The organism is Pelagicoccus enzymogenes (assembly GCF_014803405.1).
Taxonomy (GTDB): domain Bacteria; phylum Verrucomicrobiota; class Verrucomicrobiia; order Opitutales; family Opitutaceae; genus Pelagicoccus; species Pelagicoccus enzymogenes.
Genome location: NZ_JACYFG010000061.1, coordinates 1 through 56,735, shown reverse-complemented (window position 1 = coordinate 56,735; position 56,735 = coordinate 1). Strand labels below are relative to the sequence as shown.

The window sequence follows — 56,735 nt, the reverse complement described above, 5'->3', positions numbered from 1 at the left end:
AAGTATTTGATCGACGACTGGGGCGACCAGAAGTTCGTCGAGGAGACGGAGAAGAAGCTCGATTTCAATTTCGTTCGCATGGACCTCAAGGACTGCGACTACAAGCGTCCGGTTCGCCGCCACAGCCACTTGGGAGTGCACCCGCAATCTCAGGAAGGACTCAACTACATCGGCGTGCGCATTCCGGTCGGCAAGATGTTGCCCGAGCAGATGCGTGGCATCGCCAAGGTCGCTCGCCGTTACGGTACGGGGGAGATTCGTCTCACGGTTTGGCAAAATCTTCTCATCCCGCATGTGCGTAGCGAGGATATCGATACGGCGATCGAAGAGATCAAGCAAGTCGGCTTCGACTGCGATGCGGATCCAATCCTGGGCGGTTTGATCGCCTGCACGGGCAATTTTGGCTGCAAGTATGCTTCGGCGGATACGAAGTCGAACGCAGTGGAGCTCGGCGACTACCTCAAGAAGGAGGTCGAGATGGACTTGCCCATCAACATTCACATGACCGGTTGCCAGCATTCCTGCGCCCAGCACTACATCGGCGACATCGGCATGCAGTCCGTGAAGGTTAAGGTCGGCGACGAGAATGTGGAAGGCTACAGCATCGTGCTCGGCGGTGGCGTGGAAAACGAGCAAGCGATCGCCAAGGAAGTATTCAAGAGCGTGCCCTTTACGGAAGTGAAGCCACTCGTTGCCACCATCATGAAGCGTTACTTGGCGGAGCGCAAGGAGGGCGAAACCTTCGTCCAGTTCACCAGCAGCCGCAGCGTGGAGGAGCTACAGGAGCTCGCCGCTGTCGCAAACTAGTATTCGTACCCTAACTACAAGCAGATTTTAAAGTGAGTTCACCATTTATTCCAGATACCGCCCCCTTTAGCGTCGAGCAGCGAGCTTGGCTCAACGGATTCCTCGCCGGCATGTTCTCTTCGCAAGAGGGAGGCAAGGAGCCGGTCGTCATGGAGGCGAAGCCGGTCAGCATCCTTTGGGGGTCGCAGACCGGAAACAGCGAAGGCTTGGCCCGCAAAATTTCCAAGGTCCTCGGCAACAAGGGATTTGCTCCTACCGTGTATGACATGGACGACTACGATGTCTCGAAGTTGGCGGAAGAGTCGATGCTGTTGCTCGTGACCTCTACCTTCGGAGACGGCGAGCCGCCCGACAATGCAGCGGCTTTCTACAACTGGCTGCTCAGCGACGAGGCTCCGAAGCTGGAGAAGCTCAAGTACTCGGTGCTGGCCTTGGGTGATTCGAACTATCCGGAGTTCTGCAAGTGCGGAATCGACATCGACCAGCGTTTCAAGGCGCTCGGAGCGACCCCGATGGTGGAGCGTGTCGACTGCGATGTCGATTACGACGACGCCTTCGAAGGCTGGCTCAAGGCCGTGGAAGACGCAGCTGGTGCGGCGGCTTCAGAAGGAGGAGAAGAGGAGGCCGTTCCCAGCGAGCCGGAGTTCGGCAAGAAGAATCCGTTTCCGGCGAAGTTGTTGAACAACTACAATCTGAACACCGAGGAATCGTCGAAGGAAACGCGTCATGTCGAGATCTCGCTCGAAGGTTCTGGCATGAGCTACGAGCCAGGTGACGCCTTGGCGGTGATGCCGGTCAATGATGCCGCATATGTGGAAGATTTGCTCAAGGCGGCTGGTTTCACCGGGGATGAAGCAGTGGAGGGAACTACCCTTCGCAAAGCTCTCGTAGAGGACTACGACGTTACCAATCTGACTCTGAAAAGCCTCAAGGCCTACGCGGAGCTGAGCGGAAGCGAGAAGCTCGCGGCCTTGGCGGAAGACAAGGAAGCGTTCAAGGCTTACGCTTGGGGCCGCCAGTTCATCGACCTGTTGACGGAAGCTCCGGTTGCCTTCGAAACGCCCGAAGCGCTGCTCGCTTTGCTAGGCAAGCTCGCCCCGCGGCTCTATTCCATTTCGTCCAGCCCGAAAGCCCACGAGAACGAGGTGCACGTGACGGTGGGCGTGGTGCGCTACGACGCCCATGGCCGGGCTCGCAAGGGGGTCTGCTCCAACTTCTTGGCGGACCACAAGGGCGAAGATCCCGTGCGTATCTATTTTCATCATACAAAGACTTTCAAGTTGCCGACCGACACCAGCCTGCCGGTTATCATGGTGGGCCCCGGTACCGGGATCGCACCCTTTCGCGCTTTCCTCGAGGAGCGGGCGGCGACTCAGTCTTCTGGCAAGAACTGGCTCTTTTTCGGAGACCAGCACGCGGCCAGCGATTTCCTTTATCAGGATCAACTCAGTGAATACCAGGCCAGCGGTGTGCTCACCAAGCTGGATACAGCCTTCTCGCGTGACCAAGAGAAAAAGGTCTACGTGCAAGACCGCATGCGAGAGAAGGGCGCCGAGCTCTACGAATGGCTCGAAGCGGGCGGACATTTCTACGTTTGTGGAGATGCGTCCCGGATGGCGAAAGACGTCGATACTGCTCTGCATCAAGTAATTGCGGAGCACGGGAAGAAAACCGAAGAGGAAGCGGCTGCCTACGTGGAGGCTATGAAGAAATCTAAACGGTACCTGCGCGACGTCTACTAGTTAATTAGAACTGTTGCTGAATAGTAGCAATTGTTATTAATATTTCTCATCAGTTGGTGGGAGGCCGGGACCCTTGTGCCCCAAAATATCAACGACTACAAAAATAGAAAACAAACAGATGAAAAAAACGTCAGTCACGAAGCTCGTTGAGAGCTCGATTAAAGTGTTAGCAATCGGTTCGCTCGTCGCTTCAGCGGGAGCTGCCTATGGACAATCGTTTTCGAGTGTCCTCGATGGGTTCAAGGAAGGCAGCAAAGCTTCTTTGAACGTCCGCGCCCGCTACGAGTACAACGAGACTCCGGCCAGCGAGGTGAACGGGTATAGCGTTCGCACCCGCCTTGCTTTCGAAACTGGCGAGTACGAAGGCCTCAAGCTTTTCGTGGAGATGGAGGACCTCAGCTTCAACAATGACGATGATCGTCCAGGGCTTGATGTCCCGACCACGGAGCTCAACCAGGTATGGTTCAGCTACGAGGGGGCCAAGGTAGGTCGCCAGATCTTTGTCTTGGACGACCAGCGCTACATCGGGCACGTCGGTTGGAGGCAAAACATCCAGACTTTCGACGCAGCCAGCTACAGCTACGCGATCGACGAAAAGAACAAGTTGAATTTCGCCTACCTCGACGCGGTGCATCGCGTAAACGCGACTTCGCCAGACCTGTCTGGCATCATCCTCAATGGAACCAGCAAGCTCAGCGAAAACTTCAGCTTGACCGGCTACGCCTACTTGCTCGACTTCGACCGCGCGGTCCTCGCCTCGAGCGACACTTACGGTATCCGTGGCTCTGGCAAGATCCCGGGAGACGAAGTGACCTACAGCTACTCCTTCAGCTACGCCAAGCAAATGGATAACAGCGGCAGCGTTCGCGACTTCGATGTGGACTACCTTGCAGGCGAGTTCGGGGCGGCCTTTAGCGGCGTAAGCCTCACGGCAGGTGTTGAGATCCTCGATGGCGACGGTGTGACTGGCTTCACTACGCCGCTCGCTACCGTGCACAAGTTCAATGGTTTCGCTGACGTTTTCGCCGGCGGATCCCTCGGTCTTGGCGGCGGTCTTCCGGAAGGCCTCGAGGACTACTACCTGACCTTCGGCTTCAAGGCAGGCGACGTTCCAGTAAAGCTCACCTACCACAGCTTCGATACCGCCAGCTCTGGCGAGTACCTTGGTTCTGAAATCGACCTCGTCGCTTCGTATAAGCTAAACGAATACGTCACCTTGATCGGCAAGTTCGCTGACTACAGCACGAACGGTGGCGCGACCGTTTCGTATGGCACTGCTGACAAGCAAGTCCTCACGCTCGAGGCGAACCTAGCGTTCTAGTCGGTCCGCTCAGTCTCAATTCCTTATTGCCCTCGTGCCGCAAGGCCCGAGGGCGTTTTTGTAGTTGGGCGGAGGTGGGGAATGGTTGTTCAGGGAATTCTTACAAATGTTACGTTTTGCCAGAATTCGCCTTTGCGACTTGTATGTTACGGAAAGGTGACGATAGGTTACGGAAACGTTACACAACTTTCTTAGAAAGGACCCCAAACTCATGAAACTGAAAAAAATCCTATCCATCGCTCTGGCGCAGGTAGCGGCTTGCGGAGCGGTTTTTGCAGCCACTGATGAGGCTGCGGAGTTGACCACCAGCGTTTCTGTCAAGACAGACGCCTATGTATTGGAAACCGTAGCGCCCAAATACCCGTCGGAGATGCTGCAGCGCGGTAAACAGGGGCAAACTCTCCTGATGCTTCGAGTCGACGCCAGCGGAGAAGTAAGCGACGTCAAGGTACTTGCTAGTTCCAATCAACTCTTCAGCGAAGCAGCGATCAAGTCGGTCAAGAACTGGTATTTCCAACCCGGAACGGTTGACGGTGTAGCCATTCCGCAAACCGTAACGGTCCCCGTAAGCTTCGAAATCGAAGGAATGGAATCGCCAAGCATAGCGAGCCTATAGCCCATCCGTTCCATTCGATTTCGTAAGTAGGAGGCATCGCCCGAGGCGGTGCCTCCTTTTTGTAAATGTTAATTGGATACATGGAAGGAGTTTCGGGATGCTTTCACTGCTATCTTCGCGTGGTTGGATTGAAAGAGAGTAAGCTCTGGCTGGAGCAAACGTTGCCATAGAGACTTTCCAGTAAAACGTACTAGCATCTTCTGTGTAGGTTGGCAGCTTGCTGCAGACCGCAGTGCAAAGCCGTTTTACAGCACGACGCGGTTGCTCTCCTTTAGGGCGTTGATCCAAAAAAAAGTCAGTGACCGGATTCCAATCTGACTATCGGAGGCTGCCTAGGTATTCGTAGGTCCAGTCGATGGCGGGAGGAAGAGTATTGAAACTGTTAATACCAAAATTTTTCACGGAGACGGCCTCGAATAGTTTCTTGTAGTCGGCTATTTCTCGTCCGTAGACGACGTTGCACCAGCTGCGTATTTTGGGATTGGAGTCTTGAATGGGACGAACCATGAGGGGGTCGATCGAGTAGCTGTTAACTTTGTCGGATATCCAGCCCACGGGGCCAGGTGTGAGCACGTCCATCCTATCGAGTACCTGCTGAATTTGGTCGATGTGGTCCAGTCCAAGTTTTATGCCTCTGCGGCACCGCATGATCAAGATGCCTGGTAAGATCTCGAAGGCGGCGAAATCGGTCTCTATCGTTTCAAGGGATTCCATCGGACATCGATCTTGGGGACCCGCGGATTCGGTTCAACCGATAATCTCGTTTGCGAGCGGGGCAAGTGGTGGGAGTGTGCTGTAAGCTAAGTTCGTTACACTTACTGCATCTTGTAGGAAGCGACCTTGCGTCGCGATTGAAGACCGATTGATCGCGACGCAAGGTCGCTTCCTACGGTAGGATTGCTTTTTAGGAATGTGCAAGGCGCTACAAAGCCAGTACGGTAGAACATAGCGAAAAAAGGCCGCTTTCCCGCTCTGTCTTCAGGATCGGGGTTACGGGGTAGCTTTGCTTCAGTTCCCGAGAATTGCGTTCAAGATCTGTGTATCCACTTTTCCGGACTCGTAGTCTTTGATCCCGAAACTGCCTTGGTAATCCCAGATGGCGTGGTTGATTCCTTCGGAATCCAGGATTTGAGCCATATCCGCGTACCACTTGAGCAAGTCGTCGCGCTCCACCGTCTTCAAGCTGCCCCATTCGCCGCAGTAGAGTGGGATGCGATGGGCTCTGGCGTATTCGATGGCGGGTAGCATTTCTTGGTAAAGGCTTTGGCGATCGTGGGGGCCGATATTGTCGGCAAGCATATCGTAGTAGGGGGCGTCAGCATGGGCGGCGAGTTGCTCTTCGCTGAGGAGCAAGCCAGGATAGTTGACGGGCCCCTCGTAAGCGGCGTAGTTGCCTACCCATGACGCCTTGTAGTGAGTGAAGGGAAAGGGAGCGTAAAAGTGGTAGCTGAGAATGAGGTTTGGATCGTCAGAAGGGATACGAAGATAGGGGAAGGTCCAAGCTCCTTGCCACATGTTCGAGCCAACGACGATGGGGCGTTCCGGTTCGAGCGCTCGTACGGAGGCGATGCCTTTAGCGACTAGCTTGTTCCAGTCCTCATGATTTTCCGCAACTGCTTCGTTGAGTATTTCGTAGGCGAGGAAGTCATTTTCCCATTTGTTCAGGTGCGAGGATAGCTGGTCCCAGAGGTTGAGCAGTTGGCTTTGGCTTTCCTCGCTGGTAAACAGGGTGTTCTTGCCGCCGTCGTTTACGGCGTTGAAGTGGTGCGAGTTTACGATGTGCAAGTCGACGATGGCCTTCAGGCCTGCCTCGTGGATCCAGCCGATCACTGTATCCAGGGTTTGGAACGCAACTTCGTTTTGGCTGCCGTCTTCGTTCCACATAATGGATTCCTCGATGGGAAGCCGGATATGGTCCCAACCTTGGCTAGCGATGAGGGCGACGTCGGCCGCGGTGAAGAAGTCTCGCGGGTCTGGCATGTCGTCGTTTCTTTGGGAGAGCCAATGGCTGAGGTTGACGCCGCGCCCGAGTCGCAGGCCAGAGTTCGTTTCTTGCGGGAGGGCTTGGTTCATGGCGCGAAGGGCGGTTCTTTCGATGCTGTCGATGTCGCGAATGCTTATGTTCCTAAATTCGATGGGAGCCCCGGCGTGCTTGCCTTGAAAGCCGATCCTCCCGTGAGTCGCAGCTTCGGACCAGGGTTTGGGCATCCAATGGGGGATCTCAGTCCCGTCGGGGGCTACCGTTCCGGAAGTGTAGTCGGAAAGGTCGATGGCGTTGACGAGCTGGCCATTCATTTCCACGGCGATGTAGGTTCCACTGGCGGTGATGGTCATTTGGTTCCATTCGCCGGCGGGGTTGACGACTGCGGACTTGATGGGACGTTTGTGCCCGAAGAACGCTCCGGCCTGCCAACTTGGATCCGCGCTTTTCCATGGTTCCGCATAGTCGTCGGCGATCTGGATTTCGATGGCATTGGGTACCCAGTTTTCGATGTCGCTGCAGTAGATAGCGACCCCGCTGTTGGTGCTGGCGTGGTTGCGGAATTCGAGTTCGAGCACGAAGTTTCGGTAGTATTCTTCAGTCCAGATGAACCGGTCTTCGCTGGCGGCAAGAACGCCGTCTGAGACGCTCCAAACCCCTTCTGGGTGGATGGCGTTTGAGAGGTCGTCTTGGAAAAGGGGAGTCGCGGGAGCGGCCCCGATGCTGGCTGAAAGCAGGCCGAAGCTCGCGAGTCCTACCTTGCGAATCGGAGAGGTTCTGGGGAACTTTGATTTCATGGCTCTAAGAGACTGTCTATTGAATCGAGTATTTGCAGGGTCGGACCTTGGTTCAGACCGCTTCCTGCGGTGAAACGGGGTTGCTCTGCGGTCTGCAGCGAGCTGCAAGTCTGCGCAGAAGAGGCTGCTGTGTTGTATTGGACAGTCTCGAAGTCTGAATCCGCATTTATCGAGATTCAAGGGATCGGCTATTCTTGCAGTAGTGCGGAGCTTTCAGCCGCTTCAGCTCGCTTGGAGTTGGTATCCATTTTGGTAGCACGGCGATTAGCGAAAGGTCCGTGCTATCGGTTTAGGAGTAGTCTGCGAGGATCGGATCGATCGATCGCTGGAGGATGTCTACGAGCTCTGGATCCATGAACTTGTAGTTGTCTTGGATGTCGAGCACGTGCACGTTCTGATAGCGCATAAGCTCAGGGTACTTAGCCTGAAGGCGGCGTTTGTGTTTGTTTTCCATGACGAAGATCACGTCAGCCCAGTGCAAGTCCGTATGGGAAACTCGGTGACGGGCTTTCGAGCTGGTGCCACCTGAACGGGCGTTGAAGAAGGGCTTGCGTCCGTAAATCCGTTCAGCGGTGGGGCTTCTCCATTGGTTCATGGAGCAAAGGAAGAGGAGATTGAGGGATTGGGAGGGCAAAATGTGCGAGCGGTGGCGCGAGGTAAGGGCGATCCAGTGAGGCGATCGCAACTCAGTCTGCTTCTTCCATCTGTCGTTTCAACCGATTTTGGTAGGCGAGAATTGTGCCGTCTTCCCTCAGCCTGATGTCTACGACGAGCCCGTACCTGTTATCCGGGTAGTCCGCTGCAGCGACCACGGTCCAAATGTCGCCATCCTTTTCGACCGGAACGAGGGAGTTGTTGTCCTCTGCGGAAAGGGCGAAACTCCAGCTCAAAGAGCCTTCTTGCTTCCTGAGTTCAGCTTGGGCGAAGGCCTTCACGCTTGGCCATTGTGCATCGGCTTTCAGTTCCTCGCGCAAGGCGAGGGAAGCAGGAGTGTTGCAGGCGGTTAGGAGCAGAGCCGCCAGGGGCAGCAGAAAGCAAAGCGGGGGTCTCATTTTCGCGGGCGGATATTGTCAAGATTGGCGGTGGGACGAAGGCAGTCTACTTGGTATTCAAGCTTGCTTGTATTTTTCCGGCGATTGGTTGAAGGCGGCCGACTTTCCCTTGGCGATGCTGAGCGTCTGCCAGCGCTCGCCGGCGAAGCGCTTCGCGAGATAGACGATTTGCCCAACGTGGTAGGCGTAGTGAGTCATTTGCCGAGCGATGGCTTCGAGGACGCTGAGGCCTTCGCCGCGAATGCTTACGGAGCGTTGGATGTCGTCCGGTTCGAGGCCTTCCAATGCGTCAAACAAGGTCTTCCACCCAGATTCCCAGTTCCGTTTAAGGGACTCGAGGGAGTCCGCCTCGTGGAGTTCGAATTCGCTGTCACGGTTGCGATCCGGCTTTTCCCCGTCGGTGGTGAGGAAGTCGCTCCAACGGGAGCGCATGTTACCGGAAACGTGTTTGTAGAGGATCGCCAGGCTGTTGTCCTCCGTTCCGTCGCGTTGGAAGAACTCCTGCTCGGAAACTTGGGCGACTGCTTTGTCGGCAAGTTGTTTAAGCCTTCTGAATTCGCCGAGGGCGACGGGGACAAAGTCGTGGGGTGTCGTCATGTGGGAGCTTTACAGAATCCTGGGAGCTTTTGCAGCTCTGTTTTGCTAAGGCGTTTCCCGCAGAAGGCGGCTTGGGCACCACGCCTGGTAAAGCCCTAATCGCTGAATTTGACGGTCAGGATTGGGGAATGTTGCTTGCGAGTTCCTGCCATCCGAAGGTCGAGGGATTCAATTCTGACCCCTATTTGCTTTATCTTCATGCTCGATCGTAAGTATCTTCGTCTCATACTCTCGCTCCTCGCTCTCGTGGCGTCGAGTTCCACGCTTTCCCAGGCTCAGTCTGCCAAGGCCGAGGGAAGCCTTTCCTTGCTGGGTGATTGGATTTCCGAGTCTCGGCTCGAAGGGGGATTCGCTTTGGCGGATGGAAAGCGTTTGGCGACGGTCGTCGTTTCGCAAGGCGATCATGCCGTAGTGCGTTTGGCGGCGGAAGACTTGGTGGAGGACCTGGAGCGCGTGACGGGAAAAAAGGCTTCGCTCGCTCAGGACTTCGAGCCCAACAAAGGAGGGCAGGTGATCATTGGAACCTTGGGCGAATCCGATGCGGTGGCTGCCTTGCTCGCTCGCAGTTCGGTTGAGCTGGGCGATTTGCAAGGGGCTTGGGAAAGCTTCGTGGTCGCGGTTGTTGGCGAGGGCAAGAAAGCGAACTTGCTGATCGTCGGTAGCGATCGACGTGGCACAGCTTACGGGGCCTACGAGCTATCTCAGGCGATTGGGGTTTCGCCTTGGCATTGGTGGGCTGACTCTGCCGTTCGAAAGTCGAAATCGCTTTACGTATCCAAGAATACGCGACGCTTTGGTCCGCCGTCCGTCAAATATCGCGGTATCTTTATCAACGATGAGGACTGGGGACTGCAGCCTTGGGCAGCTCACACCTTCGATCCGGAATTGGGCGACATTGGACCTAAAACCTACGAAAAGGTGTTCGAATTGATGTTGCGTCTGAAGGCCAACACGCTTTGGCCGGCGATGCATGAGGTTACAAAGGCGTTTAACCTGTATCCAGAAAACAAGGAGCTAGCGGATCGCTACGCCATCGTCATGGCGTCTTCCCACGCGGAACCCATGTTGCGCAACAACGTGACGGAGTGGACGGCGCCCAAGGGTCATTTCAATTACCAGACCCATCCGGACTTGGTGAAGGACTATTGGGAAAAGCGGCTGGTGGAAAACGGTCGATTCGAAAACGTTTATACCTTGGGCATGCGCGGCATCCATGACAGCGGCATGACGGGGGGCGGCTCCAAGGAGGACAAGATCGACTTGTTGGAGCAGGTTATCGCCGATCAAAGGGAACTTTTGCGGGAGCACGTGAGTGAGGATTTGGAGTCGGTGGCCCAAGTGTTCACGCCCTACAAGGAAGTGCTGGAGCTTTACGAGGGCGGCATGGAGGTGCCGGAGGACGTGACTATCGTTTGGCCGGATGACAACCACGGCTATTTGCGTCGCTTCCCTAACGACGTCGAGCGGAGCCGCAAGGGCGGCTCTGGCGTCTACTACCATATTTCCTACCTCGGAGCGCCCTTGGCGTATTTGTGGTTGGATACAACGCCACTCGCTTTGGTGTGGGAGGAAATGCACCGCTCCTTCGAACTCGGCTCCCGCGACTACTGGATCCTCAACGTAGGTGACATAAAGTCGCAGGAAAGGGGAACTGAGTTTTTCCTATCGATGGCTTGGGACATCGAGCGATGGGGGCTTGATGCTCAGAGTGCGTTTTTGACGGCTTGGGCCGCTCGCGAATTCGGAAGGGACCTGGCCGCGGAGGTAGCCGGCTTGATGAGCGAGTACTATGTCTTGAACTTCCAACGTCGCCCGGAGCACTTGCAGTGGTGGATGCCGTATACGCGAGTCAAGACAAGTCCCTTGACTGAAGCGGAGCTGCAGCAGCGCCTATCGCGGATGCTAGCGATGATCGAGCGCTGCGAGGAGCTTCAATCTCGATTGCCGCAGGAGCGCTACGATTCTTTTTTTCAGCTAGTCGCCTATCCCGTAAAGGCCTCGGCCTACGCGAACCTTCGCTACTTCCACTTGGAACAATACCACCGACTCTTTCACGCGGATCCGCCCATGGCTCGCAAGCACGGAGGCCTGGGACGGGCGGCAGATGAGCTACTCGTGTCGTTGACGCGTGAATACAACCATGAGATCGCGGATGGAAAATGGTTTGGGATGATGGCGGAAGAGCCAGCTGACAGCGCATGGAGGTCCTTTCGTACGACGCCATGGGTCCTTCCGGCTGAAGGCATGGTGGAGAAGGTCGACGAGCTGCAACAAGCGTTTGCGGCGGTTCGCTTCCAAGGGGCCCGCGCGAGCGTGGACGCCCATGCGGAGATTCTCCGCGAAGCGGAAGCCTTCGACCGTCGCGGCGGAGAAGGCGGGCAGTGGGAAAGCGTGCAGGAGCTCGGTTGGTCGGGAGATGGCATACGAGTTTTTCCGGCGACCTTAAAAAGTCTTTCGCCGGAGGAAATCGATGCGTCCACGCCATGGGTGGAATACGAGGTAGAGACGCGGCAGGCGGGTGACTATCGATTGTTTCTTGAGTTGTTGCCTACTTTTCCCTCGGAAGAATCCGGGGAGTTGCAGTTCGCGGTTTCCGTCAACGACGGAGAGCTTAAGCCGGTTTCGATATCTAGGAAGTCCAAGACGCAGGATTGGTCGAAAGGCGTGCTGGAAGGCAGTATTGGCGTGGAGCTTGCCGTTGATTTTGCCCATGCCGGAAGCAATCGGATTCGTATATACATGATGGATACGGGAGTGGTTCTCGATCGCTTCTTTCTGCATCAAGGAGAGCTGGCCCCCAGCTTTAGCGGCCCGGCGTCGCTGCGGTAAGGCGGAGGAATGGGCTACGGCGCTTGCCGCTGGCCCCAGATCCCGGGGTTGATGTCTGGATGTTCGTCTGGAGGAAAGACGAGGCCAGTCCGTAGAGCATTAGTATTGGAACTGCATACAACGCGTATCTGCCGAACCGATGCAACGAAACGCTGCTCTGAACTTTCGTTTTAAACTCCGCGGCAAGCTTTAATAGGACTCCTCTACCTCACCTTGATTTCAACAGATTCCAGAGTCAGTTTGGTGCCAGCGTCGAGCTGGCTCTCCAAGATGCTTGCTTCAAGGTCTGCCAGGGGGAAGACGGAGGATATTGCGTGCTTGTTCTCTTCGTAAAAATACGCGACGGATTTACTTATTCTCTCTTTGAGCACAGCAAGGTCAGCCCCTCCCACGTATCGAGCGAGGTTGACCCTGTGGGTGACGATCGCCTCAAGTCGCCAAGGTCGTTTCCCCGCTGAGGAGAGCTCCGCTTCGAGGGTGAAGCGTCGACTTGTTTTTGCTCCCGCCAGCGCTAAGGCGAGGCTGTCTGCTGTGTGCTTCGTTGCTAGGTCTATCGCGCAGGCACCGTACCACTCCAACTCTATGCGGTCTTCTCTCGCCTGCACGAGTAGGTCGACTATGGCAAAAGGATCGCCGCCGGCCAAGTATTGGGATTCCAACTGGGAAAGGCTCAATCCGAGTTTATGGCTCTGAGACTTTTGGAAGGCCTTTATCAGCTTCGAGGCGGGGGATCCTCTTAGGCTCATGTTAAGACGCTCTTTGAGGTAAAGGTTCATATTGCTTGTAGGCCCATGGATCGGAAGGGGAGTTTTTTGCCCGCGGACTTTGAGGCAGTGTTATCAGTTGCGGCATAAGGTCTAGGCAGGGCGATTGTTGGACTATTTCTATTCGTAAATCTGGGAGCTCCCTTTCAGTTCGTATTTGTTTGTGAATACGCGAGCAAAGCAGAATCCGGCTACCTGCCAGAACCAGACGCTGGTGAAGAGGAACCCGATCCCGAAAGCGATCAAGCCGGCGAATGAAATTAGTAGAGCAGCGAAAGCGATCGACCAAGCGTGCCAGTAGGCAGTGCCTCCCTGGAAGACTCTCCGCAGGGCTTTGAAAGGATCGAAGATTTCTCGGTAGTCAAAAGCAAGGCAGTAGTGGGACATGTAGCCAGGGACTGCGATGGTCGCCATGATCCATAGTATAGCAGAAATCGGGTAGAGCCAGCTGACTTCGTAGGCGTACGCGATGGCGCAGCATAATACGGCTGGAGAATGGTACTCGACCATTCCGAGAAAAGTGATGGTTCCGTACTTTAGAAGGCTTGGGTAGTCTCTCCAGGCGGGCCAAGCCGATAGCCCGTTTTGCATTCGATGCGTCATCATTATTCTGTGCCCCATGTTGAGAATCCAGCCGACCAAGGGGACCAGCAGCCAGATCGCCCCGATAGCGACTTCCCGCCGTGCAACTTTCGACTGCAGCGGAAAAAGGAAGGCAGAACGAAACCCGAGAGAAACGCTCAGGTCGATTTTCTGTTCTGTATCCGCTTTTTGGGGTTCCACCGAATAAATAACCTTTAACATATGAAAGGACTTTAAAAGGCCTCCAGAGGAATTCGTATGTTTCTGTGTGGAGCAGAATTAATGATACAAGTCGTGCTTTTTGGCGAACGTAGCGATTTCTTTGACGTTGCCTTTGACTAGGGTGGGGATCGCCGATTCGAGGACGTCGTCGCTCCAATTCCACCAAGCTAGTCTAAGAAGGAAATCGATCTCTTCCTCGGCGTATCTTCTTTTGACGACTTTTGCCGGGTTTCCGACAGCGATGGAGTAGGGCGGGATGTCAGAAGATACGACTGCGTTTGCTCCGATAATGGATCCGCTGCCAATGGTGACGCCAGGCAAGATGGTGGCGTTCATGCCGATCCAAACGTCGTCGCCGATTTCTATGTCTTTGTAGGCTTTGAATGGATACTCGGTAATGGGCAGGTGCTCGGCCCATTCTCCCCCGAATACGGCGAAGGGGAAGGTGCTGATCCCGCTGGTCGCATGATTGGCGTCGGCCATTATAAACTTCGCTCCGTGAGCGATGGCGCAAAACTTCCCGATGTTGAGCGAGGTCTGCGAAAGTCCGAAATTGTAGAGCACGCTCTCTGTCAGGAACTTTGTCGGATCGTCGAAGTTGCTGTAGTAGCTGTAGTCGCCGGCGGAGACGTTGCTGACGTCGCTATCTGCGATTAACGGTTTCAGGAGGAGGGTGTTGGTGAAACCGTCGATTGGATATAAGGCGTTTGGATTCATGGGTAAATCTTTGGCTGTTTTTTGTCTCCCTAGCGAGCGCCCGAAATTGGCTCGAGAGTTGACGTCTTCGACTGGGTGTCAGCCGAAAGTGATCAAGCCATAGGTGAGTAGGAAGAGGAGATATACGGTGGTGTAGATTTGGTTGTAGAGGGCGGGGCGGTAGGCTTCGCGGCGGTAGTTTTGGATGAAGCAGTAGTGGTTGAAGAGCAGGAAGGCGGGGTAGAACAAAGCGCCCCAGATGAAGCCGTAACCGCAAAATTGGGCGAGGGGCGTGGGGGCGGTGATGCCTTGGCGAGCGATCTGGACAAGGGGCAGCACGGTGAAAACCCAGAGCCCGAGCGGTAGGGTGTTGAAGGCGGCGAGGATAGTGACGAAGGTTTTCAAAAGGAAGCTGGGATTGAGTATATTCCGAGAGGACGAAAACGATTTCTGAGAATGGTAGCGCTATTGATCGTGGTGGGTTTGGACGATGCGGAATCGGTCCGTCCATTTTGGGGTTGTGTCAATGGCGATGAAAAAGGACGAGCTTTTGTGGGCTCGTCCTTCGTTTTGTTACTGGGCATTGGCGGACCGCTGGTACAGCGGACCCTACCTATTCGGGGGCTTCTTCGGTTGACACCTCGGTTTCTGGCTCCGGCTCGGGGATGTCGGCGAGGAGAGCGGCGAGCTCTTTCGGAGCGGCGGTATAGAGGGTGCCGGTGGTGGCGAAGGCGGTGCGGCCCATGTAATCGTTGATGGGCGCGGCCGCGTCGCTGCTGGAGATCTTGACGAAGACGGCTCCGGCGGGCGTTTCTACTTCTTCCTGCATCTCGGTGACGGTCTCGCCTTCCTCGTTGGTGGTTTCGACTTCTTTTTCGACCTTTACCTCGGGGCGGCGTCCGGCGGTGACAGTGTAGGTGGTATCGTCGGCGAGCGTGTAGCTGATGGTGTAGCTGTGCTCTTGGGCTCCTACGACTTCGGGGTCGTTGTGCTCGGCGAGGCGTATGAAGTTTATGGAGACGAGTCGGTTGATGGCTCGGGTGATGGCTCCTTGGTTGAGCTGTTTGCCTTCGGGGAGCGTGTCTTCGGTTGTCCAGTCGGCGGTGTCGGACTCGCGGGCGACGTTGAGGGTGTCGCCGTTCTCAAGCTGAAAGGTGGCGGAGCGGATAGCGTCTCGTTCGACGTCGATGAGCTTTTTGTCGAGCCAGGAGACGGGGTCGCCATCGACGGAGAAGGAGTCGCTGGCGATGAAGGCGAGCTCTTCTTGCCCGAAGCGTACGAGCTGTTTGCCGCTGTCGGTTTCGCGTCCGAGGTCGAGCGAAAGCACAGAGTTGCCGGAGGCGTCGTTGAGGTTGATGTAGTCGACGCCGAAGCCGAAGTCGGCGATGCGCTCGGGCTTGCGGGAGGCTATGCGTTGGAGCTTGGCCTCCTTGAGCTGGTTGGTGAGGTCGGTGATCTTTTTGGTATCGGCGGGGAGATCGTAACGCTCCTGTAGTTGCCAATTGGATGCGTCGGCATCGTACAGGAAGGTCATGGACTCGGTTCCGCTGATGAGCTCGAGCTCGGCGACTTTGTTGAGGTCGTCGTTGGAGACGATGGCCGTTCCGATACGGGGATCTTCGGGACGGGAGCTATCGGCGTTTTTGATGAAGTAGGTGATGCCTGCTGCCACGGCGAGGACAGCGGTGGAGATGTAGAGTTTGTTGAGATTCATTGTGCTTACGCTGGGTATTGGGATCGGGTTGTTGCTATCGCGGCGCAAGGCCGCTTCCCACGATTGGGTTGTGCGGACGACGTGGAAGTCGTCCCTCCAGTTTTAGGTTCCTAGTTGCTTTTGCGCATGCGGTTGAAGAGGAGGGCGAAGGCGAGGAGGCCGAGCGGGGCCCAGAGGAGGTTGAGGGCTCCGATGGTGTTGCCGAGGCGGTCGATGCCTTGGCGGAGGCCGCTGCGGATCTCGCGGATTTGGGATTTGAGCTCGGCTTGCTTCTTTTGGTTCTCGGCGATGAGCTCTTCCATCTCAGGAGTGGCGTAGATGATGCCGGAGCCGGTTTGCTCGCTGAGGATTTGGCTGAGCTTTTGATTGGTCTCTTGCAGTTCGGCTTCGACGACTTCGAGCTTGGCTTGGTAGAGCTTTTGGGCTTCCGCTTCCATGCGTTGGACGACGTCGAAGGGGCGGCTGGCGCCGGCCTTGCCGCGGATGCCGATGAGGTCGCGGCTGCCGCCGAGGTACTCGATGAAGTTGTTGGCGAGGTCTTGGTTGTCGTTGAGCTTCTGGACCTGCTGCATGCCGAGGAAGTTGACGCGTTGCACGGAGAACTGGTCGAGCAGGAAGTCGCTGTCAGCGATGATGAATACAGTGATGTTTCCGGAGCTTTTCTTGTTATCGTCTTCGCGTTCGGGGAAGGCGGTTTGGGCTTCTCCAGTGAGCAGGCCGGCTACGGTGGCGGGTTCGCTGAGCGGCTCGGCTTGGCGGCCGATCTGGCTGGGGTCTGAGAACTGGAGCATCATGCTTTGCACTTGGCCGCTGTCAGCGGAGGTGGTGAGAATGGGTTCCCAAGCTGTGGTAGCGTCGGCGGCGTGCTTAAGCTGGCCGGCTTCAAGCAGGAGTACGCCATCGAGTTCGGAGGAGGGCAGCAGGTCGCGGTTGACGAATTCGTTGCGGAATATGAGCCAGGCGGGCTGGGTGAAGCGGCCTTGGGAGAGGGAGTTGGTCTGGTCCGTGAGGACTTGGCTGACATCGTACTCGATACCCCAGGCGGCCAACAGTTCGGGCAGGTCGCTGGGAGTGGGCTGACTCATTTGCCCCATCATCATTTGCTGGCGACCTTGCTCTCGCTCCATGACGGAAGAGGGATCGAGGGAGAGGAAGACCGGCTTGCCGGAGAGGGCGTATTGGTCTATCGAATACTGGAGGTCTTCGCTGAGGTTCTTGGGATGGATGAGGGCGAGCAGGTCGAGGTCGGCGGGGAGGGCGGATTCGCTGGGGTCGACTTCGACGATCTCGAACTGGGTTTCCAGTTGGGAGAGGATGATCTGGTCGCTCTGTTGCTGCTGTTGGCCCGGCATCATGGGCATGGCGGGCGGGGCCTTGAGCGGGAGGGAGGTGATGAGGCCGAGACGTGGCTTGGTGATGAGCTGGGTTTCGTAGATGGCCTTGGAGATGTCGTACTCGAGGAAGGTCTCGCGGTCCCAGTTGAAGAAGGGGTGGATGGTTTCGGTTTCGCCTTGGGCTACGACCATGCCGAGGAAGACGCGGTCGCCGTTTGGCAGCTCTGTACCGTTGAGCCCGGCTGCGATGGCGCGTTCCTCCTCGGGGGAGTCGGGCTTGGGGTCGATGACCTTAAGCTTGATGAGGCCGCCGGAGGCTTTCTCGTATTGCTCCATCATTTGCTCGACGCGGTCGGAGAAGTTCTTGAACCAGGCCGGCAGGTCCGCGATGGACTTGGAGGAGTAGAACTCGACGGAGACGGGTTCTTCGAGCTTTGCCAGCATGTTTTCGGTGCTGTCGGAGAGGGTGTAGATGCCTTCTTGCGTGAAGTCGAAGCGTATCGGCAGAGAGGATACGATGTAGTGGAGCAGCACGAAGTTGATCAAGACGAGAACGGCTGCGAAGATTTTTTTGGAAAGGGTCATTTTTTGTAGGTGTTTAGGCCTTAGGTTTTTAGGCTGTAGGTCTATTGGCTAGCGTTCGATGACGATCATGTTGATGCCGAGGCAGGCGAGGGTCAGCACGATGTAGAAGGACAGGGCGCTGATATCGATGAGGCCTTTGGACATGGTGGCGAAGTGTTGCTCGAAGCTGAGCAGTCGCAGGAAGTCGAGCACGGCGGTGGGAGCGGAGTTGCCGAGGAACTGGGCCAGCCAGTCGGAGCCGACTAGGGTGGCGAAGAGGCAGATCATGACGCTGATGACGAAGGCGATGACTTGGTTCTTGGTCAGGGCCGAACAGACCGCGGTGATGGATAGGAAGGCGGAGGCGGTGAGGAGGGCTCCGACGTATCCAGCGAATATGACGCCCCAGTCGGGATCGCCCAGATAGCCAGTGGTGAGGGCGAGCGAGAAGGTGAGGCAGAGGCCGATGCCAATGAAGGCGAGAGCGGCCAGGAACTTGGCGACCACGGCGGAGCGCGGCGAGATGGGGAGGGTGAAGAGGAGCTCGATGGAGCCGGAGCGTTTTTCTTCGGCCCAGAGTCGCATGCCGACCGCGGGGATGAATACGATGAGGATCCAGGGGAGCGGGCGGAAGAGGCTGTTGAGGTTGGCCTCGTTGCGGCTATAGTAGCCGGAGTAGAGGGCGAGGCCGATGACCATGACGTGGAAGACGGCTAGGATGACGTAGCCGACGGGTGAACGGAAATAGCCGAGGAATTCTTTTTTGAAGATGGGCATGGCTGGTAATGGTGAATTATGAATTGGGAATGGTGAAAGGGGGTGGCGCTGATCGGGTTGCGGGTTCGCGACCAAGGTCGCTCCTGCAGGTTGATCGGGTGGTTGCGATCGCGGCACAAGGCCGCTTCCCACAGGAGAGTCTTAGGCGAGGATGGTTTTGTTGGTGAGCTCGCGGAAGACCTCGTCGATGGTGGCGCCGGGCTTGCGGGCCTTGAATTCCGCGGGGGTCTCGTCGACGAGCACCTTGCCTTGGTCGATGATGATGACGCGGTTGCAGATGGCTTCGACTTCTTCGAGGATGTGGGTGGAGAGCACGATGGCTTTGTCTTTCGACATGGCCTGTATCAGCTTTCTCACTTCATGCTTCTGGTTGGGGTCGAGACCGTCGGTGGGCTCGTCGAGGATGAGTACCTTGGGGTCGTGGATGATGGCTTGGGCGACGCCGACACGTTGGCGGTAGCCTTTGGAGAGGTTTTCGATGGCCCGGTACTTTACGGAGTCGAGGTGGCACTTGACGATGACGTCGGCTAGGCGGGCGTTGAGCTGGTCCTTGTCGGTGATGCCTCGGGCCTCGGCTACGTAGGTGAGGAACTCGACGACAGTCATTTCTGGATACGCGGCGCTGGACTCGGGCAGGTAGCCGATGCGCTTCTTGACCTCGATGGGGTCCTTGGCGACGTCGAAGCCGTCGACGGTGGCGGTGCCGGCGGTGGGGGTGAGGAAGCCGGTGATCATCTTCATGGTGGTGGACTTGCCGGCTCCGTTGGGGCCGAGAAAGCCGAGGATGTCGCCTTTGTTGATGGTGAAGGATACGCCGTCGACTGCTCGCAGCGTTCCGTAGTCCTTAACGAGTCGATCTACAGTTACCATGTTTGTTGGGTTCTGGGTTTTAGGGAAAGGAACATGCAAAAGCTCCTCGAGGACCGGGGAGCTTTTTAGCGGGAAATTCGTGTATGAAACAGGTGTTTGAAGATCAAGTTTCAGTTTTCGGAATTTTTTCGGGGAAAGTTGTTAATTGGGTGAGGTTGGTTTTTGACCACAGATCACTCGGATGGGAGTTGATGGATCTTGTGGGGAGGTGTTGAAGGGGGAGGGATGCGGGAATCGGGGTGTTGGTATCGCGGCTCAAGGCCGCTTCCCGCAGGGATCGGGTTGGGGCGGGACGGGCAATGAAGCCCGCGCCTCACCGGGAGGTCAATCGAGGTCGAGGGTGTCTTGCTCGAGCTGGTCTTCGGGGAGGGGGGCGGCTTCGTCTTTGAGGTGCTTGGGGGGCTTGGCGACGCGTTGGGTGAGGTAGGCCTCGCGGTCGGTGACGATGCGTTGGCAGATCTTGTGCACGTGCATGCGCAGCCACATGGAGGTGTTGGACTCGGAGGAGTAGCGGGCGGGGCCGTAGGCATGGATGCGGTCGGTTTGCAGCAGGACGTCGTTTTGCTCGAACTCGGCGTCGTTGCCGGGCTTGTAGACGGCGTAGGCCTTGCCGCCGAATTTGCGGATGACGGAGAAGCTGGGCACGTCGCTGGGACCGTCGGCGATGTAGATCATGTTTTGGAAGGGGATGCGTCGGTCTTCCGCGGCCATCTTGGCGTTGACGTCGATGGTCTCGTTCTTGTTGGCGCCTTTGTTGATCTCGAAGAGGGCCCGCGTCTTGGTGGTGTTGTCGATCATGGTGCCGATTTGGCTGATGATGTCCTCGGACTCGATCTCGAGGTCGTCCTGGTCGAGGTAGCCGGGCTGGAGCGGGTTTTCGATGAATTCGCTGCCCCAGATGCCGTCGACGTAGGGGGCGATGGCGGAGCCGCGTACCATCTCGGCGAGGCCGGTGGTGACGATGTAGTGTTCGAGCTGGATGTCGTGGCGAACGTATTCGGGACGGGAGCGGGTGAGCTCGCGCAGCTCCTCGAAAAAATGGGGCAGGCCTTCGTAGAAGACGATTTCCTTGCCCAGCTGGCGTAGCATCTTGTTGTTGAGGCCGGGCATCTTGCCGGCGCGGGCGTAGGTGAGGATGTGGTTGAGGTAGACGCTTTCGCCGGAAACCGTGTAGCCGCGCTGCTTGTAGCGCTCGGCCATGGTGTTGACTTCCTCCCAGAAGAGGGGCTCGTCGATCTCGAACTTTTCGAAGATCGGCTGCTGCATGTAGCCGGGGATGAGAGTCTTGTCGAAATCCCAGACGATGGCGATTTTGTTTTGGGTGGAGTAGGAGGCGGACACGGCGCGGGAAGGTTGAATTGTGGAAGTGTATCGGGAAGGGTGATGGATGAAGGGTGAATTTGGCGGGTCGGGAGGCAATCTGCAAATGCTGCTCTTGCCAAGTGGCTTGCTTTCGGTAACGGATTTGCGTCTTTTTCAACAACTGGGCCGTCGCGAGGCGGCTCGCTCTTTTCCTTATGGCTATCAAGCTTCCAGAAATTTCCCCTTTCAAGAGGCGCGTCGAAGAAATCGACGCGATGATGAACGAACCTGACTTCTACAGCGACGCCCGCCGTTCTGCAGCTCTCTCCCGCGAGCACATGAAGCTGCGCCAGCTGATCGAGGACTATGCGGCTCTCGAGAAGGCGAAGACGGACTTGGCGGACAATCAGGAAATGCTGGATGACGACTCCGCTGACGACGAGTTGAAGGAGCTGGCGGAGATGGAGATCCCCGAGCTGGAGGAAAAGATCGAGAAGCTGGAGGAAAAGATCCTGGCGGCCATGATCCCGCCGGACGAGACGGATTCGCGCAATACGATCGTGGAAATCCGAGCTGGAGCGGGGGGCGACGAAGCGTCGCTTTTCGCGGCTGACTTGTACCGCATGTACTCGCGTTTGGCGGAACGTCGCGGTTGGCGCGTGGAGCAGATGAGCGCCAGCGAAAGCGGCATCGACGGTTTCAAGGAAGTGATCTTTTCGATCAGCGGCGAGGAGGTTTACAAGACACTCAAGCTAGAAAGCGGCGTGCACCGCGTGCAGCGCGTTCCGGAAACCGAGTCCCAAGGCCGTATCCACACCTCGACCGTGACGGTCGCGGTCTTGCCGGAAGCGGAGGAAGTGGACGTGGAAATCAACCCGCAGGATTTGGAAATCACCGCGACTCGCGCCAGTGGAGCGGGCGGACAGCACGTTAACACGACCGACTCCGCCATCAACATCGTGCACAAGCCTACCGGAATCACCGTTTATTGCGCGGACGAACGTTCGCAGATCAAGAATCGGGCCAAGGCTATGAAAGTTCTCTACTCGCGCATATTGCAGATGAAGCAGGAGGAGGAGAGGGCCAAGTACGCGGAGAATCGCAAGAAGCAGGTTGGCACGGGAGACCGCAGCGAGCGCATCCGTACCTACAACTTTCCCCAGAGCCGTCTCACCGACCATCGTATCGGACTGACGGTGCACAGCTTGCCTGCGGTGATGGAAGGCGATATGGACGAGATCCTGGAAACCTTGGAGAACGAGGACATGCGCCTGAAGATTGAAGCTTTGATGAGCAGCACGCAGTCCAAGTAGACTGGATACGCCGCCCCGCATTTATCGATCCTTATGCCTGAAATGTTGACAGTGCTGGATGTGGTCCAGCGCAGCGCTGCCTTCCTCGAGAGCAAGGGAGTGGAAAGCGCTCGCCTCAACGCGGAGTGGCTGATCGCTTCCGCCTTGGGCATGGATCGCATGAAGCTTTACTTGCAGTTCGACCGTCCGCTCAAGGAGTCCGAGCTGGCTGACATGCGTTCCAAGGTGGCGCGTCGAGCGAAACGCGAGCCCTTGCAGTACATTCTTGGGAGCACGCCCTTCCACGAACTCGATCTCAAGGTCGATCGCCGCGCTTTGATTCCGCGTCCGGAAACGGAGCAGCTAGTCGAGCTGGCCCTCGGCTCTTTTGGGGAAAACGACGTCGCCTACCGTATCGTAGATTTGGGCACGGGGAGCGGGGCGATTGCTTTAGCTTTGGCTTTCGCATTGCCGCGAGCGGAACTTTTCGCTGTGGACGCGAGTCGCGAGGCTTTGGAGCTCGCCCAAGAAAACGCCCTAGGCTGCGGCTTGCAGAACCGGGTAACCTTCATTTTGTCGGATTGGTTTTCCGATTTCGATGTCGAAGGCGAATTCGACCTGATCGTTTCCAATCCGCCCTACCTCACCGAAGAGGAAATGGGGTCGGCGGAGCCCGAGGTTAAGGACTACGAGCCGCATTCCGCGCTTTTTGCGGAAAAGAAGGGCTTGTCGGATCTGGAGAAGATCGTGCAGGGAAGCTTCGAACGCTTGAGGGCGGGTGGCGTCTTGTGGCTGGAGACCGGGGTCAAGCATCGGCAGCCGCTGGCGGACCTTTGCCAGTCCTTGGGCTATGCCTCGGTCGAAGGCGTGGACGACTGGAGCGGTCGCCCTCGATTCGTGAAGGCTGTGAAGTAGTTCGGGATCCAGCTGAAGGGGGTCTTGTCTTTTGAACTAATTCATAAATTTACCTAGGTAAACAGAGAGAAGATGCTCGACAGGGCTGCGGGGATTTCTGAAGGATGGGGTTCCAACTTTTTACATCCTGTGACCCAGTTGCCAGGTGAGCTCCTTGAGCGAGCGGTGTTGACTGGGACAGGAGGCTCTGGGGAGGGGCGCACCTGACATGAATTTTCAGACTCGAAACGATAAACAGACGGACTCGCTGCGAAGCGCGGCCAGGGAGGCCCGGGCTCATCGCCTGGAGGGGCGCGGGGAACGTCCGGTGGCCACTTCGCTTAAGGCATTTGCCGATTGGGGCGAGTTGAAGGCTTATCTCGTGCATGCCTACGGCCTGGAAGATGTGGTCATCCAGCTGCGGCCTGACTACGTGAACGCGGAGGTGATCGACAGTATGGATCGCGTAGAGGTGCGCGAAATCTCCTCAAGTGAGGTGCTCCTTTCGCTTTCGGTGGGACTGCGAGTGAGCCTCGACGTGCACCTCTTTCGAGCCGCTGAGGTAACGGCAGAAGGAATTGATTGGCCGCCTCGCAGTCAGTACGAAGCGATTTTGATGTGCGCCAAGGGCGTATTCAGTCGAACGGTGCGGGATCGGGTGGTCGACTTGATGTCGGCACGAGGCAATTCGGAGGTGGTTTCCTTCTTTCTCGACAAGGAAGGGCGGGTAGAATCCTCGTCCAGCAAGGCTCGGGAATTCTGCGACAAGCATTTTCCGGCTTCGAAGCGAGTGGACGATTTTTTCCCGCTTTCCCATTGGGACTACCTGCAAGGCGCCATTCGCTTGCGGGAAACGAGCAAGACGCTCAGCTATCGCAACGAGAGCCTGGTTTTCTGTTTCCATCAAGACAGCGGCATCGTCGACTGCCTGCTGCAGAAGATGGGTGACAACGGCTATCTGCTCTCCCTCGCCATGGATCGCTGAGGGGGAACCGGCAGGCGCTGCCTTTTTATAGTGTGAATGGGTGGCTCGCGGTTTCTGGCGCTGATACCTGAACTCGTCGGCTAACGATTAAGGTGGAACGGCCGCTCTGCGGGCGTTTTTTTGGTTCATCCCAAAAGACAGTGGAGATTGCTGGCTATGCATTCGGTACGACTGTGGGAAGCGGCCTTGTGCTGCGATTGGGCAGGAACGATCGTGCCACAAGGGCACTTCCCACTGCAGAATCACTGTCCCCGCAAAAGGGTGGCAAATCTTTTTTTTGGGGGGCATGTCACCTGCGGAGCAAGCGGCTGACCCACCATTAGGTGGGGACGGAGGTTCCTGCGGCTCGGACGACGCGGCGCCGACACGTTCAGTCGTCCCTCCGATTACGAGACCGAAGCGCGACCTAGGGCAAACATCTGCTCTTGTTCGGTTTGCTCTAGGTCGAACGACCTTTTTCCGAAGAAGACGGGTAGGGGAACTGATAAAAAGAATAAGAAAAGGTAATTAACGACCTTCTTATCTTCAATTGCCTGCTCTTAAGGCTTGATTCGCCGATTTTCTTAGTAATAAAAGAAATAAAGGTATTTAATAGTATAAAAACTTACCGATCGAATTAGCCTAGCTTCTGCCCGCGCCATGAACGTCCTTTTCCTAACCGTATTCGTCGGCCTCATCCTGGTCTCTCTCGCTCTCACTTTCTTTGCCTTCACGCGACGCTCGGCGAGCTGGAGCAGTCCGGAGCGCGACAGTTTGATGCCCTTGGAAGACGAGCGGACGGTCAGCCACCGCGAACACCGCTGAGCGGGTAGGGCGAACGAATTTTCATCAAGCGAACACCTCCTCCAATAACCCACTGACCTTATGTCCGATCAGAAACGAGTAATCGAATACGACGACCAGACTGTACGCATGTTCATGATCGCCTCCATATTTTGGGGCATCGTTGGCATGCTGGTAGGCGTCATCGTAGCGGCCCAGTTAAACTTCCACTTCCTGAACTTCGATACGTCGTGGCTGACCTTCGGCCGCTTGCGTCCCTTGCACACCAACGCGGTGATTTTCGCGTTCGTGGGCAACATGATGTTTGCGGGCGTCTACCATTCGACGCAGCGACTGGTGAAGGCTCGCCTTGGCTCCGACTTGCTCTCGAAGGTGCACTTCTGGGGGTGGCAGCTGATCATCGTCTCGGCCGCGGTCACGCTTCCCTTGGGCTACACCCGGGGCAAGGAGTACGCGGAACTCATTTGGCCGATCAACATCGCGGTGGCTCTCATCTGGGTGGTGTTCGCGATCAACTTCTTCCTGACGTTGGCCAAGCGGAACGAGAAGTCGCTCTACGTGGCGATCTGGTTCTACATCGCGACCATCATGACGGTGGCGATGCTCTACATCGTCAACCACTTGTCGATCCCAACGGGCTTGCTGCATTCGTATCCGATTTTTGGTGGCGTACAGGACGCGTTGGTTCAGTGGTGGTACGGCCATAACGCGGTGGCCTTCTTCCTCACCACTCCGATCCTCGGCATCATGTACTACTACATGCCGAAGGCGGCGGATCGGCCGGTCTATTCCTATCGCCTGTCGGTGGTCCACTTCTGGTCGCTGGTGTTCATCTACATCTGGGCAGGGCCTCACCACTTGCTCTACACGGCGCTTCCCGGCTGGCTGCAGCAGCTCGGCATGATCTTCAGCTTGATGCTGTGGGCTCCTTCGTGGGGAGGGATGCTCAACGGATTGCTCACCTTGCGTGGGGCGTGGGACAAGCTGCGCACGGATCCGGTCCTCAAGTTTTTTGCCGCCGGAGTGACCTTTTACGGGATGGCGACTTTCGAGGGACCGTTGCTGTCCATTCGTTCGGTCAACGCCTTGGCTCACTACACGGACTGGATCATTGGGCACGTGCACGCCGGTACCCTAGGTTGGAACGGTTTCATGGCGGCGGGTATGTTCTACTTCCTCGCTCCGCGTCTCTGGAAGACGAAGCTCTATTCCGTATCCATGGCCAACATGCACTTCTGGCTCGGGCTGGTGGGCATCTTGCTCTACGTGGCCTCCATGTGGGTGTCGGGCATCACTCAAGGCTTGATGCTGAACAACGCCGACGAGCAAGGCGTGCTCGCGTATCCAAATTTCTTGGAAACGCTGCAATCCATTCGTCCGCTGATGCTCACCCGCGTAGTGGGTGGCGGCCTCTACCTCGCCGGATTCATCCTTATGGCTTACAACATTTGGAAGACTGTGAAGTCCGGCGAAGCGGTAAACGGAGTCTGCGAAGTGTCCGCCGTGGAGGACGAAGCCAAGAAGATGGGCCTCATCGGGGCGGTGACTCACCCCGCTTTCCTCTATTCGGCTGGTCTGGTCGTCTTCTCTTGCATCTGGCTTTTCGCAGACGGTTTCGTGGAGCTCTTCGGCATGGGCGCGACGATCGTTACGGTGATGAGCTGCCTGGTGCACTTTACCCGCAGCGGCGACAGCTTTGCTCAATGGTACGATAAGCTGTTGGAGAACTCCATGCCCTTCACGGTGTTGGTGCTCATCTCGGCTGCAGTCGGAGGTGTCGTGCAAATCGTGCCGCTGGTAAACATCGATAAGGCCAGCGTAGCGGAGGACAAGATGCAGAAGGTCTACACCCCGCTGGAGCTGGCTGGACGCGACATCTACATCAGCGAAGGTTGCTACAACTGCCACTCGCAGATGATTCGTCCCTTCGTGGCGGAGGTCACGCGCTACGATCCGATCAACAAGGAATACAGCCGTCTCGGTGAGTCGATCTACGACCACCCTTACCAATGGGGCTCCCGTCGCACCGGGCCTGACCTCGCGCGTCTCGGCAGCAAGTACTCGGACGCCTGGCACTACGATCACATGCTCGATCCGCGTCAAACGTCGCCCGGCTCTAACATGCCAAATTACCCTTGGCTCTTCGAGAAGTTCACCGACTACGGTTCTCTTCCCTCCAAGATCAACGCCCAGAAAATGCTCGGCGTTCCGTTTCCTGATTGGTCGCCGGCCGAAATCGATTCCGCGGCCAAGGCTCAAGCCAAGGCGATTCAGGAGAATCTCGAGTCGCTCGGCAAGGAAGTGGACGCGGACACGGAAATAGTCGCTCTGATCGCTTACTTGCAACAGCTCGGCAAGTCTATCGACGTGCAGGAGCAAGTCGCCACCAAATAGAAGGGAACCCGCGCTATGTTTCAAAGAGTTGAATACACGGAGTGGCACACGCTCTTCCCCAAGATCGGCTTCGTTCTCTTCTTCCTCGCTTTCGGCATCATCGTCTGGAAAGCGCTCAAGATGGGAAAGAACGAAAGCAGCAAGGCGAGCCGCATGCCGCTCGATGACTAATGTTGTATTGAAATAACACCTACAAGAAAGATTCTAGAAATGAGTCAAAATCCGAACGAAGAAAAAATCCGCGAACATACCTTTGACGGAATCCAGGAGTTCGATAAGAGCCTGCCGAACTGGTGGCTTTTCACCCTCTACGCCACGATCGTCTTTTCCATTGCCTACTGGGTTTACTACCAAAAAGCGGGCATCGGTCTCGACCAGGAGCAGGAGCTCGAAGCGGCTTTCGAGCAGATCAGCGAAAACGTGGCTAAGGCCAAGGCGGAAGCGGGGGTGCTCGACGACGATACCTTTGCGGTCATGGCCAAAGATCCGGCCATCGTTTCAGCGGGGCAGACGATCTATACGCAGAACTGCGCCGCTTGTCATGGCCAGAACTTGGAAGGGGGCATCGGCTTGGCGCTCAATGACGCTGAGTGGAAGCATGGAGCCAATCCGCTGGCCATCAAGAAGGTGGTCGCGGAAGGCGTCGCCACTGCGGGCATGCCGCCTTGGGGACCGGTTCTGGGAGACGAGAAGGTCAACCAAGTCGTGGCTTTCTTGGTGAGCAAGCAAGCTAAGTAGTTTCGATATCGTGGGGCGAGCGTCGGCTCGCTCCAGTTCCCCGTAAAACCATGGCAACGTCCAGCAACACCAAGAAACACGTTCCGAATCGCGACTCGCTAACTGCGGTGAACGACGACGGCTCGCGTTATATCATCCATCCCGCGGACGCGAAGGGGCGGTTTACCCTGTCGCGTCGCTTGGTGGCCTATGCCTTGGTGCTCGTTTACGCGGCCTTGCCGTGGATCGAGATCGGCGGTTATCCGGCTTTGTTTTTGGATACGGATGCCATGCGCTTTCACTTCCTGGGCATGACCTTCGGGTCGCAGGACTTGTGGCTGGCGTTCTTCCTCATATCGGGATTGGGCTTTGGTCTCTTTTACGTGACCGCTTTGCTTGGCCGCATTTGGTGTGGCTGGGCTTGCCCGCAGACGGTGTTTCTGGAGCATGTCTACCGACGAGTTGAGCGTTGGATAGAGGGAGATGCGGTTAAGCGCCGCAAGCTCGACGCGGCCGGGTGGGGCTTCGAAAGGATTTGGAAGCGTGGGCTCAAGCATGCTCTTTTCGTTTTTTTGTCCCTCGCCTTGGCTCACATGTTCATGGCCTATTTCGTATCGGTTCCAGGACTTTGGAACATGATGCACGAAGCGCCTGCCGAGAACTGGAAAGTCTTTGTATTCGTTTTTGCATACGCAGCTGTCTTGTATTTCAATTTCGCATGGTTTCGCGAGCAGCTTTGCATCGTTATCTGTCCTTACGGACGCTTGCAGTCGGCCCTGATTGACGAGCATTCCATGGTGATCGGCTACGACGAGAAGCGGGGCGAACCGCGGGGCAAAGCTAAGGCGGCGGATGTAGGGGACTGCATCGACTGCAACCGCTGCGTGCAAGTATGCCCAACCGGAATCGATATCCGGCAAGGCCTGCAGATGGAATGCATCGGCTGTTCCGCTTGTATCGACGCTTGCGATACGGTGATGGACAAGCTCAAGCGTCCGCGCGGTTTGATTCGCTACGATTCGATGGAAGGCCTGGAGGGCCGCAAGACGAAGTACCTGCGTCCTCGCATGATTCTCTACACGGTGTTGCTCCTGATCGGTGCCTCCGTCTTGCTCTTCTCCCTGCAAGGCTTGGGCGACGCCACGATCACCGCTTGGCGGGCTCCAGGTTCGTCGTATTACGTGGACGCGGATGTGGTGCGAAACCAGTTCATGGTTCGTGTGACGAACACCCGAAACGAGGTGGGCAACTACCGACTGGCCCTCGATTCCGAGCAGGCGGGCGTGCAGGTGCGCGGCGTTGATCAGAGTTTCGAGATCGAGAGCAATGGCGACTTGGTACGCCCCGTGGTGGTGCTGGTCGACAAGGCTGATTTCAAGGGGCCGTTCTCTATGACCGTTCGGGTTTTGGATGACGAAGGGGAAACGCTCATGAAACGTCCGCTCGAGTTCATAGGCCCGAGCTTAAGCTTGCTGAAATAGAATGTCTGAAGGATCGAAAAAGAGGAACAGAGGCGGTTGGCGTACACTAGGGATTTGGGTCACGCTCGCATTCGTGGTGGTGATCGTGGCTTGGTACTTCCTCATCAAGGTCGCGTCCGAGAACGCGATGGAGCCGATTCCTCTGGAGCAATCGAAATGATCGACGACGGAAATCTCTACGCCTTGCTCAGTCCGCTCGCGGCTTTCGTCGCCGGCGCTCTGGTGAGCTTGCACTGCGTAGGGATGTGCGGGCCGTTGAGCTGCGCCTTGATTGGTCAGAAGAAGGGCCGCTCCGCGTTGCCGGCCCACGGCGTGTATCACTTGGGCCGTTTGCTGTCTTACACGTTCCTGGGAGCGGTCGTGGGCGCCTTGGGGAGTGGTGTGGTTTCTTGGGTGGGGGACAATCCCGCTCGTTTTGCACCGTGGGCGTTTGCCGCCTTTTTCGTGGCGTTGGCATTGAACTTGGATGGCTTGTTTACCAAATGGCAGGCAAAGTCGGGCATCGGCCGTGGAATCGTGCAGCGGGCGTATCGGCTCTCCGGAAAGGCCCGCGCTTTCTCTTTGGGGGCCCTGACGCCGCTGATTCCCTGTGGCCCCTTGTACTTGATGCTATGGGCCACCACCATGAGCGGATCGGCAAGCCAGGGGGCTTCGGTCATGTTTTGTTTCGCGGCCGGAACGTTGCCGCTGATGCTACTTGCTCAGAGCGGCTGGGCATGGTTGTCGCTGCGGATGGATGCCAAGAAGCTGGCCTACTTGCGGCGTGGCGTAGCCTTGCTGGCGGTTGGGCTGTTGTGCATGCGTGCTTTCATGGGGACGGATGCTCAGGCGATCGTTTCCGGAGAGGGAATATGCAAGTAGGGCGGCAGGAATCGCGTCGCGAAAAGGTGTGCCAGGAAGTCGCGTGCGAGCATTGCGGCACCCGCTTCCAGCCTGTGCAGGCCGAGGAGAAATTCTGCTGCTCGGGCTGCGAGTACGTGTATCGAATTATTCATGACGAGTCCTTGGAGCGCTTTTACGAGCTGCGCGGAGAGGTGTCGCGTCCGGTGGGATCCAGCGTCTTCGAAAACAATGACTACCCATGGTTGGCAGCCTTGGTCGAGGTAGCGGAGTCCAAGGGGAAGCTTGCCCAGCTGAGCTTGGCTTTGGAAGGGATTTCTTGCGTGGGTTGCGTTTGGTTGATCGATCGCGTTTTTGCCGAGGCGAAAGGAGGCGTGTCCTGTCGCGTCAATGTCCAGTATGGCACGCTCGATCTGGAGTGGGAAAGCGGCGTGTTTGACGTCTTGGGTTTTGCGGGGCGAATCAAGCAGTTTGGCTACCGGGTTTGTCCGGCTCGAGAAACCAGCGAGTCGGAGTCGCGCAAGGTGGTTTGGAAGCTGGGCCTTTCGGGCGCCTTCGCTCTCAATGGAATGCTGTATACGCTACCTGGATACTTGGGAATGGAGGCCGACTTTTTGGTGGCCAGCCATTTCAATTGGTTGTCGGCTTTTTTCGCGAGCCTGAGCCTCGTCTTTTGCGGCAGCTATTTCATTGCCAAGGCGGCCAAGGCAGCGGCGCAGGGGATTGCCCACTTGGACTTGCCGATCTCCATCGGAATCGTGTTTGCGTATTTGGTGAGCTGGTACGGCATTTGGAAAGGTGACGACCATTTGGTGTACTTCGACTTTGTATCCACTTTCGTCTTTCTGATGCTGGTGGGGCGTTGGCTGCAGGTGGTGGCTATCGAGCGAAACCGGAATCGCTTGGCCGACATTCAATTGAGCGCGCCTGAGGTGGAGATTGAGAGCAGCACCGGCGGTCGGATCAAGACGCGAGCCGACCAGATCAAGGAGGGCGAAGTGTATTGGTTAGCCTCGGGGCAACGAGTGCCGGTTCGTTCCGCCTTGCTCAGCGAGCGGGCGAGTTTGGGGATGGATTGGATCAGCGGCGAATCGGAGTCGCGTATCGTGGAGATAGGGGGAGAGGCTCCCTCGGGCGCGGAGCTGGAGAACCAGTTTTCGGTGCGGCTGGAGGCGCAGGAGGATTGGGGCGATTCGCTGCTCAGCAAGCTGAGCTCTCGTGGGACGCGTGCCCAGGAACGGGATCTGGTGGCCCAGAAGTGGATTTTTCGCTATCTGGTGGTGGCCTTCGCGATCGCGGTCATGGGGGGCGCGAGCTGGTTGGCGGTAGACGGGCTCTCGGCGGGATTGAAGGTTTTTATATCAGTGCTGGTGGTGTCCTGTCCTTGCGCCTTGGGCATCGCCTGGCCGTTCGGGGACGAGATCGCTTTGGCCCGGCTGAAGCAGCAAGGCGTTTTCGTGACGACTCACTCCCTATGGAATCGCTTGACGCGGATCCGCCGCATCGTTTTCGACAAGACCGGTACCTTGACGCGTTCGTCGCTGGCATTGGTTAATCCCGAATGTCTCGAGCGTTTAAGCACGGAGGAATTGTCAGCCCTGAGCGCGCTTTGCTCCAAGTCGCGTCACCCAGTTTCCAGCACAATTCGCGAATGCCTGATGGCGAAGGGGCGATACCGTCCCCAAGGCGCGGACGGCTTGCAGGAAATCGTAGGGAAAGGAGTTGCTCTGCAGGGAAGGGAGAGCGTTTGGCGGCTCGGCAAGCTAGGATGGGCTGGAACGGAAGGATCGGGTACCTTGTTCTCCCGAAATGGTCGCGTTCTGGTGGACCTCAGGTTCGAGGACCTGCCTCTGCCGGACTCCAGTCGAGAGGTCGCCGGACTTAGGGAGGCGGGATTTGAGGTCGTTATTCTGAGCGGGGACCGGGAGGAGAAGGCGCAAGGCGTCGGTCAGGCTTTGGGGCTGGAGGCAGGAGCGGTTTTCGGAAACCTGTTGCCCGAGGAAAAGGCTCGCTGGATCGAAGCGCGCGAGCCCGAACGCACTCTGATGGTAGGGGATGGGGCCAACGACACCTTGGCCTTCCGGTCGGCCCTCTGCTGCGGGGCTCCGGCCAACGAGCAAGGCATCGTGGCGGAAAAGGCCGACTTTCACTACCTCGGAAACGGGATTGGCGGGATTCGCCGTTTGTTGGCGATTGGCAAGCAGCGTCGTCGTGCGGTGCAGTGGCTTATGGCCTTCGCTCTCGCCTACAATCTCTTCGCGGTAGGGCTGTCTCTCGTCGGTTGGGTGACCCCTTTGATTGCCGCCGTATTGATGCCAGCCAGCTCTGTGGTGAGCCTGGCGATCGTGTGGGCGGTATTGGGCAGCCGCGCCGCCAAGTAGTTGCTGGCCCGCGGCTGCGGCGTCGCTGCAAAGCGGAGAATGCGTCCCGCATTCGCCCTGAAGGCCCGCTCCAGAGGGTCCCAAAGGCAACCCTCGCAGGGATGAATTCAGAATAAGATAAAAAAATACAAGTTTATCATCAAATAAGCTTGCGTACTGGAAAATCGGTCCTAGGTTTATCTCCAGTTTCAAGCGCTCCGCTAGACAACTAAGCTCAACAAAACTCATGCTCAACGGAGCAAAAAGGCACACAAAGAGTTACTCCAAACGGGCGAGGTTTTCTAGCAGGAGCGAGTGAAACTGAAAGGCGGTTTCGCCTTTGAATTTCTGTCAGGCAATATACGAGCCAAGTTGGATTAGGCACAAGCGGGGAAGCCTCTTTAAGGGGGCTTCCTTAGCTGACAGAGATTCAAAGGTAAATTTCCTCAAACAGTTTCTTGGTGTAAAAGCGTTGTTCAATCGCACCTGCAGGCGGGGCCTCGGTCATCGTCTGCAGGTCTTTTTGCTTCAGGGGATAGGTAATTCCTGAAATTCAGTTCGTAGTATCTATAGAAAGCGAGATATAGTTACAAAAAAGTCTTTATTGGGTCGTATCTGCTATCCATAACTTGGGAAATTAGATCTACTTATGTTCGGTTACGGAAAAATGGCCAATTACGCGATCGCCAGCCTGAGCTATCTGGCCGCGAACTACGAAACGGAGGGGTTCAAGGCGAATTCCCAGAGGATTGCGACGGCTCGCAACCTCTCTCGTCCTTTGGTGGGCAAGCTGATGTCCCAGATGTCGACGGCCGGCTTGGTCAACGGCACGCCGGGACCGGGCGGAGGCTTTTACCTTTCGCGTCCACCCAGCGACATCACGCTGCTCGAGATCGTAAAGCTCTTCGAAAAAGTCGAGGAGTCCTTGATGTGCCCCTTTGGCCCGGGCTGGTGCGGCAACGGCGATCCTTGCCCTTTCCACTACGAGTTGGAGGACAAGCGCGACGAGATGATGGCGTGGTTGTCCAACACGAACTTGGAAGTTTTCACCAAGCACCCGGTCAAGCCTGAAAAGGGGTTTTGCGAGAGCTGAGCGCTTCTCTGCACCAGAGGAAAAACCTCCGGAATCAGGTCGAGCTTGTGGCCCCACGCCGAGACGGCTTAGGGCACGCTGCATGCCACTGCCGTCCAAGGAGTCTTTTTTCGTGGATTGGGTCGACTTGGAAGTCGGCCCTCTAGGTTTCCGTTCAGGCAATTGGCGCCCTTGGCTTGTCCTCAGTGGAAATCGTCTCGGTCTCCCAGAGTGCGGGTCCGACGCACGTGAGCGTAGTTGAGGAGGGCGACGAATCCGGCTCCGCCTACGGTGTTGCCGGCGATGGCGAAGCCCATGAAGTGCAGCATCGAGCCGAGCGTGAATTCGGGGCTGGTCAATCGGGCGATAAAGATTTCGACGCTGCCAGCGATGGCGTGGTGTAGGCCGCCGAGGCCGATCACGAAGGTGACGAGGTAGATGCAGGCCATTTGGCTCAAGTTGGCAGGGGTTGACATGACGAGCCAAGCTCCTTGAGCCATCAGCCATCCAGCCAGGACGCTGCTGATGAAAAGCGGAAGCGTTTCGAAGTGGGTGAGGTGGTGGCCTACTTCGATGTACCCGACTGCCGCGCCGACGACGGGATCGGCGTAGTGGAGCAAGAGGGCGCTGATAAAGGCTCCCAGCAGGTTGCCGCTGAGCACCAGGGACCAAAGGCGGAAGAGGCGGCGGACGGTGGAGCGCCGGTCCAGCACCGGATAGACTGCGGTGGCCGTGTGCTCCGTGAAGAGCTCGGAGCCGCTCATCACGCAAACGACGAAGCCGAGGGGATAGACGAGGGCGGTTACGAAGCGTTCGACGAGCGTCGAGTCCGCCGAGCCGAAATAGGTCTGCACGACCCCTACCGCCATGGCGGAGAAACCGAGAATCAAGCCCGCGGCGATGGCTGAAATGAAGAGCGAGAGGGATTGGCGATTCAGTTGCTCGAGTCCCTCGTGAATGGTTTGCTCCAAGGTGTCATCCGGATGGCGGCGAGACTCGTCGGTGCGCTTGATGATGACCGGCACGTACTTCTCGTCCTCCTGCATCTTGGCTTTTGCCCGCCGGGTTGGAGGATCGTTCTGCTTTTCGTCTTTGGGCAGTGGCGGCTCTTCTTCTATTTCTGGATCAGACATGGGTGTGGAACGTTTAGGAGCTAGGCACCCGCTTGCGGAACGATCACGGGTCCGAGTGTGTTGCGTGTGTATGGGACATGTGCGGTTCCTTGTCGAAACGCGAGTGCCGAAGGGACTTTTTTTGAGGATAGTTCGGGGGAGGTTGACGGCTCGGCGAGCGCTTCTAATGTCCGGCCCTTCATGTTCGGTATCGAGATTTTAAAGACTGGAAGGCGCTTGGATGGCTAGGGGCAAGCTTGGTGGTTTGCTGGCTCTGGTGGGAATTATCTGGGGAGCGTACTTGGTTGGGGTCGTTTTCAGTCTGGATTTGAGCGGCTTCGGGGTGCAGCCCCGCCAATGGGAAAGGCTCTACGGCGTATTGACTTGGCCTTTCGTGCATGCCGATCGCACGCACCTGATGAACAACTCCGTCACGCTTGTGGTATTTGGGGCCATTATCTCCCTGCGAAGCTCAAGTTGGCAGTTCGTAGGTCTCAGTATCATGATCACCTTGTATGCTGGCCTCGGGGTGTGGCTGCTCGGACGTGACGCGACCCATATCGGGGCCAGCGGTCTGGTGTTCGGATATTTTGGATACATCATGACGCGAGGGATCTACGACGGCCGCATTAGCTCCATCGTGATCTCGACCGGCGTAATGCTGCTGTTTGGAAGCATGATCTGGGGGATTCTTCCGACTGATGCCCAAGTATCTTGGGAAGGGCATCTCTTTGGTTTTCTCGCTGGAGTCGTGCTGGCGGTACGCAGCAAGTCTAGCCGCTAGCTAGACTGGAAGCTGAGAGATCCAGTACAGGGCGCCGGCTGCGAGCGCGATCAAGGCGGCGCTGGAGCCGCAGCCCACGGACTTGGAAGGCTCAGGATACTCGTCGGGATATTTTGCATGCAGGTCTGCGTGCAGCGCCTCAACCGCATCTTTCGCCTCTTTCAGGCCGAGGCCAGTGGCCTCGCGGTAGCTCTTGATGGCTTCGATCTTTTGTCCGCTCTTCAAGGCGTCCGCGAGGCGCTTCATTTGTTCTTCGTCGAGTTCGTTAGCCATAAGTATCGGTTTTTAGGAGTGAATCTCGCGAGCTTAGGGCTGCGAGGAGTCTTGGCAAATCGGAGGATCGATTTGCGGTGTCACGAAATCCAAACATGAAGTAAAGAATATTTGACAATGATAGGTTTCTGTATGTTCATGTTAAACATACTTAACACGGAGAGTGCTTTAATTAACCTAACCAAGATGACCATGAACACGTCCTATCAAGAGCGAAACAACTGGATCGAGCTGCTGGTGGCCCTTTGGGCCATCGGTTACTATCTGCTAACCTTGGCTACGATCGAGGGAGGAATGGCTGCGGAGCTTTCGTATTTTCTACCCTTCATCATCAAGGTGATCGTGGTCTCGATCGTCGTCGGAATCGTACTGGCGATACTCAATCGATTTCTCAGCAAGGACGCGAACGATGCCAAGGACGAGATGGACAGGATGATCGACCTGCGGGGCTTTCGCAACGCCTACTGGGTGATGTCCATGGCCGTGATGGTGGTGATTTTCATGGCGCTTTTCAACGAGCGAATGACGGAACTTGGGGAGGCGCCTCGCATCGGCACAACCAATCTTATGGTGCATGCGCTTTTCATCGTGGCCTCCTTGAGCGGCCTAGTGCAGAGCGTCACGCAAATCGTCTACTACCGGAAGGGACTGGTCTAGCATGGCGAAGCAACTGCCGATCACTAACAGCATCCGCCGGCTGCGTTTCGACGCGGATGAGATGACGCAGCAAGCCCTCGCGGAAAAGGTAGGGGTGACGCGCCAGACCATACTCGCCATCGAGGCGGCACGCTATTCTCCGACCTTGGAGCTGGCGTTTAAGATCGCGGAAGTGTTTGGCAAGGAACTTGGCGAGGTTTTCCAGTACGTACCTCCCTCTGCAGACGATCGCTGAGCAAATGTTTATTGTATCCAATTGTTGAATATGATGTCTTCTCTGCGTCTTCCGTGACCGGTCCGAGGCAAGGGCTTGGCTAGGCGGGACCGCTGTTGAATCTCGAAATGCGTTGCCAACGTAGCGGGGTGGAGATTATGGCTTGTTAGAGGTTGGTTCACTTACGGCTGGCCCGCTGGCGCGAATCGCCACCATCCTATGACGCAGAGAGACCCGGACACTTTTCCCTTAGACCTCACGATCAGAGTCGGTTGCAGCCTTGCTTACGAAGTAACCGGTTCAGCGAGCTTGTTGCTGAATCTGCAACCCGCTGCGAGCTCCCGCAATGAAGTTGTCTTCCAAGCCCTTTCCCTAGGTAACGAGCTGATCGACAATGCCTTTGTGGACAGCCACGGCAACCTCGTTCACCGTGTACGTTTGCAGCCAGGCAGCAATGCGTTTAGACATGATGCCATCGTGCGAGTAAGCTCGCATCCGGACAATTACGACCTGCTGGACCGGACGCCTTTGGCCCCGGCAGACATTCCCTCCGAACTGCTTCGATATACCTTGCCCAGCCGCTATTGCGACTCGGATAAGCTCATCGACTTCGCCTGGCAAAACTTCGGCTACATCGAGCACGGTTGGCCGCGCGTGCAGGCGATCAGCAATTGGGTTCACGAAAATATCGAGTACCGCTACATGTCAGGGCAGGCGGACCTTTCCGCCTGGGACGTGTTGCAGCGCGGATTCGGGGTATGCCGCGATTTCGCTCACTTGGTGGTGGCGTTGAATCGGGCTTTTAATGTCCCCACGCGCTACGTCACCGGACACTTACCGGACATCGGCTATCCGGAACCGGACGGGCATATGGATTTTCATGCCTATGCGGAAGTCTACCTTGGCTGGAACTGGCATACGATCGATGCGCGCTTTAACGTGCCGCGCATCGGGCGTGTTAAGCTTTCCTGTGGACAAGATGCGGTGGATGGCGCGTTTTCCACTATTTTTGGCGGTGCGGCTTTGACTTTCTTTCATGTCTGGGCGTATCAGGTTCCTCGGGACAAGGTGGGTGTCGGTGACCCGATCGACCTCAGCCTACGCTTGGACAATCAATACCATGTGGTACGCGACACGGATTGTTGAGGGTGAGTCGCGAATGTGGTTTCGAGTATTGAGTTCGATAGGGGACATTCTGATCTAAGCGATCCCTGCTTTGCAGCTCTGGCGGCATCGGATTCTCCAAGCAGTCCGTTTTGCTCGAGTTCGCATCGCACCTCCGCCATTGCTTGTTAGGTCGTTCGATTTTCGAGCATGCGCTGACCGATGGCGCGGCCGAGCAAGCCGCCTTCTTGAGTATCGGTGTGGGAGTGGGAAGCGCCTAGCACGCGGCGCCACATCACCCACGTGGCCACTGGGGTAGGAGGCGCTTCGGCGGGAAGCTCGAGGATGGGGAACTATCTACGTATCCAGCCAGTAAGGACGAGGTCGGGACCAGTGTGATTTGGCACGTTTGGTGATGGTTTAGCTTTGCTGTGTTACTTCGTGTAAAAAGGCTGCAGTCATTGGCAGCGCCTCAGCCTTGGACTCCTCACCAAGCATCCTTTGGCAATTCGTGCTCGTGAGCTTAGCCTGCAACTGTTCGAAGCCAGATGTGAAAAGGAAAGTTTGCCGGAAGGAGCGGCTGAAGAGCGCACGGCTGCCTACCTGGTGGTATCGGTCGCCAAAGCAGCCGCCAAACTTGCGGGAGCTCTCGACTCCCAGGGGTGGCTGCCAGACATTGATAGCTGTGGGATGATCGTAACTCGATTGAAACGGGTAAGAGTCTGTCTGGACGATGCCCTGACCGCTCTGGAATCTTGTCGGGAGCGGAGGCTAATCGACTTTTGAACGATAGGGGTGTTGGCTGTAGATGTTATCGATATCGCGAAGGTGGCGGACGCCATCATTGCGGAACTCCGTACTCGTCTCGAAGCAGGCTGGTGAGCGAAGCCTTTGTTGACGTTTGTATAGTGCTCTGGCTCGCCTCACTTCATCAGCCCTGATCTCAGAGGAGGAATGTAGTCAGAACGATGGCGGCTAGGATTTTCCAATAGTGATTCTTCCAAAGGGATTGAAAGAAGCTCAACAGCGCGTCGCTTTTTCCGAAGGCTGCCGAGAGGTAGGCGAAACCGACTAGGAGGAACAGAATGAAGTAGAATGGCCAAGTGACGTTCAGCTCGAAGGCTGTTTGGAAGTGACCATGCGTCGCGTTGGCGAAGGCTCGAGTGAGGCCGCAAAAAGCGCAGTCGTAACCGGTGAAAGTCTTGTAGACGCAGGTGGTCGTGTGCCAGTCCTCGTAGCGGTAGTAGTAGGCCCAAGCGAGGGGGAAGGGGAGTAGCCAGGCGATGCCCAGTCCCAGTCTTTTTTTGCCAAGAGGTCTCTTGCTCGCGTCAGTCAACGGTGATTTCTTTCGCGTAGAGTGGAAGCTCGTCGACGTGCGTTTCCGTCCAAGCAGCCGCGATAGCGTTCAAGGGACTCTTGGTGTTGTAGCTTTGGAAACAGATCATTTCCGCAATTTGGGTGACCAGAAAAGGGAGGGTTTGGCCGGCAGACCAATGGTCGCCGATGCAGATTTTGGTGGGGTCGATATTTGGATGGAAAACAGGCGTGAGCATGCGGCAGAAGGGGGCGCGGCGGGGATATTCTTGAGGCAGGAAAATTTCGGCTTTGTGCAAGGTCGAAGGCGTTTGCCCTCTTTCTCCCTCTGGTGAAAGACCCGGTATCGAAATCTCGAATACGTACCGTTCGGGTGGGGTGCCTTCGGTTTCGATGAGCTTGATCGATTCGTGGGCTGCGAATGCCTGCTGGGTTTTTTCGTAGTCGGCGGCGAGTCTTCTGATTCGAGGGTGCATGTCAGTTTCCTGAATTCGTGAGAGTGTAGAGGAAGGCGAGGGCGGCGATGAGAAAGATTTGGGCGACCCCGACTGTGAGTCCTAGGTAGCAGAGCGTCCGGTTAATGCTGGGAAGCTTTCTGATGAGCGCTCGATTTTTCAGGGTCCAAATTCCACCTACCAGCAATCCGAGGACGCTGAGAATAGGAATCGCATTTGCGACGAATACGAAAGTCGCCTTCCGTTTGAGTTCCTTCTTCCTTTTCTCGTAGCTTCGGTCCGAGCCGAACTCGTCCGAGTCCGTTGGCTTTGCCGACTTGAACACGGTGCCGCAGTGCTTGCAGCGAAGCGCCGAGGACACGATTTCTTGAGAGCAGCTGGGGCAGGCTTTGGTTTCCTTGCCCCAGTAGGAGACGGGAATTTGGTTGTCGCTCCATTTTATGGTCTCCGCGGAGTTCGTGCAGCCGTAGATGGCGCAGCCATCGTTTTCTTTCCAGCAATCCGCGTGGTAAAGCGTCCGGCACTCGCCGCAGCTCTCGGACTCGTCTGTTTCGAAAACGCCAGTTTGGCAGAAGGGACAAGTGGCGACTTCCCTTTTTTCGGTTCCGTCGGGTTCAGTGCTTGGGGTCGTTTCTTCCATCGAGTCGCTGAGGAGTTTTCGAGTTATTGCTTGCTTTCGAAAACGAAAACGGTGTTTCCGATTTCGATGGAATCGCCCTGCCGGAGGCGGGACCTTTGGATGGTCCTGTTGTTTACCTTCACGCTTTTGGAGCTGCTTTGGCTCTCTATTTCCGAATATTCGCCCACCGCTCGGATCGTGGCATGATGGGGAGCCACCGTTTCGTCGTTGAAGAGGTAGATGTCGGAGCTGGGGGAGGAGCCGATCTTCATGATGTCCTTGAACATGATGAACTCCTTGCCGGCGAGGGGGCCCTTTTGCATACGGAGCCAAGAGTCGCGGGCCAGCAGCTCCACGATACCGATCATGGCGCCGATGGAAGCGCCCACCAAGCAGAAGCTCACCAAGCGGCTGATGCGGGCCGTTTCGTTTTCGGAGCTGAGCAGGATCAAGTCGACAGGATCGAACAAGAGTCCGCCCAGCAGCCCACCGAGGATGCCTCCAAGCAATCCGTAGAGAACGAGTCGGCTTGAGCGCAATGCGAGGCCTTGGCCGAGGCCCATCGCCATCCCGGCCAAGGCCCAGGAAAAGGCGCGCCCCGCCATTTGAATGACGAATCCAACAGTGGACAAACCAGTCCCGGTATCCGCGGTGTTTGACATCGCGAGGCTGGTGATGGGGTCATAGGCTATGTTTGCGATGATGCTGGAAAGGAAACCGCCGATGAAGCCAGCGACTAAGCCGATGCCACCTGCCAACAACGCTCTGCGAGGAAGGCGGCAGAGAATGCCGTCAGCGGCTCCAATCGCAAGACCGACGAGTCCGCCGACGATCGCGAAGATAAGGCTGCCGACGGTTTCGTTGCGGATGCTGAGCTCGGCGATATCCATCGAGGCGCTCTCCGCATCGAGAGCGGGCGGAGAAAGGTCGACGTACATCGCGATGGGAAGCTGCTTTTCGTAGTTGGCGTAGTATTCCAGGTGGACGCCGATCTCGCGGCCAGGGACCAGCTCCGAAAGAGGGATTTCGGCGGTGGAGCTGCCGACTCCCTCAAGCTTGTGCCACAACCAGATTTGCTCACCGCGGATGCGAATCCAACCGTTGTTGGCGAAAGTGATGTTGACCGACTCCTCGCCGCCCCAAGAGATTTCCGGGGAGTTCCGGTCCGTGAAATTTACCTCCTCGATTTCGCCTTGGATGTAGATGTAATCTGAATACACGGGGTCGATCAACAACCAGGCGGCTGCCGCGGCTAGGGTGCCGACGACCATGTAGACAAACCAGTTTTGGTAGAACCAAGCTCGCTTGCCTTTCTTGATGCCAGACTCTCCCTTGAGGCTCTTTTGTCGGTTGATGAAAGTATCCACTTCCGGGCTCATCGCGTCGCTGCGCGTGATGCGAATCGTGGCGTCTTTTTTGAAGGAGGGTTCTGTGCTATTCATCGTTGGCTTCCTTGGTTGAAGTGTCGGAGGCAGGGGCTTCGTCGTTCAGAAGGTCCTCCACTTTCAGCCCGTGTTTGCGGGCTCGCTCCAAAATCTCTAGTTCGAGGGCTTGCATGCGCTCCAATTGAGCCTCGTAGAGCTTTCTCTCTTCCTCGGCGAATTGGGAAACAAGCTTGTCGGGTAGGGGCCACTTGTAGACGCCGACTCCAAGCATTACCGGTTCGCCCTCGATATCGACGGGCACAGGGTAGTATTGCATCAACTCGGGCGGGGAGCGCCGTTCGAAGATTTGGGTATAGCCCCAGAAGCCGACCAATCCGATGAAGCCGAGGCCGATGATAAAGATGAAAAGATAAAGGTAGCTCGATACTCGGTTGTTGAGGTCGTCGATCGCCTGCAGCGTTTGCCCGAGCCGGTCTTCAATCGCTTGGTTGGAAAGAGAGCTGCCGGAAGGCAGTGAAGTCGCTGGCGATTCGGGGGCTGCTGGCTGGATGGGACACTGCAGGCTTTGCTCGTGACGCTCGATCCAGAAGCGATCCAAATACTGGATACCGCTTGCCGAATTGTATATGACTGCTGTCTGGTTCTTGAGAGGGTCGGTAACCAGAGCTATTTGCGTTGCCGAAGAGAAGAAGTTTTTCTGGATGAATAAATCCATCTCGGAGAAGGTCACTCCGAACCCAGGGTGAGAGTGGTACCAGCCGACGATCGACTTCTTGGGGTACTTCTCGTCGAGTTGCTGGTAGATGTCGTTCCAAGTCTCTTGGGTGAAGGTAACGTGAGTCGCTCCCTCTTGGGCTTTTCCAGCTATCACAGCATCGACCACGAGGAAAGGGCCAGCCTCGTCGCGAAACGCGTCGCCCACCAGCACGCCGCAGATCTCCCGTTCGAGAGAGCTCTGAGCGTGCGATACGATGCTGCTGAAGGCCTCCTTTTTCATGGAGACCCGCAGGGCGGCCCGGGCATCGACCGGCCCGGGGAATTTCCTCTCTTTCAGATTCTGGAAGCTGTCCTCCGAGTCTTGAAGCTCAAGGGAGGAGGCTTGCTGATCGGCAGAGCGCGTCTTCCCGTCGCCCCTCCTGTTTTTCTTAGGTTTAAACATGGGACTGGAAGGGTATTTCGGTGAGGTCGATTCCGATGCATTTCTCGGAATTTCGAAGCCACAGAATTTCGTTTTCCGGCAAGCCGAAGGAGCTGACTGTTTTGTCCAAGTAAGGGGAGTCGGGTCCTAGGGAGTGCAGGTACTCCGGTATCTTTTCCACCTCGCATCGGGAGCAAAAGGTATCCGAGACTGGAATTGTTTCGGCGTTCACAAAGCACTCTGTCATTTGCCCGCACTGAGGGCAGCTTGTGCGCGACACGATCTCCCGGTAAATATCGAGGGCCTCGACTTTGCCCAGCCGCTTCTCGCCCCATTGGAAGATCTGCCGCATTGTGGAGCGGTTGCTCAGGTCGTGATCGTTGTGGATCTCCGCTTGTTCGTAGTGCAGGTCGCAAGCCGGATTGATGCTGTATTCGATTTTGTAGGAATTGTGAGCCAGCCCTTCGAAGAGGAAGCCTTTGCCGATGATCGATTCCAAGCCGTGCAGGTACTTGAGCACCTCCTGGGCTTGAATGGCTCCGATGACCGAGGAGGTAGTGGGAGTGGTGGGAACGCCTCGGTTGGCGAGGGCCCGCCGAGCGTGGAGCGAGCATGATTGGCGATTTTGGATGAGGTCCCAATCGACCTTGCTCATCGTGCACTCGTAGCAGGCGGTTTGGGGCGCCTGGAATCCGCGGGCGACTCCGTTCAGAACGTCGATTCCTCCATCGATCCAAGGGCGGCCCACATAGGTGCAGGCCCGGTTCACGAAAATCCGAGCTTCGCGGTTGTCCAGGGCTCCGACCACGATGTCGGCCCAGCGAAACAAACCGTAGCCAATGTCCGACTGGATTTTGCCGACGTAGGATTCGACCTTGATTTTGGGATAAAGGTCTTTCGCGCTTTTAGCGGCGCGTTCGGCCTTGAACTCGCCTTCGTGTTCGCTGCGAAACAAGCTCGATCGCGAGAGGTTGCTTTCCTCGATGCGGTCCATATCGACGATGGCAAGGTGACCGACTCCCAGGAGAGCCAAGTTCTTGATCACCTCGTTGCCGAGGGCTCCCGCGCCGACGACCAGCACCTTGGCTGAATCGAGCGTCTCCTGCTTCCACCAATCGATTGATTCGAACCGGGAGAAGCGGCTTTCCTTCAGGGATATCGATTCCCCTTGGCTATCGTTGGACTGCATGCGGTAGGCGGGCTCCCGCAGTGATCTCGGGCTGAAGTCGCAGCTCGTCGCTGTCCAGCACGCCTGCATCGGACAATGTCTGGTCGTCAAGCAGCTGGCGTCCTGAGGACCGATGGTGGAGCTTGTAGCTCATGATTTGGCCGTCTGGACTGTTGATGGGAAGGCTGAGCTTCTGCACGAGAACGGCGATGATGCGACTCACCGGCACATCTTCGGGCGCTTCTACCGTATTTCTTCTACTGCCGGATACATCGGTAATGGATAATGAGAGCATGGCGGGGAATGGAGGTATTTCAGTATGCGAAAAGACCGATGATCGTAAGGAGAACGAACATGCCGATGAGGATGCCGTTCCAAATGGGTGGCACTAGGATTGAAACTGGATTCCCTCTCCGTTTGTTGAGCGAACCGATTCCGAAGGAAAGTCCAGCGACTGCGGGCGCGAGAACGAGGAATATGATCAGGAACCCGGCGAGGGTCTCGTACTCGTCTTCAGTCATCGTATCGAACAGGGGTGCCGTGTATCCGCCGAATATGACGATGAAAAAGAAAGTGGCGATCCAGGCCATGATGTAGGACATCCGTCTGCCTTGGATCCTTTTGGGGGTCATCACTTCCGGCTTCGCTGAGGCGCAGCTCGGACAGAGCACAAGGCCATTCGGATAGGTGAAGGCGCATGTGTTGCAGATGGGCGCGTCGCAATGCTTGCAGGCCGCCTCCGCCTTGACGCTGGGGTGGGAACGGCAGGCGAGCACTGGATTCCCCTCTAGCTCCGGGCTTGGCGTGAGTGGCTGCACCTCTGGGGATTTGCTGGCTTCACTCATCGTTAAACGCCGGCGACTACCGAAAGGATTGAGATGACATTCAGGAGGATGATGATACAGCCGATGACCTGGGCGGCTGTCGCTTTGCCGCGACCGGACTGCCTTGGATCCTCGTCCATCTCCTTCTTCGCTTTCGATGCCTTGTAGATCGCGATGGGGCCGAGGATGAAACCGAAGCAGAAAATGCCGATGATGGCCATTATGAGGGCTTCACCAGCTTGTTTGTTCGGTATCGTTTCTTCTTGGTCTAGATTGACGGGAGCCTGGCTGTCGACGGCCATGACTTTACAGGATCCGCAATACTTCTCGCCGTTGATTTCAACGAGGCAGTCTTGGCAGAAGGGTTCTTGGCAACCGGTGCAGCGAGCATCGGACGGCGTTTCAGGGTGGTTTACGCAGTTCATAGGTTGAGGAGGGCGAGAAACTTACAATAGAGGAGGGAGAATACGTAAGTGAGGTGCGCATCTTGGTCAATCTTGGATTCGCGCGTTTTTATAAGTGCCTAGTTAGTTCGAAATTGTGGTTTGGCGCCTTTGCGGAAAACCGCTTCGTATCGATAAATCGGAACAAGGTACCCTGCCGGATCGCGTGTTTTAATAGTGGATACGTCAGGTCGGTCGGGCGAGCAGTGGCTTCGCTCGCTACCGTGAGCGAAGGTTATGGGGCTCCGTATTGTGAGCAGATGAATGGGAAGTGGTGGGATGACCGTGATCTTTGCCCCTTACTTGTTTTTTTGTTAACGGCCATTGCGTTCTGGCCACTGGGGTCGGGTCTGTCCTTTCATGGGGCATGGCATTGCGAATCGACGAACAGGTAATCCGAGGCGAAATCGACAACTGTGAACGTGGCCGCGTCGTGGGACGGATCTGGCTGGTGGGCTGGAGCGATCCGGTCGTGCTCGATTTGGCGGGGAATTGTTGGCGGGACCTGGCGGGGCGGAAGCTGGAGTTCGTCAACCCGGAGCCGAAAGGCGCGGTTCACCAAGCGCTGAAAGCGGAACAGAAGGGGAAGGTGGGCGATATAACCGCTTCGCGGAAAGTGAAGGTGCCTGACGTTCCCATGGAGGAGATCGGCGAGTACTACGCGGCGAAGAAGCCGTTCCCGTGGCATTGGGGGAATTCGTTGTATCTCGAGTGGTTCAGCGTGCTGAACGGCCGGGTGGTGATCGAGTCGGCGAATTTTCAGTTGAACATCGTCGGCGAAGTGGCTTGGGAGATGTCGGAAAAGGAGGAGGAGAGCCAGCGTTTGGCTAACGAGCAAGCGATGGTGGGGTTTATGGATACCTTGGCCGACGCGGTTGAATCGGCGGAAGGAGAAGAGGACAATGATTGGGACGCTTCTCCAATGAGCGAGGAGGAGGCCGACCGTATGCTGCACCGGAACGATATTTTGACGGACCGTATCAACGCTCGACTAGAGCGGGAAAGCATCGATTGCGATTACGATCGGATCATAAAGGAGGAGATCGAGCGCCTTAGCGGCGAAACCAAAGAGCCCAATATCGAGTGGATGGAAGAGGCTATGGATGTTGGGGAGGAGGAGCTGAGCTTGAACATGGAGGTCTTTGGCGTCGAGGAGCATGCCTTGTCGGAGCGGGCCCGGGAGCTGACTTTGCAACTGTTCAAGGCTAAACGCGAGGGGCAATGGGTGCCCGATGGAGCTCACGAAGAGCATCCGGCTGCCTATCTGGTGGAATCCGTAGCCAAGGCGGGCGTGAAGCTTTCTGGAGCCCTCGATGATGTGGATTGGCCGCCCTGTTTAGATAATTGCGCTATGATCATCGCACGATTGAAGCGGGCGAGAGTCTATCTGGATGATGCTCTGACCGCCTTGGAGTCTTGCCGGGAGCAGCAGCTCATCGACTTTGGATCGATTGGCGTGGTGGCAGTGGAAGTCATCGATATCGCAAAGGAAGCTGACTCTATAATAGAGGAGCTTCGCGCTCGCTTGAAAGAGGGATGGTGAGTGGATCCGGCCGGTCGGCGAGGGCAAATCGAAGCGGAAAAGGCTGAACTGTCATGGGACGAGCGATGTGCTACCAGTGCAACAGGCCTCAGCAACTGTGCTGGTGCGGAAAGGTGACGCCCATGCCGACGCGCACGAAATTCGTGATCCTGATGCACCCTTACGAGCATCGTCACATAAAACTGAATACGGGGCGTCTGACTCACCTCTGCCTTGCCGATAGCGAGTTGCATGTGGGCGAAGACTTCGATCGCCACAGAGCGGTGCGGGCATTGATCGAGGACCCTGCGAATTTTCCGGTGTTGCTTTACCCGGGCAAGGAGGCCCGTGATCTGTCGAAGGGCGAGCTGCGCGCCGAGGAATTGGGGGAGCGGCGATTGGTGGTGTTTTTGTTGGATGCTACTTGGCGGCTGGCGCGGGGCATGTTGCGCTTCAGCGAGTGTTTGCAGGGCTTGCCCAAGGTTATGTTTTCCAATGCGGCTCCCAGTCGTTACGTAATCAAACGCCAGCCGGAGGCGGGCTGCTTGTCGACGCTGGAGGCAGCTCACGAGCTGCTGCTAGCCCTGGAACGGAGTGGCTTGGACGAATACAGGGATCAGCAGCAGATGCTCGATCTCTTTATGGAGATGCAGGCGTTTCAGTTGAAGTGCGAGCAAGCGAATCGCCGCCCGGATTTCGTGCCGCGGTCGAAGAGGACGTCCGAGGAAAGTCGATACAACCCATCGAAGCGGCGGAAGGTCTTTTGAGTGGCTGACCTTGGGACTGTAGCCCTTTCGTAACCCGGTTGGGCTAAAGCGTAGCGCTGAGCTTTAGCCAGCGTTTCCTCGGTGGAATTGATGGTGGCAATCGCCTGACCCGTACCCTCTCGAATGGGCGCGATATGAGTTGGTTGAGGATCTAGGGACAGTGATCGCGACCAAGGTCGCTCCTACTTCTTGAGATACGGAGCGGTGATGCTGCGTTTGGATTTTTTGAGGCCGGCGAGGTTGCCTTGGTAGAGGATCTTGCCGCCTTTGGGGCCGCCGCCGGGACCGACTTCTACGACGTAGTCGGCTTCCGCGATGAGGTCTCGATGGTGTTCGATGACCACCACGGTGTGGCCTTGGTCGACGAGTTTGTGCAGGAGTCGAATCAACTTTTCGCAGTCGCTGAGGTGTAGGCCGATAGTGGGCTCTTCGAGGATGTAGAGATTGGTTCTTTGGATACCGCGGCTGCGCTCGGTGTAGCTTTGCAGGCCTTTGGCGAGCTCGGTAACGAGCTTGAGGCGCTGGGCTTCGCCGCCGCTGAGCGTGGGGCTGCTTTGGCCGAGGGTGAGGTAGCCGAGGCCGGTCTCGACCATGAGTTGCATGATCTCGCCGAGTTGGCTGTGGAAGCTGAAGAATTCGGCTGCTTCTTCGAATCCCATGGCGAGCACGTCGGCGATGTTCTTGCCTTTCCAATGCAGGTCGAGCAGCTCGGGGCCGTAGCGCGAGCCGCCGCAGTCTTCGCAGGTGACGTAGGTGTCGGGCATGAAGCTCATCTCGAGCTTCACGCGACCGGCTCCGGAACAGGTGTCACACCGGCCGTGGGCGGTGTTGAAGGAGAAGCGTCCGGGCTTGTATCCACGCATCTTGGACTCGGGCAAGCTGGCGAAGAATTGTCTTATGATATCGAATACGCCGAGGTAGGTGGCGGGCGTGGAGCGGGGCGTTTTTCCGATGGGGCTTTGGTCCACTTCGATGACGCTGCGGAAGCCGTTGGCGCCGCTGAGGGAGTCGAAGAGGGTGACACCTTCGTTGCCTTCGATGCTGGGGCCGTTTTTGGCGAAGTCGGCACCGGTGATGGCGTCTTTTTTAGCCTTGATGGCGTAGGCTGTGGCGGGGGCCAGGAGGTCGCGGACGAGCGATGACTTGCCGGCGCCGGAGGCTCCGCAAAGCATTGTCAGCCGGTTGTGCGGGATGCGGACGGATTGTTTCTTGAGGTTGCGGAAGGTGACGTTGGTGAGGGAGAGGTAGCTTGCTTCGGAACTCTTCTTGGGCGTCTTCGGAGAAGCCGCTCCACCTTTTTGCGCCCGCGGAGCGGCCGCGCCACCTTTGGGGAGGGGGCGGTATTTGCCGTTTAGTGGGTGGGGGATGCCGGTTTTTAGGTAGCGGCCGGTTAGGGAATTTTTGTTTTTCTTGAGTTGGGCGACGGTGCCTTGGGCGATGACTTCGCCGCCGTGGATGCCGGCGCCGGGACCGAGGTCGATGATGTGGTCGGCTTGCTCCATGGTGGTGTCGTCGTGTTCGACCACGAGGAGGGTGTTTCCTTTGCCTTTGAGGTTTTTGAGCGTCTCGATGAGACGGTCGCCGTCGCGGGCGTGCAGGCCGATACTGGGTTCGTCGAGCACGTAGAGCACGCCTGCGAGGTTGGAGCCGAGCTGGGCGGCGAGACGGATGCGTTGGGCTTCGCCTCCGGAGAGGGTTTGGGTGGGACGGTCGAGGCTGAGGTATTCGAGGCCGACCTTATCCAAAAACTGGAGACGTTCGTGGATCTGAGCGACGATGTCGCGGGCGATTATTTGGCCGCGCTTGTCGAGCTTGAGCTTCTTGAGGGTGGAGAGGAGTTGCTTGGGATCTTGGGCGAGCAGCTTGGGCAGGGAAATCGTGTCGCCGTTTTTTAGATACAGGTAGACGTGGCGGCTAGTGCGGTTGAGGCGTTCGCCGTCGCATTCCGGACAGATGATGGCTTGGGAGTCGTCGTCATCGCCGGAGTCGTCGGCGCCGATGGCTTTGGCGAGCTCTTCGTCGTCTTCGAGGCGTTCGCGCATCCAGGGGTAGATCCGGCCGTGTCCGCGGCAGGCGGGGCACCAGCCTTTGTGGGAATTGAAGGAGAAGTCCTTGGGGTCGAGCTCGGCGAGGGCCTCGCCGGTCTCGGGGTCCATGCGGGAGGTGGAGAGGTATTGGATGCCTTGTTTAGACGTCTTCGGAGAAGCCGTCCCACCTTGGGGAATTACCAGGGCTGTGCCTTTGCCGCGTTGGAGGGCTTCTTTGAGGTGGCGAGTGATTGACGCCCGCGGAGCGGCCGTCCCACCTTTGTTTACTTCGCCTTTGAGGTCGGCGATGACGACTTCGATGTTGTGCTCTTTGTAGCGGTCGAGCTTCTTGAAGTCGTCGGTGAAGATCAGCTTTCCGTCGACGCGCATCATCTCGTAGCCGTGGTCGGCGATCCAGTTGGCGATGGGCTGGTGGTGGCCTTTGCGGTTGCGGATGAGGGGCGCGAGCAGGTAAAGATGCTTGGCTTTCTTTGCCTCTGGAGATGTAAGGATTTTTTGGAGACGGCTTTGGATTTCGGTCTCGCTTTGGGCGATGAGTGGATTGCCGGAATCGGGGTTGTGCGGGATGCCGAGGCGGGAGTAGAGGAGTCGCAGGTACTGGGCGACTTCGGTGATGGTGGCAACGGTGGACTTGCGGGAGCCGCGGGTGACGCGCTGCTCGATGGCGACGGTGGGCTGGATGCCGGTGAGTTGGTCGAGGTCGGGGCGGGGGAGTTGCTCGACGAACTGGCGGGCGTAGGGCGACATGGATTCCATGAAACGGCGCTGCCCTTCGCCGAAGACGATGTCGAAGGCGAGGGTGGACTTGCCGGATCCGGAGGCTCCGGTGACCACTGTGAATTCGTAGTGGGGAATGGATACGGAGATATTGCGCAGGTTGTGTTCTCGGGCACCGGTGACGGTGAGTGCGGTGGTGGATGGGGTTGTGTTGTTTTTGGCCCACGAAGGGCACGAAGCGTCACTAAGGGGTGTGTTGTAGGGAGTTGAGGCTTCGGCGGCGAGGAGGTGATCGGGTTGTTGCGGCGTGCCTCGAGCGGCAGCCCTACTTCCAAATTCGGGCGCTAAGTATTTGGCGGTCTCGGTGGTGGATTTTGAGCAGGCTTCGGGGGTGCCTTGGAAGACGACTTGGCCGCCTTTGGCTCCGGCGTCGGGGCCCATCTCGATGATCCAGTCGGCGGACTTGAGCACGTCGATGTTGTGCTCAATGACGATGAGGCTGTGGCCGGAATCTACGATTTGCTGCAGCACTGCGAGGAGGCGGCGGACGTCGTGCTTGTGCAGGCCGGTGGTGGGTTCGTCCAGTAGGATGAGGGACCCGGTTTGATCGGGTTGTCGCGGCGTGCCGGGACGGCCCGCCCTACCTTGAAGGTACTTTACGAGTTTTAGGCGTTGGGATTCGCCGCCGGAGAGAGTGTTGAGGGGTTGGCCGGACTTTAGGTAGCCGAGGCCGACTTGTTCGAGGGCGGCGAGTTTGTCGTGAATTTTTGGGTACTCGGCGAAAATCTCCACGACTTGGGCGATGGTGAGCTCGAGCAGGTCGGAGATGGAGTGTCCTTCGTGTTTGATTTCGAGCAGCTCGTTCTTGAAGCGTTTGCCGTTGCAATGGGGGCAGGGCACGTAGACGTCGGAGAGGAACTGCATCTCGATCTTTTCGTAGCCGAGGCCTTTGCAGGGCTCGCAACGTCCGTCGCCGGCATTGAAGGAGAAGCTGGAGGCGGTGTATCCGTTTTCTACGGACGCTTGGAGCTTGCCGTAGAGCTTGCGGATCTCGTCCCAGGCTTCTACGAAGACGATGGGGTTGGAGCGCGGGGTGCGGCTGACGGGGGATTGGTCGACGAGGGTGATTTCCTCGAAGTCGATGTCGCTGTTGATGCTGGCGATGGCGGCGGGGTCTTCGGCGAGGAGCCCGCGTTGGGCGATGAGGTTTTGGTAGAGGACGGCGTTGAGCAGGGTGGACTTGCCGGAGCCGGAAACGCCGGAGAGGCAGACGAAGCGTTGGAGGGGGATGGAAAGGGTGAGGTCTTTGATGTTGTGCTTGGAGGCGGAGGCGATGTGGAGGGAGGGCCCTTCTTTGCTCGAAGTTCTGTTGAATCGCGACGCAAGGTCGCTTCCTACAAATCTGGTTGTGGTGGGGACAGGGATTTGTTGGGAGCCGGAGAGGTATTGGCCGGTGATGGATTCTTTGGATTTTAGGAGCTCTTGCTGGCTGCCTTGGAAGACGAGGTGGCCGCCGTTGGCGCCGGGCTCGGGACCGATTTCGATGACGTGGTCAGCGGCGCGGATCATGGCGTCGTCGTGCTCGACGAGGACCACGGTGTTGCCGGAGTCGGTGAGGCTGCGCACGATCTGGATGAGGCGGTCGATGTCGCGGGCATGCAGGCCGACGGAGGGTTCGTCGAGCACGAAGAGGGTGTCGACGAGGGAGGCTCCGAGGCAGGAGGTGAGGTTGACGCGTTCGACTTCGCCGCCGGATAGGGTGCGGGCGGGGCGATTGAGGGTGAGGTAACCGAGGCCAACGTGGTTGAGGTAGCGGAGGCGGGAGAGAATCGAGGCGCTGGCGATGTCGGCTTGGTGGTTGCTGTCCAATCGCGACGCGAGGTCGCTTCCTACGGATTTTTCGATGAGTGCTTGGAGGTCGGATACGGGGATTTCGTAGAGGTCGGGCAGGCGGTAGCCGTTCCACTTCCAGCAGAGGGATTCGGGCTGGAGGCGCGTGCCGTCGCAGTCGGGGCATTTGACGTAGGCGCGGAAGCGGGAGAGAAAGATGCGCACGTGCATCTTGTAGGTGTTGCGTTCGAGCCAGTCGAAGAAGCCTTTGACGCCGTACCAGAGTCCGTTGGAATCGCTGCCTGCGGGGAGTTTCTGGTAGGCAGGTTCGCCGAAGATGACGATGTCTTGCTGGCGTTGGGTGAGCTTGTTGAAGGGCTTGGTAGTGGAAATCTTGAGACGCTTGCAGGCGCGGACGAGATCGTTTTTGGACTCACCGTAGACTTGGCCTTCGAAGGGTTTGATGAGGCCTTCGGCGATGGATTTTTTGGCGTCGGGGATGGCGAGGCGGTAGTCGATCTCGATGACGCGTCCGAAGCCGCGGCACTTGGGGCAGGCGCCGATGGGGGAGTTGAAGGAGAAGAGGGGCGGGCTGGCGGGACGGTAGGTCTTGCCGGTGGCGGGGGAATGGAGGCCGCGGGAGTGGCGGGCGAGGATGGAGCCGTCTTTTTCGAGCAGGAGGAGTTGGCCTTGCCCGAATTCGAGGGCGGTTTCGGCAGCTTCGAGGAAGCGGGATTTGTGGGTGTCCGCTATTTGGATACGGTCTTGGACGACGTGGATACGAGTGTTTTCTGCCCACGAAGTACACGAAGAGGCACTAAGATCTTCTATACGTTGGAGACTGGGGGCGTCGCTGGGCTTTTCTTGGACGAAAATTCTCGAGTAGCCTTGGGCTTTGACGTTTTTGAGGATTTCCCTCCAGGAGAGCTTTTCGGGCTTCTTGACTTCGAAGGCGACGATGAGGGAGCGGTTGGGGTAGCTTTCCTTGGCTTTTTGCCAGATGGACTGGGGATTGTCATCGTGGATGGGGGCTCCGGTTTGCGGATCGTAGAGGGCGGCGACGTGGGAGAACCAGACTTTGAAGAAGTCGGTGAGCTCGGTCATGGTGCCGACAGTAGAGCGGGAAGTCTTGATGGTGTTCTTCTGCTCGATGGCGATGGAGGGGCGCACGTTCTCGGCGGAATCGAGGTCGGGCTTTTCGAGCAGGTCGAGGAACTGGCGGGTGTAGGCGGAGAAGGTTTCGACGTAGCGGCGTTGGCCTTCGGCGTGCAGGGTGTCGAACACGAGGGAGGACTTGCCGGCTCCGCTGAGGCCGGTGACGGCGATGAACTTGCCGAGCGGGATGTCGACGTCGATGTTCTTGAGGTTGTTCTGGCGGACGCCGCGGAGGCGGATGGAGTCGGGCTTCGTGTTGTTTTGAACCACTGATGTCACTGGTTTGCACTGATGTCGTGCTAGGTTGATGGAAATTGGAAAGACGTGATAGGGGGGAGGATGGGAGTTGCTATTCGCCCGCGGAGCGGCCGAGCCACCTTAGGATGCGGTCAACGAATTGAGGAGGCGGATGTACGCGGTGGTTTGCGATTTTAGGGAAAAGTTTTTGCGGGCGTGGAGGCGAGCGGCGTCGCCGAACTGGAGGCGGAGGGCTGGGTCGTGTGCCAGTTTTTGCAGCGCTTCAAGGAAGGCGGTTTCGTCGCGGTGGGGGATGAGGTAGCCGGATTCGTTGTCGACAAAGGTTTCGCTAACGCCGTTGACGTCGTAGGCGATTACGGGGAGGCCGGACATTTGGGCTTCCACGAGGAAATTGGGCAGGGACTCCTGGTCGGAGGTATGGACGGCGATGTCGGCGTCGAAATAGAGGCTGCGAGGATCTTTGAGCAGGCCGGGGAAGTGGATGCGATCGGCGATGCGGAGCTTTTGGGCTTCGGCTTGGCAGGCGTCGCGGGTGGGGCCGTCGCCGGCGAGGGTGAGCTTCCAGTCGAGGGTGTCGGGCAGTTGGGAGCAGATGCGGACCAGGCGGATCTGCTGCTTCTGGGGACGGAACATGGAGACGCTGACCAGGTGGAGGGGCGGCGGGACTTGGTTGGGCGATCGCGGCGCAAGGCCGCTTTCCACATTTGGGATCTGGGTTTCGAAGTCGCGGATGCAGCCGTTGTAGATGACGCTGGAGGTATCGGGGCGGTGGATACGGTACTCGCTGGCGAGGCGGCGGAGGGCTTCCTGGGAATTGGCGACGAGGTGGTCGGCGTGTTTGAGGGCGTGGCGATAGAGGTAGGGGACCGCGCGGCCCGTGCGGAAGGTGGCGAGGAGCTTGTAGGGGCGTCGCTTGTCGTGGGCGAGCAGGCCGGCGTGGCAGTTTGCCATGCGGCCCATGGGCAGAACGACGTCGGGGGCGAGGCGGGCGAGCAGCTTTTTGAGGCCGGGAGCGAACCAGTCGGTTTTTAGGAGGCCTTGGTTTAAGTAGTGAAGGGTGAAAGGTGAGGATTGATTTGCTTGTGGGTCGAGGGAGCCGCCGCGGCGAAAGACGACGAGGTGAACGTGGTGTCCGGCGTTGGCGAGGCCGCGAGCGATGGCGAGGGTCTGCTGCTCGGTGCCGCCGTTGCGCAGGTGGTCTTGCAGGATGGCGATATTGAGTGGTTGGGAGTTAATGGTGTGGGAAGATTTGGGAGAGGGGGTGAGCTGGGCAAGGATTTGTGAGTGGGATTTTGCGCTCGCGTGCAACCGCTGGGCTGCACGAGTGTTTAAGCAGGTATGAGTCGTGATGGATCAGAAGGATTTTCTTCTATTTTGAAACGTTGGCTGGTGAGCGGTCTGGGCGTTTGGCTGGGCAGCTATTTCGTGGAGGGGATCCACTACGAGGCGAACACGACCTTGCTGATTGTGGTTTTGCTCTTGGGCTTGTTCAGCGCGGTGTTGAAGCCGATTCTGGTCTTTTTGGCGCTTCCTTTCGTGGTGCTGACCTTGGGGCTGGGAATCTTATTTATCAACGCCCTGCTGTACTTGCTGGTAGGCGAGTTGGTGCCAGGTTTTGAAGTGGTAAGTTTCGGGGCGGCCTTTTGGGGAGCGCTGTGGGTAACCTTCCTCAATTTGTTGTTCGCTAACTGGATTGGCGGCAATGCACGACGGTCCTTCACGGTGCGGTCGAATGGCGGCGGGGCCAAACGGCCGACTCGCAAGGTCAAGGCCAAGGACGACGTCATCGACATCTAAGTTCAGCGGGACTGGGATCGCTTTTCGGGCGATTGCGCTAGACACTTCGGGCAGGTGGGGCTATCCCGCTAGGCTTTCACAATCCGGATTCAGATATGGCTGACGTAAAATACGATTTAGTAGTAGTAGGGGGTGGCCCAGCGGGCTACGCGGCTGCAATTCGCGCCGGGCAACTTGGTAAGAAGGTTGCTTGCGTTGAGATGGATCGCGCGGGCGGTACCTGTTTGAATTGGGGTTGTATCCCGAGTAAGGCGCTCCTCAAGAGCGCGGAGCTGATCCACTCGATCAAGAAGTCCGAGGAGTTCGGCATCAAGGTCGGATCGGTCGACTACGATTTCGGCAAGATCATCCAACGCTCGCGAGGCGTTGCGGACCAGATGGCCAAGGGAATCGAGTTTCTCTTCAAGAAGAACAAGGTCGAATACATCGTGGGCAAGGCTCACGTAGACGACGCCAAGACGGTTTCCATCGTCGAAGGAAAGTCCAAGGGCAAGAAGCTCAGCGCCTCCAACATTCTCATCTCCACCGGCTGCCGGGCTCGCAAGCTACCTTTCTTGCCGGATTCCGAGCGTATCATGACTTCTCGCGAAGCTTTGGTGATGAAGAAGCAGCCCAAGTCGGTTGCCATCATTGGCTCCGGCGCGATCGGAGTGGAGTTCGCTTACTTCCTCAATGCGTTTGGCACGGAGGTCACCATTCTCGAAGTGATGGACCAACTCGTTCCCGTTGAGGACGAGGAAATCGCCAAGACCTTGGGCCGCGAGTTCAAGAAGCAAGGCATCAAGTCCGAGCTCGGCGTGCAGGTGAAGGCCTCCGAATTGACCAAGGACGGCGTCAAGCTTGTCTACGAAAAGAAGGGCAAGGAAGTGGAGCTGGAGGTCGAGGCCGTGATCCAAGCGGTTGGCGTCGTGGCCTTCCTCGATGGTGCAGTGAACCCTTCGCTCAATCTCAAGACCGAGCGCGACTACCTGGTCGTGGACGACAAGTACATGACCAACGTGGCTGGCATCTACGCAGCCGGCGACATCATCGGCCCGCCTTGGCTTGCTCACGTGGCAACATTCGAAGCGGTTCAGGCCGTTAACGGCATTTTCGGCGCAGCCAAGCCGCGTCGCGTAAAGAACTTCCCAGGCGCGACCTACTGCAACCCTCAGATCGCCAGCACAGGCGTCACCGAGAAGAAGGCGAAGGAGCAAAAGCTCGACTACAAGGTGGGCAAGTTCCCCTTCGTGGCTTCCGGCAAGGCGGTTGCAGGGGCTCACTCCGAGGGGTTCGTCAAGCTGATCAGCGATGCCAAGACGGGCGAAATCCTTGGCGCTCACATCATAGGCCGCGACGCGACGGAGCTCATCACCGAGTACTGTCTCGCCATGGAGATGGAAGGTACGATCGACGAAATCCACGGTACCATCCACGCTCACCCGACTTTGAGCGAGGCCCTCGCCGAGGCGGCCGCGGATACGCACTCCGAGGCGATCCACATCTAGTCGTTTTTTTCAAGTGGGGTCGTTGTTGCTGCCCGCGGAGCGGCCGACCCACCTTTGTTATTTCTTTTCACCTTTGCCCTCGACTTTCGGGGGCGGGTTTTGAAAAGGTTTCCGCGTTATTTTCTGCTGCTCCCGTAGTTCAATGGATAGAACATTGGTCTCCGAAGCCGAAGATGTGGGTTCGATTCCCGCCGGGAGTACCAGTTGCCGCTCGAAGTGAGCAGGCGATGGCCTAGGTTTACTTGCGATTGCTGTCGTTTTGTTCGGCGGGGAGCGAAG

General features: G+C 57.2%; 52 protein-coding genes and 1 tRNA gene (1 of these 53 running past the window's edge). 26 read left to right on the top strand and 27 right to left on the bottom strand.

The annotated features are described in order from the left end of the window. The 4 genes from IEN85_RS23195 to IEN85_RS23180 form a co-directional block, all read left to right on the top strand. Positions 1-807, top strand: partial view of a NirA family protein gene (locus tag IEN85_RS23195; protein WP_191619507.1) — the 3' end only. The gene continues 948 nt to the left of window position 1, outside the view; the window shows 807 of its 1,755 coding nt (coding positions 949-1,755); its start codon lies beyond the left edge, outside the window; its stop codon occupies positions 805-807. Positions 808-839: 32 nt separating this feature from the next. Then, positions 840-2,549: a sulfite reductase subunit alpha gene (locus tag IEN85_RS23190; RefSeq protein WP_318186921.1), complete on the top strand. Its 1,710-nt coding sequence runs from the start codon at positions 840-842 to the stop codon at positions 2,547-2,549. A 118-nt stretch (positions 2,550-2,667) separates the two neighbouring features. Then, on the top strand, positions 2,668-3,870 hold the full coding sequence (locus IEN85_RS23185; protein ID WP_191619506.1) for an alginate export family protein: 1,203 nt from the start codon (positions 2,668-2,670) through the stop codon (positions 3,868-3,870). 211 nt (positions 3,871-4,081) lie between these two features. Continuing rightward, positions 4,082-4,486, top strand: coding sequence for an energy transducer TonB (locus IEN85_RS23180; protein WP_191619505.1), 405 nt, complete (start codon positions 4,082-4,084; stop codon positions 4,484-4,486). 318 nt (positions 4,487-4,804) lie between these two features. On the opposite strand, the gene IEN85_RS23175 is transcribed toward IEN85_RS23180, so the two are convergent. The 5 genes from IEN85_RS23175 to IEN85_RS23155 form a co-directional block, all read right to left on the bottom strand. Beyond that, complete coding sequence (locus tag IEN85_RS23175) at positions 4,805-5,200, bottom strand: hypothetical protein (protein ID WP_191619504.1); 396 nt, start codon at positions 5,198-5,200, stop codon at positions 4,805-4,807. Between the two features lie 294 nt (positions 5,201-5,494). Beyond that, positions 5,495-7,264 (bottom strand): cellulase family glycosylhydrolase, encoded by a 1,770-nt coding sequence (locus IEN85_RS23170; protein WP_191619503.1) that lies wholly within the window; start codon positions 7,262-7,264, stop codon positions 5,495-5,497. 289 nt (positions 7,265-7,553) lie between these two features. Then, a complete protein-coding gene (locus tag IEN85_RS23165; RefSeq protein ID WP_224772894.1) occupies positions 7,554-7,898 on the bottom strand; it encodes a low molecular weight protein tyrosine phosphatase family protein in 345 nt (114 codons plus the stop codon). A gap of 52 nt (positions 7,899-7,950) precedes the next feature. Continuing rightward, positions 7,951-8,316, bottom strand: coding sequence for a hypothetical protein (locus IEN85_RS23160; protein ID WP_191619502.1), 366 nt, complete (start codon positions 8,314-8,316; stop codon positions 7,951-7,953). 57 nt (positions 8,317-8,373) lie between these two features. After that, positions 8,374-8,913: a DUF1572 family protein gene (locus IEN85_RS23155; RefSeq protein ID WP_191619501.1), complete on the bottom strand. Its 540-nt coding sequence runs from the start codon at positions 8,911-8,913 to the stop codon at positions 8,374-8,376. A 198-nt stretch (positions 8,914-9,111) separates the two neighbouring features. Between IEN85_RS23155 and IEN85_RS23150 the strand changes: the two genes are divergently transcribed. Continuing rightward, positions 9,112-11,742 (top strand): glycosyl hydrolase 115 family protein, encoded by a 2,631-nt coding sequence (locus IEN85_RS23150; RefSeq protein ID WP_191619500.1) that lies wholly within the window; start codon positions 9,112-9,114, stop codon positions 11,740-11,742. A gap of 203 nt (positions 11,743-11,945) precedes the next feature. On the opposite strand, the gene IEN85_RS23145 is transcribed toward IEN85_RS23150, so the two are convergent. The 9 genes from IEN85_RS23145 to IEN85_RS23105 form a co-directional block, all read right to left on the bottom strand. Then, positions 11,946-12,539, bottom strand: coding sequence for a flotillin-like FloA family protein (locus IEN85_RS23145; protein ID WP_318187027.1), 594 nt, complete (start codon positions 12,537-12,539; stop codon positions 11,946-11,948). 87 nt (positions 12,540-12,626) lie between these two features. Next, positions 12,627-13,310, bottom strand: coding sequence for a hypothetical protein (locus tag IEN85_RS23140; protein WP_191619498.1), 684 nt, complete (start codon positions 13,308-13,310; stop codon positions 12,627-12,629). Positions 13,311-13,367: 57 nt separating this feature from the next. After that, positions 13,368-14,027: a CatB-related O-acetyltransferase gene (locus tag IEN85_RS23135; protein ID WP_191619497.1), complete on the bottom strand. Its 660-nt coding sequence runs from the start codon at positions 14,025-14,027 to the stop codon at positions 13,368-13,370. 78 nt (positions 14,028-14,105) lie between these two features. Beyond that, positions 14,106-14,411, bottom strand: coding sequence for a hypothetical protein (locus IEN85_RS23130; RefSeq protein ID WP_191619496.1), 306 nt, complete (start codon positions 14,409-14,411; stop codon positions 14,106-14,108). Positions 14,412-14,619: 208 nt separating this feature from the next. Further along, entirely contained in the window at positions 14,620-15,720 is a 1,101-nt protein-coding gene (locus IEN85_RS23125; protein WP_191619495.1) for a DUF4340 domain-containing protein, read from the bottom strand. A 110-nt stretch (positions 15,721-15,830) separates the two neighbouring features. Next, positions 15,831-17,639 (bottom strand): Gldg family protein, encoded by a 1,809-nt coding sequence (locus IEN85_RS23120; protein WP_191619494.1) that lies wholly within the window; start codon positions 17,637-17,639, stop codon positions 15,831-15,833. 48 nt (positions 17,640-17,687) lie between these two features. Then, complete coding sequence (locus IEN85_RS23115; RefSeq protein WP_191619493.1) at positions 17,688-18,395, bottom strand: ABC transporter permease subunit; 708 nt, start codon at positions 18,393-18,395, stop codon at positions 17,688-17,690. Between the two features lie 141 nt (positions 18,396-18,536). Continuing rightward, positions 18,537-19,265 carry an ABC transporter ATP-binding protein gene (locus tag IEN85_RS23110; RefSeq protein ID WP_191619492.1) on the bottom strand — a complete coding sequence of 243 codons (729 nt, stop codon included), beginning with the start codon at positions 19,263-19,265 and terminating at the stop codon, positions 18,537-18,539. 324 nt (positions 19,266-19,589) lie between these two features. Beyond that, positions 19,590-20,606 (bottom strand): HAD family hydrolase, encoded by a 1,017-nt coding sequence (locus tag IEN85_RS23105; RefSeq protein ID WP_191619491.1) that lies wholly within the window; start codon positions 20,604-20,606, stop codon positions 19,590-19,592. A 176-nt stretch (positions 20,607-20,782) separates the two neighbouring features. Here IEN85_RS23105 and prfA point away from each other — a divergent pair, with 176 nt between their 5' ends. The 12 genes from prfA (at position 20,783) to IEN85_RS23045 (ending at position 33,406) form a co-directional block, all read left to right on the top strand. Continuing rightward, positions 20,783-21,880, top strand: coding sequence for a peptide chain release factor 1 (prfA, locus tag IEN85_RS23100; RefSeq protein WP_191619490.1), 1,098 nt, complete (start codon positions 20,783-20,785; stop codon positions 21,878-21,880). A 33-nt stretch (positions 21,881-21,913) separates the two neighbouring features. Further along, positions 21,914-22,774 (top strand): peptide chain release factor N(5)-glutamine methyltransferase, encoded by an 861-nt coding sequence (gene prmC / locus IEN85_RS23095; RefSeq protein WP_191619489.1) that lies wholly within the window; start codon positions 21,914-21,916, stop codon positions 22,772-22,774. Between the two features lie 208 nt (positions 22,775-22,982). Next, positions 22,983-23,738, top strand: a complete 756-nt coding sequence (locus IEN85_RS23090; protein WP_191619488.1) for a hypothetical protein — start codon at positions 22,983-22,985, stop codon at positions 23,736-23,738. A gap of 639 nt (positions 23,739-24,377) precedes the next feature. Next, positions 24,378-24,542, top strand: coding sequence for a hypothetical protein (locus IEN85_RS23085; protein WP_191619487.1), 165 nt, complete (start codon positions 24,378-24,380; stop codon positions 24,540-24,542). Positions 24,543-24,602: 60 nt separating this feature from the next. Further along, complete coding sequence (ccoN, locus tag IEN85_RS23080; RefSeq protein ID WP_191619486.1) at positions 24,603-26,915, top strand: cytochrome-c oxidase, cbb3-type subunit I; 2,313 nt, start codon at positions 24,603-24,605, stop codon at positions 26,913-26,915. Positions 26,916-26,930: 15 nt separating this feature from the next. After that, the gene (locus IEN85_RS23075; protein WP_191619485.1) at positions 26,931-27,086 is read left to right on the top strand and encodes a hypothetical protein; all 156 of its coding nucleotides are present in this window, start codon (positions 26,931-26,933) and stop codon (positions 27,084-27,086) included. Positions 27,087-27,125: 39 nt separating this feature from the next. Then, entirely contained in the window at positions 27,126-27,653 is a 528-nt protein-coding gene (locus IEN85_RS23070) for a cbb3-type cytochrome c oxidase N-terminal domain-containing protein (RefSeq protein WP_191619484.1), read from the top strand. 50 nt (positions 27,654-27,703) lie between these two features. Continuing rightward, the gene (gene ccoG / locus IEN85_RS23065) at positions 27,704-29,113 is read left to right on the top strand and encodes a cytochrome c oxidase accessory protein CcoG (protein ID WP_191619483.1); all 1,410 of its coding nucleotides are present in this window, start codon (positions 27,704-27,706) and stop codon (positions 29,111-29,113) included. Between the two features lies 1 nt (position 29,114). Further along, the gene (locus IEN85_RS23060; RefSeq protein ID WP_191619482.1) at positions 29,115-29,273 is read left to right on the top strand and encodes a hypothetical protein; all 159 of its coding nucleotides are present in this window, start codon (positions 29,115-29,117) and stop codon (positions 29,271-29,273) included. Beyond that, positions 29,270-29,974 (top strand): sulfite exporter TauE/SafE family protein, encoded by a 705-nt coding sequence (locus tag IEN85_RS23055; RefSeq protein WP_191619481.1) that lies wholly within the window; start codon positions 29,270-29,272, stop codon positions 29,972-29,974. Before IEN85_RS23060 ends, IEN85_RS23055 begins: the two co-directional genes overlap by 4 nt. Continuing rightward, positions 29,965-32,334 carry a heavy metal translocating P-type ATPase metal-binding domain-containing protein gene (locus tag IEN85_RS23050; protein ID WP_191619480.1) on the top strand — a complete coding sequence of 790 codons (2,370 nt, stop codon included), beginning with the start codon at positions 29,965-29,967 and terminating at the stop codon, positions 32,332-32,334. Before IEN85_RS23055 ends, IEN85_RS23050 begins: the two co-directional genes overlap by 10 nt. A gap of 646 nt (positions 32,335-32,980) precedes the next feature. Beyond that, entirely contained in the window at positions 32,981-33,406 is a 426-nt protein-coding gene (locus IEN85_RS23045; RefSeq protein WP_191619479.1) for an RrF2 family transcriptional regulator, read from the top strand. A gap of 182 nt (positions 33,407-33,588) precedes the next feature. On the opposite strand, the gene IEN85_RS23040 is transcribed toward IEN85_RS23045, so the two are convergent. Continuing rightward, positions 33,589-34,518 carry a formate/nitrite transporter family protein gene (locus IEN85_RS23040; RefSeq protein ID WP_191619478.1) on the bottom strand — a complete coding sequence of 310 codons (930 nt, stop codon included), beginning with the start codon at positions 34,516-34,518 and terminating at the stop codon, positions 33,589-33,591. 220 nt (positions 34,519-34,738) lie between these two features. Here IEN85_RS23040 and IEN85_RS23035 point away from each other — a divergent pair, with 220 nt between their 5' ends. Then, positions 34,739-35,281: a rhomboid family intramembrane serine protease gene (locus IEN85_RS23035; RefSeq protein WP_191619477.1), complete on the top strand. Its 543-nt coding sequence runs from the start codon at positions 34,739-34,741 to the stop codon at positions 35,279-35,281. Here the strand turns inward: IEN85_RS23035 and IEN85_RS23030 are convergent, their stop codons facing one another. Further along, positions 35,282-35,554, bottom strand: a complete 273-nt coding sequence (locus tag IEN85_RS23030; RefSeq protein WP_224772889.1) for a ribosomal protein L7/L12 — start codon at positions 35,552-35,554, stop codon at positions 35,282-35,284. A gap of 192 nt (positions 35,555-35,746) precedes the next feature. Here IEN85_RS23030 and IEN85_RS23025 point away from each other — a divergent pair, with 192 nt between their 5' ends. From IEN85_RS23025 to IEN85_RS23015, 3 genes are all read left to right on the top strand, one after another. After that, positions 35,747-36,211, top strand: a complete 465-nt coding sequence (locus IEN85_RS23025; RefSeq protein ID WP_191619476.1) for a hypothetical protein — start codon at positions 35,747-35,749, stop codon at positions 36,209-36,211. 1 nt (position 36,212) lies between these two features. Next, positions 36,213-36,446 carry a helix-turn-helix domain-containing protein gene (locus IEN85_RS23020; RefSeq protein ID WP_191619475.1) on the top strand — a complete coding sequence of 78 codons (234 nt, stop codon included), beginning with the start codon at positions 36,213-36,215 and terminating at the stop codon, positions 36,444-36,446. A gap of 198 nt (positions 36,447-36,644) precedes the next feature. Next, on the top strand, positions 36,645-37,571 hold the full coding sequence (locus tag IEN85_RS23015) for a transglutaminase-like domain-containing protein (protein WP_191619474.1): 927 nt from the start codon (positions 36,645-36,647) through the stop codon (positions 37,569-37,571). Positions 37,572-38,472: 901 nt separating this feature from the next. Here IEN85_RS23015 and IEN85_RS23010 read toward each other — a convergent pair. Genes IEN85_RS23010 through IEN85_RS22970 form a run of 9 tightly spaced genes read right to left on the bottom strand, consistent with a single transcriptional unit; the run spans position 38,473 to position 44,857 of the window. Next, positions 38,473-38,865: a DUF2752 domain-containing protein gene (locus IEN85_RS23010; RefSeq protein WP_191619473.1), complete on the bottom strand. Its 393-nt coding sequence runs from the start codon at positions 38,863-38,865 to the stop codon at positions 38,473-38,475. After that, the gene (locus tag IEN85_RS23005; RefSeq protein WP_191619472.1) at positions 38,858-39,319 is read right to left on the bottom strand and encodes a ubiquitin-conjugating enzyme E2; all 462 of its coding nucleotides are present in this window, start codon (positions 39,317-39,319) and stop codon (positions 38,858-38,860) included. The genes IEN85_RS23010 and IEN85_RS23005 overlap by 8 nt, the downstream gene beginning before the upstream one ends. 1 nt (position 39,320) lies before the next feature. Next, the gene (locus IEN85_RS23000; protein ID WP_191619471.1) at positions 39,321-39,938 is read right to left on the bottom strand and encodes a zinc ribbon domain-containing protein; all 618 of its coding nucleotides are present in this window, start codon (positions 39,936-39,938) and stop codon (positions 39,321-39,323) included. A gap of 23 nt (positions 39,939-39,961) precedes the next feature. Next, positions 39,962-41,359 carry an FHA domain-containing protein gene (locus IEN85_RS22995; RefSeq protein ID WP_191619470.1) on the bottom strand — a complete coding sequence of 466 codons (1,398 nt, stop codon included), beginning with the start codon at positions 41,357-41,359 and terminating at the stop codon, positions 39,962-39,964. Further along, positions 41,352-42,461, bottom strand: coding sequence for a M67 family metallopeptidase (locus tag IEN85_RS22990; RefSeq protein ID WP_191619469.1), 1,110 nt, complete (start codon positions 42,459-42,461; stop codon positions 41,352-41,354). Before IEN85_RS22990 ends, IEN85_RS22995 begins: the two co-directional genes overlap by 8 nt. Then, positions 42,454-43,629 (bottom strand): HesA/MoeB/ThiF family protein, encoded by a 1,176-nt coding sequence (locus IEN85_RS22985; protein ID WP_191619468.1) that lies wholly within the window; start codon positions 43,627-43,629, stop codon positions 42,454-42,456. The genes IEN85_RS22990 and IEN85_RS22985 overlap by 8 nt, the downstream gene beginning before the upstream one ends. Then, a complete protein-coding gene (locus IEN85_RS22980; protein ID WP_191619467.1) occupies positions 43,613-43,903 on the bottom strand; it encodes an EsaB/YukD family protein in 291 nt (96 codons plus the stop codon). Before IEN85_RS22980 ends, IEN85_RS22985 begins: the two co-directional genes overlap by 17 nt. A gap of 19 nt (positions 43,904-43,922) precedes the next feature. Continuing rightward, on the bottom strand, positions 43,923-44,453 hold the full coding sequence (locus IEN85_RS22975; RefSeq protein WP_191619466.1) for a B-box zinc finger protein: 531 nt from the start codon (positions 44,451-44,453) through the stop codon (positions 43,923-43,925). A 2-nt stretch (positions 44,454-44,455) separates the two neighbouring features. Then, positions 44,456-44,857, bottom strand: a complete 402-nt coding sequence (locus IEN85_RS22970) for a DUF4190 domain-containing protein (protein ID WP_191619710.1) — start codon at positions 44,855-44,857, stop codon at positions 44,456-44,458. Positions 44,858-45,242: 385 nt separating this feature from the next. Between IEN85_RS22970 and IEN85_RS22965 the strand changes: the two genes are divergently transcribed. Both IEN85_RS22965 and IEN85_RS22960 read left to right on the top strand, forming a co-directional pair. Continuing rightward, on the top strand, positions 45,243-46,418 hold the full coding sequence (locus IEN85_RS22965; RefSeq protein WP_191619465.1) for a hypothetical protein: 1,176 nt from the start codon (positions 45,243-45,245) through the stop codon (positions 46,416-46,418). A gap of 53 nt (positions 46,419-46,471) precedes the next feature. Beyond that, complete coding sequence (locus IEN85_RS22960; RefSeq protein WP_191619464.1) at positions 46,472-47,164, top strand: tRNA-uridine aminocarboxypropyltransferase; 693 nt, start codon at positions 46,472-46,474, stop codon at positions 47,162-47,164. Positions 47,165-47,346: 182 nt separating this feature from the next. Here the strand turns inward: IEN85_RS22960 and uvrA are convergent, their stop codons facing one another. Together uvrA and IEN85_RS22950 are read right to left on the bottom strand one after the other, a co-directional pair. After that, positions 47,347-53,193, bottom strand: coding sequence for an excinuclease ABC subunit UvrA (gene uvrA, locus IEN85_RS24845; RefSeq protein WP_191619463.1), 5,847 nt, complete (start codon positions 53,191-53,193; stop codon positions 47,347-47,349). A gap of 99 nt (positions 53,194-53,292) precedes the next feature. Then, a complete protein-coding gene (locus IEN85_RS22950; protein ID WP_191619462.1) occupies positions 53,293-54,480 on the bottom strand; it encodes a glycosyltransferase in 1,188 nt (395 codons plus the stop codon). A gap of 66 nt (positions 54,481-54,546) precedes the next feature. Between IEN85_RS22950 and IEN85_RS22945 the strand changes: the two genes are divergently transcribed. The 3 genes from IEN85_RS22945 (at position 54,547) to IEN85_RS22935 (ending at position 56,659) form a co-directional block, all read left to right on the top strand. Continuing rightward, positions 54,547-54,969 (top strand): phage holin family protein, encoded by a 423-nt coding sequence (locus IEN85_RS22945; RefSeq protein WP_191619461.1) that lies wholly within the window; start codon positions 54,547-54,549, stop codon positions 54,967-54,969. 95 nt (positions 54,970-55,064) lie between these two features. Then, positions 55,065-56,456 (top strand): dihydrolipoyl dehydrogenase, encoded by a 1,392-nt coding sequence (gene lpdA, locus IEN85_RS22940; protein WP_191619460.1) that lies wholly within the window; start codon positions 55,065-55,067, stop codon positions 56,454-56,456. A gap of 128 nt (positions 56,457-56,584) precedes the next feature. Beyond that, positions 56,585-56,659, top strand: a tRNA-Arg gene (locus tag IEN85_RS22935). Positions 56,660-56,735: the final 76 nt, after the last annotated feature.

Excerpts from the sequence above, each read along its gene's own strand:
- IEN85_RS23185 (WP_191619506.1), top strand. The coding sequence starts at position 2,668 with ATGAAAAAAACGTCAGTCACGAAGCTCGTTGAGAGCTCGATTAAAGTG.
- IEN85_RS23180 (WP_191619505.1), top strand. The coding sequence starts at position 4,082 with ATGAAACTGAAAAAAATCCTATCCATCGCTCTGGCGCAGGTAGCGGCT.
- IEN85_RS23175 (WP_191619504.1), bottom strand. The coding sequence starts at position 5,200 with ATGGAATCCCTTGAAACGATAGAGACCGATTTCGCCGCCTTCGAGATC.
- IEN85_RS23170 (WP_191619503.1), bottom strand. The coding sequence starts at position 7,264 with ATGAAATCAAAGTTCCCCAGAACCTCTCCGATTCGCAAGGTAGGACTC.
- IEN85_RS23160 (WP_191619502.1), bottom strand. The coding sequence starts at position 8,316 with ATGAGACCCCCGCTTTGCTTTCTGCTGCCCCTGGCGGCTCTGCTCCTA.
- IEN85_RS23155 (WP_191619501.1), bottom strand. The coding sequence starts at position 8,913 with ATGACGACACCCCACGACTTTGTCCCCGTCGCCCTCGGCGAATTCAGA.
- IEN85_RS23150 (WP_191619500.1), top strand. The coding sequence starts at position 9,112 with ATGCTCGATCGTAAGTATCTTCGTCTCATACTCTCGCTCCTCGCTCTC.
- IEN85_RS23140 (WP_191619498.1), bottom strand. The coding sequence starts at position 13,310 with ATGTTAAAGGTTATTTATTCGGTGGAACCCCAAAAAGCGGATACAGAA.
- IEN85_RS23135 (WP_191619497.1), bottom strand. The coding sequence starts at position 14,027 with ATGAATCCAAACGCCTTATATCCAATCGACGGTTTCACCAACACCCTC.
- IEN85_RS23125 (WP_191619495.1), bottom strand. The coding sequence starts at position 15,720 with ATGAATCTCAACAAACTCTACATCTCCACCGCTGTCCTCGCCGTGGCA.
- IEN85_RS23120 (WP_191619494.1), bottom strand. The coding sequence starts at position 17,639 with ATGACCCTTTCCAAAAAAATCTTCGCAGCCGTTCTCGTCTTGATCAAC.
- IEN85_RS23115 (WP_191619493.1), bottom strand. The coding sequence starts at position 18,395 with ATGCCCATCTTCAAAAAAGAATTCCTCGGCTATTTCCGTTCACCCGTC.
- IEN85_RS23110 (WP_191619492.1), bottom strand. The coding sequence starts at position 19,265 with ATGGTAACTGTAGATCGACTCGTTAAGGACTACGGAACGCTGCGAGCA.
- prfA (WP_191619490.1), top strand. The coding sequence starts at position 20,783 with ATGGCTATCAAGCTTCCAGAAATTTCCCCTTTCAAGAGGCGCGTCGAA.
- prmC (WP_191619489.1), top strand. The coding sequence starts at position 21,914 with ATGCCTGAAATGTTGACAGTGCTGGATGTGGTCCAGCGCAGCGCTGCC.
- IEN85_RS23090 (WP_191619488.1), top strand. The coding sequence starts at position 22,983 with ATGAATTTTCAGACTCGAAACGATAAACAGACGGACTCGCTGCGAAGC.
- IEN85_RS23085 (WP_191619487.1), top strand. The coding sequence starts at position 24,378 with ATGAACGTCCTTTTCCTAACCGTATTCGTCGGCCTCATCCTGGTCTCT.
- ccoN (WP_191619486.1), top strand. The coding sequence starts at position 24,603 with ATGTCCGATCAGAAACGAGTAATCGAATACGACGACCAGACTGTACGC.
- IEN85_RS23075 (WP_191619485.1), top strand. The coding sequence starts at position 26,931 with ATGTTTCAAAGAGTTGAATACACGGAGTGGCACACGCTCTTCCCCAAG.
- IEN85_RS23070 (WP_191619484.1), top strand. The coding sequence starts at position 27,126 with ATGAGTCAAAATCCGAACGAAGAAAAAATCCGCGAACATACCTTTGAC.
- ccoG (WP_191619483.1), top strand. The coding sequence starts at position 27,704 with ATGGCAACGTCCAGCAACACCAAGAAACACGTTCCGAATCGCGACTCG.
- IEN85_RS23060 (WP_191619482.1), top strand. The coding sequence starts at position 29,115 with ATGTCTGAAGGATCGAAAAAGAGGAACAGAGGCGGTTGGCGTACACTA.
- IEN85_RS23055 (WP_191619481.1), top strand. The coding sequence starts at position 29,270 with ATGATCGACGACGGAAATCTCTACGCCTTGCTCAGTCCGCTCGCGGCT.
- IEN85_RS23050 (WP_191619480.1), top strand. The coding sequence starts at position 29,965 with ATGCAAGTAGGGCGGCAGGAATCGCGTCGCGAAAAGGTGTGCCAGGAA.
- IEN85_RS23045 (WP_191619479.1), top strand. The coding sequence starts at position 32,981 with ATGGCCAATTACGCGATCGCCAGCCTGAGCTATCTGGCCGCGAACTAC.
- IEN85_RS23040 (WP_191619478.1), bottom strand. The coding sequence starts at position 34,518 with ATGTCTGATCCAGAAATAGAAGAAGAGCCGCCACTGCCCAAAGACGAA.
- IEN85_RS23035 (WP_191619477.1), top strand. The coding sequence starts at position 34,739 with ATGGCTAGGGGCAAGCTTGGTGGTTTGCTGGCTCTGGTGGGAATTATC.
- IEN85_RS23030 (WP_224772889.1), bottom strand. The coding sequence starts at position 35,554 with ATGGCTAACGAACTCGACGAAGAACAAATGAAGCGCCTCGCGGACGCC.
- IEN85_RS23025 (WP_191619476.1), top strand. The coding sequence starts at position 35,747 with ATGAACACGTCCTATCAAGAGCGAAACAACTGGATCGAGCTGCTGGTG.
- IEN85_RS23020 (WP_191619475.1), top strand. The coding sequence starts at position 36,213 with ATGGCGAAGCAACTGCCGATCACTAACAGCATCCGCCGGCTGCGTTTC.
- IEN85_RS23015 (WP_191619474.1), top strand. The coding sequence starts at position 36,645 with ATGACGCAGAGAGACCCGGACACTTTTCCCTTAGACCTCACGATCAGA.
- IEN85_RS23005 (WP_191619472.1), bottom strand. The coding sequence starts at position 39,319 with ATGCACCCTCGAATCAGAAGACTCGCCGCCGACTACGAAAAAACCCAG.
- IEN85_RS23000 (WP_191619471.1), bottom strand. The coding sequence starts at position 39,938 with ATGGAAGAAACGACCCCAAGCACTGAACCCGACGGAACCGAAAAAAGG.
- IEN85_RS22995 (WP_191619470.1), bottom strand. The coding sequence starts at position 41,359 with ATGAATAGCACAGAACCCTCCTTCAAAAAAGACGCCACGATTCGCATC.
- IEN85_RS22990 (WP_191619469.1), bottom strand. The coding sequence starts at position 42,461 with ATGTTTAAACCTAAGAAAAACAGGAGGGGCGACGGGAAGACGCGCTCT.
- IEN85_RS22985 (WP_191619468.1), bottom strand. The coding sequence starts at position 43,629 with ATGCAGTCCAACGATAGCCAAGGGGAATCGATATCCCTGAAGGAAAGC.
- IEN85_RS22980 (WP_191619467.1), bottom strand. The coding sequence starts at position 43,903 with ATGCTCTCATTATCCATTACCGATGTATCCGGCAGTAGAAGAAATACG.
- IEN85_RS22975 (WP_191619466.1), bottom strand. The coding sequence starts at position 44,453 with ATGAGTGAAGCCAGCAAATCCCCAGAGGTGCAGCCACTCACGCCAAGC.
- IEN85_RS22970 (WP_191619710.1), bottom strand. The coding sequence starts at position 44,857 with ATGAACTGCGTAAACCACCCTGAAACGCCGTCCGATGCTCGCTGCACC.
- IEN85_RS22965 (WP_191619465.1), top strand. The coding sequence starts at position 45,243 with ATGGCATTGCGAATCGACGAACAGGTAATCCGAGGCGAAATCGACAAC.
- IEN85_RS22960 (WP_191619464.1), top strand. The coding sequence starts at position 46,472 with ATGGGACGAGCGATGTGCTACCAGTGCAACAGGCCTCAGCAACTGTGC.
- lpdA (WP_191619460.1), top strand. The coding sequence starts at position 55,065 with ATGGCTGACGTAAAATACGATTTAGTAGTAGTAGGGGGTGGCCCAGCG.